The organism is Hamadaea tsunoensis DSM 44101 (genome assembly GCF_000428945.1).
Lineage (GTDB): Bacteria > Actinomycetota > Actinomycetes > Mycobacteriales > Micromonosporaceae > Hamadaea > Hamadaea tsunoensis.
The window spans coordinates 1-51620 of record NZ_AUAX01000041.1; the positions used below are offsets into that span (position 1 = coordinate 1).

General features: G+C 70.7%; 52 protein-coding genes and 1 pseudogene. 24 read left to right on the top strand and 29 right to left on the bottom strand.

Annotated elements, in window-relative coordinates:
* Positions 1-547: 547 nt before the first annotated feature.
* From G401_RS0136230 to G401_RS53780, 3 genes are read right to left on the bottom strand one after another with little or no spacing between them, the layout of a single operon-like run.
* Positions 548-1147: a TetR/AcrR family transcriptional regulator gene (locus tag G401_RS0136230; protein ID WP_027346334.1), complete on the bottom strand. Its 600-nt coding sequence runs from the start codon at positions 1145-1147 to the stop codon at positions 548-550.
* Positions 1144-3237, bottom strand: coding sequence for a YhgE/Pip domain-containing protein (locus tag G401_RS0136235; RefSeq protein WP_034594162.1), 2094 nt, complete (start codon positions 3235-3237; stop codon positions 1144-1146). The genes G401_RS0136230 and G401_RS0136235 overlap by 4 nt, the downstream gene beginning before the upstream one ends.
* A gap of 5 nt (positions 3238-3242) precedes the next feature.
* A complete protein-coding gene (locus tag G401_RS53780; RefSeq protein WP_027346336.1) occupies positions 3243-3998 on the bottom strand; it encodes an ABC transporter ATP-binding protein in 756 nt (251 codons plus the stop codon).
* 164 nt (positions 3999-4162) lie between these two features.
* Between G401_RS53780 and G401_RS55290 the strand changes: the two genes are divergently transcribed.
* Entirely contained in the window at positions 4163-4852 is a 690-nt protein-coding gene (locus tag G401_RS55290; protein ID WP_157546721.1) for a PASTA domain-containing protein, read from the top strand.
* Here G401_RS55290 and G401_RS53790 read toward each other — a convergent pair.
* Positions 4794-6215, bottom strand: coding sequence for a hypothetical protein (locus tag G401_RS53790; RefSeq protein WP_051367733.1), 1422 nt, complete (start codon positions 6213-6215; stop codon positions 4794-4796). The genes G401_RS55290 and G401_RS53790 overlap by 59 nt on opposite strands.
* A 65-nt stretch (positions 6216-6280) precedes the next feature.
* Between G401_RS53790 and G401_RS0136255 the strand changes: the two genes are divergently transcribed.
* Entirely contained in the window at positions 6281-6706 is a 426-nt protein-coding gene (locus G401_RS0136255; RefSeq protein ID WP_027346337.1) for a GNAT family N-acetyltransferase, read from the top strand.
* A gap of 105 nt (positions 6707-6811) precedes the next feature.
* On the opposite strand, the gene hemQ is transcribed toward G401_RS0136255, so the two are convergent.
* Genes hemQ through hemE form a run of 3 tightly spaced genes read right to left on the bottom strand, consistent with a single transcriptional unit; the run spans position 6812 to position 9944 of the window.
* Positions 6812-7513, bottom strand: coding sequence for a hydrogen peroxide-dependent heme synthase (gene hemQ, locus G401_RS0136260; protein ID WP_027346338.1), 702 nt, complete (start codon positions 7511-7513; stop codon positions 6812-6814).
* A complete protein-coding gene (gene hemG / locus G401_RS0136265; protein WP_027346339.1) occupies positions 7510-8838 on the bottom strand; it encodes a protoporphyrinogen oxidase in 1329 nt (442 codons plus the stop codon). The genes hemQ and hemG overlap by 4 nt, the downstream gene beginning before the upstream one ends.
* A complete protein-coding gene (gene hemE, locus G401_RS0136270; RefSeq protein ID WP_245602022.1) occupies positions 8838-9944 on the bottom strand; it encodes a uroporphyrinogen decarboxylase in 1107 nt (368 codons plus the stop codon). Before hemE ends, hemG begins: the two co-directional genes overlap by 1 nt.
* 134 nt (positions 9945-10078) lie before the next feature.
* Between hemE and G401_RS0136275 the strand changes: the two genes are divergently transcribed.
* From G401_RS0136275 to G401_RS0136305, 7 genes are all read left to right on the top strand, one after another.
* Positions 10079-10639: a DUF3000 domain-containing protein gene (locus tag G401_RS0136275; RefSeq protein WP_034594165.1), complete on the top strand. Its 561-nt coding sequence runs from the start codon at positions 10079-10081 to the stop codon at positions 10637-10639.
* Positions 10640-10816: 177 nt separating this feature from the next.
* The gene (locus G401_RS50890) at positions 10817-12133 is read left to right on the top strand and encodes an HRDC domain-containing protein (protein WP_157546723.1); all 1317 of its coding nucleotides are present in this window, start codon (positions 10817-10819) and stop codon (positions 12131-12133) included.
* 92 nt (positions 12134-12225) lie between these two features.
* Positions 12226-13449, top strand: a complete 1224-nt coding sequence (locus G401_RS0136285; protein WP_027346342.1) for a thiolase family protein — start codon at positions 12226-12228, stop codon at positions 13447-13449.
* The gene (locus tag G401_RS0136290) at positions 13446-15506 is read left to right on the top strand and encodes a 3-hydroxyacyl-CoA dehydrogenase NAD-binding domain-containing protein (RefSeq protein ID WP_034594167.1); all 2061 of its coding nucleotides are present in this window, start codon (positions 13446-13448) and stop codon (positions 15504-15506) included. Before G401_RS0136285 ends, G401_RS0136290 begins: the two co-directional genes overlap by 4 nt.
* A gap of 73 nt (positions 15507-15579) precedes the next feature.
* Positions 15580-16317: an alpha/beta hydrolase gene (locus G401_RS0136295; RefSeq protein ID WP_027346344.1), complete on the top strand. Its 738-nt coding sequence runs from the start codon at positions 15580-15582 to the stop codon at positions 16315-16317.
* 186 nt (positions 16318-16503) lie between these two features.
* Complete coding sequence (locus G401_RS0136300) at positions 16504-16761, top strand: type II toxin-antitoxin system Phd/YefM family antitoxin (protein WP_027346345.1); 258 nt, start codon at positions 16504-16506, stop codon at positions 16759-16761.
* Entirely contained in the window at positions 16758-17018 is a 261-nt protein-coding gene (locus tag G401_RS0136305) for a Txe/YoeB family addiction module toxin (RefSeq protein WP_027346346.1), read from the top strand. The genes G401_RS0136300 and G401_RS0136305 overlap by 4 nt, the downstream gene beginning before the upstream one ends.
* A gap of 131 nt (positions 17019-17149) precedes the next feature.
* Here G401_RS0136305 and G401_RS0136310 read toward each other — a convergent pair whose 3' ends face one another.
* Positions 17150-17743 (bottom strand): DUF7711 family protein, encoded by a 594-nt coding sequence (locus G401_RS0136310; protein ID WP_027346347.1) that lies wholly within the window; start codon positions 17741-17743, stop codon positions 17150-17152.
* 17 nt (positions 17744-17760) lie between these two features.
* On the opposite strand from G401_RS0136310, the gene G401_RS0136315 reads away from it, so the two are divergent.
* Positions 17761-18159: a VOC family protein gene (locus G401_RS0136315; RefSeq protein WP_027346348.1), complete on the top strand. Its 399-nt coding sequence runs from the start codon at positions 17761-17763 to the stop codon at positions 18157-18159.
* Between the two features lie 29 nt (positions 18160-18188).
* On the opposite strand, the gene G401_RS0136320 is transcribed toward G401_RS0136315, so the two are convergent.
* From G401_RS0136320 to G401_RS0136330, 3 genes are read right to left on the bottom strand one after another with little or no spacing between them, the layout of a single operon-like run.
* Complete coding sequence (locus tag G401_RS0136320; RefSeq protein WP_027346349.1) at positions 18189-18569, bottom strand: VOC family protein; 381 nt, start codon at positions 18567-18569, stop codon at positions 18189-18191.
* Positions 18566-19723 (bottom strand): sensor histidine kinase, encoded by a 1158-nt coding sequence (locus tag G401_RS0136325; protein WP_034594169.1) that lies wholly within the window; start codon positions 19721-19723, stop codon positions 18566-18568. The genes G401_RS0136320 and G401_RS0136325 overlap by 4 nt, the downstream gene beginning before the upstream one ends.
* Positions 19717-20379 (bottom strand): response regulator transcription factor, encoded by a 663-nt coding sequence (locus tag G401_RS0136330; protein WP_027346351.1) that lies wholly within the window; start codon positions 20377-20379, stop codon positions 19717-19719. Before G401_RS0136330 ends, G401_RS0136325 begins: the two co-directional genes overlap by 7 nt.
* A gap of 148 nt (positions 20380-20527) precedes the next feature.
* Between G401_RS0136330 and G401_RS50895 the strand changes: the two genes are divergently transcribed.
* Positions 20528-21661, top strand: a complete 1134-nt coding sequence (locus G401_RS50895; RefSeq protein ID WP_084558013.1) for a C39 family peptidase — start codon at positions 20528-20530, stop codon at positions 21659-21661.
* 27 nt (positions 21662-21688) lie between these two features.
* On the opposite strand, the gene G401_RS0136340 is transcribed toward G401_RS50895, so the two are convergent.
* From G401_RS0136340 to G401_RS0136375, 8 genes are all read right to left on the bottom strand, one after another.
* Entirely contained in the window at positions 21689-22948 is a 1260-nt protein-coding gene (locus G401_RS0136340; protein WP_157546722.1) for an outer membrane protein assembly factor BamB family protein, read from the bottom strand.
* Between the two features lie 34 nt (positions 22949-22982).
* A complete protein-coding gene (dxs, locus tag G401_RS50900) occupies positions 22983-24869 on the bottom strand; it encodes a 1-deoxy-D-xylulose-5-phosphate synthase (protein ID WP_034594171.1) in 1887 nt (628 codons plus the stop codon).
* Between the two features lie 91 nt (positions 24870-24960).
* On the bottom strand, positions 24961-25419 hold the full coding sequence (locus tag G401_RS0136350; RefSeq protein ID WP_027346353.1) for a hypothetical protein: 459 nt from the start codon (positions 25417-25419) through the stop codon (positions 24961-24963).
* A gap of 109 nt (positions 25420-25528) precedes the next feature.
* Entirely contained in the window at positions 25529-26869 is a 1341-nt protein-coding gene (locus tag G401_RS0136355) for a neprosin family prolyl endopeptidase (RefSeq protein ID WP_027346354.1), read from the bottom strand.
* 163 nt (positions 26870-27032) lie between these two features.
* Positions 27033-27854, bottom strand: coding sequence for a MerR family transcriptional regulator (locus tag G401_RS55300; RefSeq protein WP_084558014.1), 822 nt, complete (start codon positions 27852-27854; stop codon positions 27033-27035).
* Between the two features lie 34 nt (positions 27855-27888).
* Positions 27889-28485, bottom strand: a complete 597-nt coding sequence (locus tag G401_RS0136365; RefSeq protein ID WP_051367737.1) for a septal ring lytic transglycosylase RlpA family protein — start codon at positions 28483-28485, stop codon at positions 27889-27891.
* Positions 28486-28607: 122 nt separating this feature from the next.
* Positions 28608-29897 (bottom strand): class I SAM-dependent RNA methyltransferase, encoded by a 1290-nt coding sequence (locus G401_RS0136370; protein ID WP_027346357.1) that lies wholly within the window; start codon positions 29895-29897, stop codon positions 28608-28610.
* Positions 29894-31936, bottom strand: coding sequence for an APC family permease (locus tag G401_RS0136375; protein ID WP_027346358.1), 2043 nt, complete (start codon positions 31934-31936; stop codon positions 29894-29896). Before G401_RS0136375 ends, G401_RS0136370 begins: the two co-directional genes overlap by 4 nt.
* A 97-nt stretch (positions 31937-32033) precedes the next feature.
* Between G401_RS0136375 and G401_RS50905 the strand changes: the two genes are divergently transcribed.
* Both G401_RS50905 and G401_RS0136385 read left to right on the top strand, forming a co-directional pair.
* Positions 32034-32696, top strand: coding sequence for a potassium channel family protein (locus G401_RS50905; protein WP_034594173.1), 663 nt, complete (start codon positions 32034-32036; stop codon positions 32694-32696).
* Between the two features lie 14 nt (positions 32697-32710).
* Positions 32711-33370, top strand: a complete 660-nt coding sequence (locus G401_RS0136385) for a potassium channel family protein (protein ID WP_027346359.1) — start codon at positions 32711-32713, stop codon at positions 33368-33370.
* A 7-nt stretch (positions 33371-33377) separates the two neighbouring features.
* Here the strand turns inward: G401_RS0136385 and G401_RS0136390 are convergent, their stop codons facing one another.
* From G401_RS0136390 to dut, 4 genes are all read right to left on the bottom strand, one after another.
* Entirely contained in the window at positions 33378-34109 is a 732-nt protein-coding gene (locus tag G401_RS0136390) for a DUF3159 domain-containing protein (RefSeq protein ID WP_027346360.1), read from the bottom strand.
* A 9-nt stretch (positions 34110-34118) separates the two neighbouring features.
* The gene (locus G401_RS0136395; protein ID WP_051367741.1) at positions 34119-34517 is read right to left on the bottom strand and encodes an OB-fold nucleic acid binding domain-containing protein; all 399 of its coding nucleotides are present in this window, start codon (positions 34515-34517) and stop codon (positions 34119-34121) included.
* A 93-nt stretch (positions 34518-34610) separates the two neighbouring features.
* On the bottom strand, positions 34611-35363 hold the full coding sequence (locus G401_RS50910) for a DUF3710 domain-containing protein (protein ID WP_051367743.1): 753 nt from the start codon (positions 35361-35363) through the stop codon (positions 34611-34613).
* On the bottom strand, positions 35360-35860 hold the full coding sequence (gene dut, locus G401_RS0136405) for a dUTP diphosphatase (RefSeq protein ID WP_027346362.1): 501 nt from the start codon (positions 35858-35860) through the stop codon (positions 35360-35362). The genes G401_RS50910 and dut overlap by 4 nt, the downstream gene beginning before the upstream one ends.
* Before the next feature lie 68 nt (positions 35861-35928).
* On the opposite strand from dut, the pseudogene G401_RS55305 reads away from it, so the two are divergent.
* Positions 35929-36339: pseudogene (locus tag G401_RS55305) on the top strand (DUF3093 domain-containing protein); the annotation flags it as partial.
* 52 nt (positions 36340-36391) lie between these two features.
* Here the strand turns inward: G401_RS55305 and G401_RS0136415 are convergent.
* Together G401_RS0136415 and G401_RS0136420 are read right to left on the bottom strand one after the other, a co-directional pair.
* Positions 36392-37345, bottom strand: a complete 954-nt coding sequence (locus tag G401_RS0136415; protein WP_245602026.1) for a hypothetical protein — start codon at positions 37343-37345, stop codon at positions 36392-36394.
* A gap of 79 nt (positions 37346-37424) precedes the next feature.
* Positions 37425-37721 carry a DUF4193 domain-containing protein gene (locus G401_RS0136420; RefSeq protein WP_027346365.1) on the bottom strand — a complete coding sequence of 99 codons (297 nt, stop codon included), beginning with the start codon at positions 37719-37721 and terminating at the stop codon, positions 37425-37427.
* A gap of 392 nt (positions 37722-38113) precedes the next feature.
* Here G401_RS0136420 and G401_RS0136425 point away from each other — a divergent pair, with 392 nt between their 5' ends.
* On the top strand, positions 38114-38656 hold the full coding sequence (locus tag G401_RS0136425; RefSeq protein WP_027346366.1) for a LytR C-terminal domain-containing protein: 543 nt from the start codon (positions 38114-38116) through the stop codon (positions 38654-38656).
* A gap of 4 nt (positions 38657-38660) precedes the next feature.
* Here the strand turns inward: G401_RS0136425 and G401_RS0136430 are convergent, their stop codons facing one another.
* A complete protein-coding gene (locus G401_RS0136430) occupies positions 38661-39467 on the bottom strand; it encodes an inositol monophosphatase family protein (protein ID WP_027346367.1) in 807 nt (268 codons plus the stop codon).
* A gap of 242 nt (positions 39468-39709) precedes the next feature.
* On the opposite strand from G401_RS0136430, the gene G401_RS0136435 reads away from it, so the two are divergent.
* The 4 genes from G401_RS0136435 (at position 39710) to G401_RS0136450 (ending at position 44665) form a co-directional block, all read left to right on the top strand.
* Complete coding sequence (locus G401_RS0136435) at positions 39710-41380, top strand: RNA polymerase sigma factor (RefSeq protein WP_027346368.1); 1671 nt, start codon at positions 39710-39712, stop codon at positions 41378-41380.
* Between the two features lie 426 nt (positions 41381-41806).
* Positions 41807-42040, top strand: a complete 234-nt coding sequence (locus G401_RS0136440) for a DUF7455 domain-containing protein (protein ID WP_027346369.1) — start codon at positions 41807-41809, stop codon at positions 42038-42040.
* A 144-nt stretch (positions 42041-42184) separates the two neighbouring features.
* A complete protein-coding gene (locus tag G401_RS50915; RefSeq protein ID WP_051367744.1) occupies positions 42185-42871 on the top strand; it encodes a trimeric intracellular cation channel family protein in 687 nt (228 codons plus the stop codon).
* 63 nt (positions 42872-42934) lie between these two features.
* Positions 42935-44665, top strand: a complete 1731-nt coding sequence (locus tag G401_RS0136450) for a DEAD/DEAH box helicase (RefSeq protein ID WP_034594175.1) — start codon at positions 42935-42937, stop codon at positions 44663-44665.
* Positions 44666-44959: 294 nt separating this feature from the next.
* Here the strand turns inward: G401_RS0136450 and G401_RS0136455 are convergent, their stop codons facing one another.
* On the bottom strand, positions 44960-45202 hold the full coding sequence (locus G401_RS0136455) for a DUF3039 domain-containing protein (RefSeq protein ID WP_027346371.1): 243 nt from the start codon (positions 45200-45202) through the stop codon (positions 44960-44962).
* Positions 45203-45313: 111 nt separating this feature from the next.
* Between G401_RS0136455 and G401_RS0136460 the strand changes: the two genes are divergently transcribed.
* The 4 genes from G401_RS0136460 to G401_RS0136475 all read left to right on the top strand — a co-directional run bounded on the left by G401_RS0136460 (position 45314) and on the right by G401_RS0136475 (position 48099).
* A complete protein-coding gene (locus tag G401_RS0136460; RefSeq protein WP_034594177.1) occupies positions 45314-46234 on the top strand; it encodes a pseudouridine-5'-phosphate glycosidase in 921 nt (306 codons plus the stop codon).
* Positions 46231-47100, top strand: coding sequence for a carbohydrate kinase family protein (locus G401_RS0136465; RefSeq protein ID WP_027346373.1), 870 nt, complete (start codon positions 46231-46233; stop codon positions 47098-47100). Before G401_RS0136460 ends, G401_RS0136465 begins: the two co-directional genes overlap by 4 nt.
* 86 nt (positions 47101-47186) lie before the next feature.
* Positions 47187-47537, top strand: coding sequence for a DUF3099 domain-containing protein (locus G401_RS0136470; protein WP_027346374.1), 351 nt, complete (start codon positions 47187-47189; stop codon positions 47535-47537).
* On the top strand, positions 47530-48099 hold the full coding sequence (locus G401_RS0136475; protein WP_027346375.1) for a DNA-3-methyladenine glycosylase I: 570 nt from the start codon (positions 47530-47532) through the stop codon (positions 48097-48099). The genes G401_RS0136470 and G401_RS0136475 overlap by 8 nt, the downstream gene beginning before the upstream one ends.
* 33 nt (positions 48100-48132) lie before the next feature.
* On the opposite strand, the gene sigB is transcribed toward G401_RS0136475, so the two are convergent.
* A complete protein-coding gene (sigB, locus tag G401_RS0136480) occupies positions 48133-49116 on the bottom strand; it encodes an RNA polymerase sigma factor SigB (RefSeq protein WP_027346376.1) in 984 nt (327 codons plus the stop codon).
* A gap of 159 nt (positions 49117-49275) precedes the next feature.
* Here sigB and G401_RS0136485 point away from each other — a divergent pair, with 159 nt between their 5' ends.
* A complete protein-coding gene (locus tag G401_RS0136485; protein WP_034594178.1) occupies positions 49276-50049 on the top strand; it encodes a sporulation protein in 774 nt (257 codons plus the stop codon).
* A 46-nt stretch (positions 50050-50095) separates the two neighbouring features.
* Here G401_RS0136485 and G401_RS0136490 read toward each other — a convergent pair whose 3' ends face one another.
* A complete protein-coding gene (locus tag G401_RS0136490; protein WP_064741918.1) occupies positions 50096-51505 on the bottom strand; it encodes an NF041680 family putative transposase in 1410 nt (469 codons plus the stop codon).
* Positions 51506-51620 lie beyond the last annotated feature (115 nt).

The following is a 51620-nucleotide window of genomic DNA, read 5'->3' on the forward strand; positions in this document are numbered from 1 at the left end:
ACAGCGGCCGAGATGTAAAAACGCACCCCGCACCCAAGATCCACAGCGGGCGGATGTAGAAAACCAGCCCGAATCGACATACCAGCCGCAATGGATCAAGAGAACAGCCCCGAAAACTACATCCCAGCCGCGAACAATCACCAGCAAGCCGACCCACCCAACCACCATTTCGGACAGTCACGACAAAGGCCGGGCACGGCCACGCTTCAGCGACCCGCAGCACCCCTGAACGGCTTCGTAAATGTGGATCTTGACGGATGTCTAGAAAGCAACGTCAAACCGGCCAGAATGATGTTTCTTTCCCGACATCCGTCAAGATCCAGCCCACTGCGACCGCCCACAAGTCGGACAGTCACGACAAAGTCCGGACGGGGGTTCGGGGTAAACGGTGACCGGACGACGGTGAACGATGCTTCGCCCCACTGTGCTGGCAGTGGAGTCCCCGGAGCGCAGCGATAGGGGCGTAACGGTCTCCCGCGGGAGGAGCGGAAGTGAGATCGACGAACCCGGGACAAAATGAACCCAAAAAGATCTTGAATGTGACGCCTCAGAGGCTGGGGCGGGTACGCAGGACCGCGAGCAGTCCGGCCTGGACTTCCTCGACCGGGCGTTCCGGCGAGAACAGCAGCCAGTCGAGTGCCACCACCAGCCCGGCCCCGAACAGTGCCGACGCCGAGATGCGGGGATCGAGTTCGGGCGGGAACTCCCCGGACGCCACGCCTGCTTCGAGGACTTCGACGATGACGCTGATGGCCTGTTCGCGTACGAGGAGGATGGTCTGCTGCCATTCGCGGTTGGTACGCCACATCTCCGCCAGCAGCAGCTGGGCGAAGGCCCGGTAGCGCTGGATGTAGGACAGCTGGGCGCCGATCAGGGCGGCGATCGCCTCGCGGGGCGGCAGTCCTTCGATGGCCGACCGGGATTCGGCGGCGAGCAGCCCGACGCCGTAGCGCAGAAGCTCCTCGTAGAGTGCGGTCTTCGAGGCGAAGTTGTAGAAGACCGTGCCCTTGGCGACGCCGGCCCGGTCGGCGATCTCGTCGACCGTGGTGCCGGAGAAGCCCTGCTCCGCGATGAGGGCGACGGCGGCTTCGAAGATCTTCCGGCGGGTCGCGTCGCGGCGGCGCGTACGCCCGTCGGATTCGGTCACATGGTCAGGATAGGGTGCAGGTCGGCCGGGCGGAGCCGGCGGGCGCGCCGGGCGGACAGCGTGGTCAGTGCGAAGGCGCCGAGGGCGAAGCAGGCGAGCACGGCGACGGCCGTCCAGACCACGTCCGCCGAGCCGCCGACGGTCAGCCGGCGCAGGGCAGCGATCACGTAGGTCATCGGCAGCCACGGGTGCAGCGCCTGGAAGAAGCCCGGCGACGTCTGCACCGGATAGGTGCCGCCCGACGAGGTCAGCTGCAGCATGAGCAGGGCCAGCGCGACCAGGCGGCCGGGCGTGCCGAGGGCGGCGCCGAGCAGTTGCACGATCGCCGTGAACGCGAGCGCGGTCAGGATCAGCATCGCGACCGTGCCCGCCGGGGAGATCGGGACGAGACCGAGGGCGTACCGCAGGACGAGGTAGAGGATCACGGCCTGGGCGGTGCCGACCGCGGCCGCCGGCAGGTATCCGGCCAGCGCCACCCGCCAGGATCGGCCGCCGGCCAGCACGTGCCGCCGGTTCAACGGCTTGAGCAGCATGTACGCGAGCATCGCCCCGACCCACAGCGCCAGCGCGATGAAGTAGGGCGCGAAGCCGACGCCGTACGTGGCGGCCGCGTGGCGTACCGAGCGTTGCAGGTCGACGGGGTTGCCGAGCACGCCCGCCCGGGCCGCGCGGTCGTCCGGGTCGTAGCCGGGGATCTTCTCCGCGCCGTCGGCCAGCCCGTCGGCGAGTCGCTGCGCGCCGTCGGTCAGCGTGGCGAGGCCGGTCGCGAGGCTGCGCGTACCGGTGGACAGGCTGCTCAGGCCGCTGTCCAGTTGGCGGGCGCCGGACGCGAGCCGGTAGACGCCGCCGGCCAGTTGCCGGGCTCCGGTCGCCGCGCTGCGCGTACCGTCGGAAAGTCTCTGGGCTCCGGCGGCGAGCGAGTCGAGGCCGGCGGCGAGCTGATCCACCTGGTCACGGGCCTGGGCGACCTGGTCTGCGAGGTGAGGCGCGGCCTGCGCGACGGCGCGCGCCTGCGTCGCCACGGCGCGCAGCGTGGCGACGATCTTGTCCAGATCCTGCAGCTGCGCGCGGAGCTGCACCGCTGCCACCACCGCCTCATGCGCCGCGGCCGTGTCCAGATTCTGGGCCTTGAGCTGCGCTTCCACCTCTTGTGTACGCGCGACCGCCCGATCGGCCAGCGCCGGCAGCTCGCCGAGGTGGTCGGCGATCGTGTCGGCCCCGTCGGCGATGACCGTCGCGGCCCGGGCGATGTCGTCGGCGTGCTCGCGCAGCGTCGGCTCGACCGCGTCGACGGCCTTGTCCACGGCCCCGGCGAGCTGCCGCCCACCGGCTGCGGCCTGGGCGGTTCCGTCCGCGAGCTGCGCCGACCCGGCCTCCAGAGTGGACAGACCGGCGGCGAGATCCCGGGCGCCCGAGTTCGCGCCGTTCAGCCCGTTCGCGAGGGTGGCCGCCCCGGACTGGGCCTGATCGGCGCCATTGGCAAGCTTTCCCGCCCCGGTACGCGCCTGCCCGGCCCCGTCGGCCAGCTGACCCGCCCCGTCGGCGGCCTGCGCGGTCTGGCCCTTCAGATCGGTGAAGCCGACCAGCATCCGGTCGAAGAAGGTGGCCGACGCGCTGCTCGCGGCGGCCGCCCGGATCTCGGCGAAGGCGCTGCGCGCGAGCAGTCCCGACAGGTAGTTCGTGGCGTCGTCGCTCTCCACGGTCAGCTGGGCCTGCTCGGCCGCGTGCGCGGGATCGGGGTCGGCCGCGAGGTCCTTCGAGAAGTCCGCCGGGATCGTGAACACCAGGTGGTACGCGCCGCTGCGCAGACCGGCCTCCGCCTGGGCGGCCGAGGTCGGGACCCAGCCGAAGACCTGCCGGTCGATCAGCTTGTCCGCGAGATCGCGTCCGGCGTGGACGGTCGAGCCGTCGCTCGCGGCGGCGTCCTGGTCGGCGAGGACCAGCGCGACCGGGATCTTGTTCAGATGGTTGTAGGGATCCCAGAAGGCCGCGAGGTACACGGCACCGTAGAGCAGCGGCACGACGGCGAGTACGCACAGCGCCGCCCGCGTCAGCCGGTGCCGCAGGAACCGGCGCAGGTCGACAAGCATGGGGGTCAGTTCCCTTCGCGCATGGTCACCACGGCGGCCCGGCCGGCGGCGCTGATCTCCTCGATCAGCGTGGCCTGCTCGGCGGGGGTGAGGCCGAGATCGAGATCGTCGATGAGGATCACGCCGGGATCGGAGATCAGGGCGACGTGCAGCATCAGCTCGTGCCGCTGCAGGGGACTCAGGTCCCGGGCGAGCGTACGCGGATCGAACGGCAGTGCGGCGGCGCGTTCGTCGAGCTCACGACGGGTCCGGCGGAACAGCGGCCGGAGCAGCCGGAGCCGTTCGGCGAGATGATCCCGCCCGGTCAGCATCGGTTCAGGCTCGTACGCGTTCCGCACCAGCCCCAGCGCGACCCCTCTCGCCCCCGGGCCCGCCCCTGCCGGGTCCGCCCCCTTGATCCGGTTTGGATCAGGGAGATCACCCGAATCTTGGGCCTTGATCACGTGCGAAACCGTGATCCGAACCGGCTCGGCCGGACAGCCCGAGCCGGCACGCGGGTCGGGTGTGGCGCGGGGGTTGGGGGTGGTGCGCGGTCTGCGCGGCTGGGCGTAGTTGCCGGCGAGGGAGAGCAGCGCGGCCGTACGCCCGCTGTTCGGCGGGCCGGCCAGCGCCACGATCTCGCCGGGGTAGACGGTCACCGGCTCGGAAAGACCGAGCCCGCGGGCCACCAGGACCGGGGTGGGCGCCGCGGGCTCTTCAGCCGTTCCCGTGTTCTCCGCGTCTTCCGCGATCGCGGGAGCCTGAACCTCCGCAGTGTTCATGTCGGCTCCCCAGAAAACTGAACTGACCGGTCGGTACAGAAACTTACGCGGACCGGCCGTCGCGCGCCAGCCGCGTACCGGTGACCTGCCTCACGCCGCGTCGTACCAGAACTGGACAGTCGCCGGGTCGCCCGAACCGCCCCTCATCGGGGATGCTGTACCGCATGCTTGGCATCGTGCGGCGCCGTCCACTGGTGACCCTGATCGCGCTCGTCGTCCTCGTGGGCGTCGCGTACGGCGGGGGTTCGCTGATCGCGTACCTGCAGAAGCATCCACGGACGACACCACTGGCCTCGGAGATGTCGACCGGCCCGTCGGCCCCGGCGCAGAGCCCGTCCCCGTCGCCCTCGCCGCTGCCCTCCGGCTACCTGCTGCTGCCCGACCTGAGCAAGCGCCGCGCGCCCGACGCCCAGTCGATGCTGTCGCTGCTCGGCTTCAAGGTGAACCTCCAGGACAGCAGCGGCGCCGGCCGCCTCATCGTCGACCCCGCCAACTGGATCGTCGACGGGCAGGACCCGCCGGCCGACAGTGCCGTGGCGATCAAGTCACCGGTCACCCTCAAGGTGCACAAGCCGACCGACGGCAAGGGCGACCAGAAGTTCAGCCTCGGCGTGATGCCCAACGTGGTCTGCAAGAACCTGCAGGACGCGTACGACGCGCTGCACAAGGCGACCTACTTCAACATCGGGTCCAAGGACGCGTCCGGCGCGAACCGGCTCCAGCTGCTGACCGCGGACTGGATCGTCGTCGGGCAGTCCGAGACGGCCGGCAAGAAGCCGGGCCTGCTCACGCACATCACGCTGACCGTCGTGAAATACAACGAATCCACCGGAGACTCCGGCTGCGAAAGCTGACCCGCACGGGCGGGGGCTCGGCCTTCCCGAGGCGGGCGTGGAAGCGCAGCAGCCGCGTCCGCTCCGGTCCGAGCCAGCGCTCCGCGCCGTCGAGGAGTTCGGCCGTGCCTTCCACCGGCTTTCCGGCCGGTAGGTAGGCCGAGGCCGCCCACCGGTCCAGCCAGTCGACGACATCCCGTCGCGCCTTCGGCCCGAGCGCGGGATCATCGGCCGTACGCAACGCGACGAGCAGGGCCGGCCACGTGCCGCGGGCCGCTTCCAGGCGATAGCCGGCGAGGCGTACGTGCGGCGGCCGCCGGTCGCCCAGCAGATCGCGGAGAAGTGCCGGGGACAGCTCGGGCGCGTGCCTGAGCAGTGCCCGGGTGGCCTGGCGCACCACCGCGGGTTCGGAGTCGGTCAGCAACGCCAGGAAGTCGTCGACCCGGCCGGCATCCAACTGCCGCAGCGCTCGGACGGCGGCGGACCGCAGGGCCGCGCGCCGATGCGTCAGGTACGCGACGAGCAGCCCCGCGTCGGCGGCACCCCCGGTCTCGGCCAGCCCGCGAAGGACGGCGGTACGCGGATCCGGCCCGAGCAGCCGTCGGTACCGTGCGGCCGGGTCCTCGCCGGCTCCACGGAGGATCGTCTGGGCCGTCTGGCGTACGCCGGAGTTGCGATCGGTCAGCGCGGCCGTGGCGAGTGCGACGTCACCGGTACGCGCCAGCACCGACCGTCGCACGTGGACACTGCGGTTGACGGCCAGGCCGAGCAGGTCGGCGGGCTCGACGGCGGCGACGGCCAGCGCGCGTACCTGGCCGTCGGGGTGGTCACGGACGGCGGTGAGCAACTCGTCCCGGCTCAACCGGCCACGTTCGATCCGCGTCGCGTACGCGATGCGGCGCGACCGCTGACCGGCGGCCGTCAACGCGGCGACCGGCACCTCGGCCAGGGCCTCCCGGACGCGGGGCGGCAACCACCGGCCCTCGTGCCGCTGTTCCAGCCCGAAGACGAGGTCGGCGCTCGGCAGCCAGATCTCCGCCGGCCCCCCGAGCAGCACGGCGTACGCGGCCCGGGCGCGCTCGCGTACGGCGTGGACCCAGTCCGCGGCGCGGAGCGCGAGCACGCAGGCTCCCAGGGCGGACGGCCGCCCGGCGAAGTACGCGACGGCGCGCTCCCGCACGAATCCGTCGGCGAGCACGGACGCGATCAGTGCCCGGAACTCGTCGGTGAGCTCCGGCTCGACCTGCCACGGCCAGGCCGCCCGCAACCGGTCGGCGAGGATCGGCCACTGCCGCGGGGCGAGGGAGACCAGTGCGGCGGTCAGCGCCGCCCGCTCCCGCGGATCAGGGCCGACGTCCCGCACCCGGTACGCGAGTTCGTCCATCCCGGGATTGTGCGAATCCGCCGGTCCGGACCGCCACCGGAATACCAGCCCTTATCCTCGGCTGCATGGAGCTGATCTCGAAGACGTTCGCCGAGCTGGACACCGTGACCCTCTACCGGATCCTCCAACTCCGCGTGGACGTGTTCGTGGTCGAGCAGGAGTGCGCGTACCCCGAAATCGACGGGCGCGACCCCGAACCGGGAACCGTCCACGTGTACGCGCAGGACGGCGGCGAGATCGTCGGCTACCTCCGCATCCTCGAGGACCAGGACGGGAAGGCACGCATCGGCCGGGTCCTGACGGCGAAGCAGGCGCGCGGCACCGGACTCGGCGGGCAGCTCATGCGGAAGGCTCTGGAGATCATCGGAGACCGGCCGTCCGTGCTGGACGCCCAGTCCCACCTCGTCGGCTTCTACGAGACCTTCGGCTTCACCGCAAGCGGGGAATCCTATGTGGAGGACGGGATCCCGCACACCCCGATGGCGCGCTAGCGCCGTCGACACCCCCGAATCCGAGTCGGCCCCGCGATCGGAGCGCGCCGCGTCGCGTATTCCCGAAGTGGAGAAGAAGCGACGCGGCGCGTGCGAAGCCGAAGATCAGGGGAGCGTGTTGATGATGTCGGCGATGGCGCGGCGGCGGCCGGTGTAGAAGGGCACCTCTTCGCGGACGTGCCGGCGGGCCCGGGAGGCGCGCAGGTCGCGCATGAGGTCGACGATGCGGTGGAGCTCGTCGGCTTCGAACGCGAGCATCCACTCGTAGTCGCCCAGGGCGAACGACGCGACCGTGTTGGCGCGGACGTCCGGGTATCCGCGGGCCATCTGCCCGTGTTCGGCCAGCATCTCGCGGCGCTCCGCGTCGGGCAGCAGGTACCACTCGTAGGAGCGGACGAACGGGTAGACGCAGATGTACGCGCGCGCCTCCTCCCCCGCCAGGAAGGCCGGGATGTGGCTGCGGTTGAACTCGGCCGGGCGGTGCAGGGCGGCCTGGGACCAGACCGGGGCGAGGCTGCGCCCGAGCGCGGTACGCCGCAGCAGCCCGTACGCGTCCTGCAGCGCGTCGGCGGACGAGGAGTGCCACCAGATCATCAGGTCGGCGTCGGCCCGCAGACCGGAGACGTCGTAGGTGCCGCGGATCGTGACGTCCTTGTCGGCGAGGCGTTCGAAGAGGCCCTCGACCTCGCCGGTGATGTCGTCCCGCAGCGACGGCAGCGGGGCGGCGGCCCGGAAGACCGACCACATCGTGTAGCGGATGGTGTCGTTGAGTTGCCGCAGGCGCGCGGCGTTGGACTGATCGGTCACGGCAGGAATCCTCCCAGGTGAGCGGCGGCACGAGCGCCGGAGGTGATGCAGACGGGCAGGCCGACGCCGTCGAAGGCGGCCCCCGCGAGGGCGATCGGCCGGTCCGCGAGGGCGTCGCGGGCGGCGGCGACGCGGTCGACGTGGCCGGGGGCGTACTGCGGGAGTGCCCCGCCCCATCGGGTCACCCGGCCGGCCGTCGGCTCGGGTACGGCGCCGAGGATGGTGCGCAGATCGTCGAGCACCCGGCCGAGCAGCGTGGCGTCGGTCTGGTGCAGGGCCTCCGTGTCGCCGTACCGGCCGATCGAGGTGCGCAGCACGACCTCACCCGGGAACGCCGCCGCCAGATGTGTCCACTTGCGAGTGAAGAACGTGCCGGCCTTGATGGTCAGCCCCTGGTCGGCCGGCACCAGGAAACCGCTCAGCTCCGGCAGGTCGAACGGCGGCAGCCGCAGGGTCGCGAGGCCGATGCTCGCGTACGGGAGGGCGGCCAGGTCGGCCAGGCCGGTCAGGGCGGCCGCCGGCTTCGCCGGGACCGCGATCACGTGGGCGTCCGCGGGCCACTCGCTCAGGTCGCGTACCGGGGTCCCGGTCTTCACCTGTACGCCGAGCGAGGCCAGCCGCTCCGCGAGCGCGTCGACGAGCCGCGACAGTCCACCCACGACGGTGCCGAACACCGGTTTCGGGGCGGATGCCGGGGCCAGGCCGGTCGAGGCGTGCGCCCGGCTCGCGGCCGCCGTCGCCGCCACCGCGTCCCGCAGGGTCGTCCGCGTACGGAGTTCGGCGTGCAGGGCCGGAATCGTGGCCTGGAGGGAGAGCAGGTCGGCGCGGCCCGCGTACACCCCGCCGAGGAGGGGGTCGACGAGATGTTCGACGACCGCGCCGCCGAGCCGCTCCCGGACCAGTACCCCGACCGCGATGTCGCCCGCCGGCAGCACCGGTACGCCCTTGTCCACGTCGTCCGCGGACAGCTCGGCGATCCCGTCGAGCACCGCGCCCGGCCCCGGTACGCCCATCACGGTCCCGCCGGGTAGCGGCCGTAGCGTGCCGTCGACCCAGAGCCCGGCCGAGCCGGTAGCCGGATGCACGATGTCGTCGAGCAGGCCGAGCCGGTCGAGGAGGGCCACGACACCGCTCGGGCCGCCGGTCGCGCCGTCGCGCATGAGGAACTGCTCGGGTCCGGTCTCGATGCCGTCCGGGCCGGTCTGGATCTTGCCGCCGAGCCGGTCGGTGCTCTCGACCACGGTGACCTGGTGACCCGCCTCGGCCAGATCCAGGGCGGCGGTCAGCCCCGCGATCCCGCCGCCGACGACTACGACGCTGCCCATCAGCGCATGCTGACCTTGTGCACCAGCTCGACGATGCGGGTCAGCACCGCCGGGTCGGTCTCGGGCGGCACCCCGTGACCCAGGTTGAAGACGTGTCCCGGGGCGGCCTCGCCCTCGGCCAGCACCCGGCGTACCTCGTGTTCGATGACGTCCCACGGGGCCAGCAGCAGCGCCGGATCCAGGTTGCCCTGGACCGCCCGCGACCGGGGCTCCGGCAGCGGCTCGCCGGTGGCCGCCCGCGGCAGCACCAGGTCCGGGCGTACGCCGATCAGCCGGCTCGCCTCGTCCAGCGGCGTACGCCAGTCGACGCCGACGACGTCCGCGCCCGCCTCGGCCATCGCCGGGAGCAGGTGGCCGGTGCCCACGCCGAAGTGGATCCGGGGCACGCCGGTGCCGGCCAGACCCTGCAGGACGTGCGCGGAATGCGGCAGGACGAAGGTCCGGTAGTCGGCCTCGCTGAGCGCGCCGGCCCACGAGTCGAACAGCTGGACCGCGCTGACCCCCGCCTCGACCTGTACGCGCAGGAAGGTGAGCGTGATCTCGGCCAGCCGGGCGGCGAGCGCGTGCCACAGCTGCGGATCGCCGTGCATGAGCGCCTTGGTCCGGGCGTGGCTCTTGGACGGGCCGCCCTCGATGAGGTAGCTCGCCAGGGTGAACGGGGCGCCCGCGAAGCCGATCAGGGGCGTGTCGCCGAGCTCGGTCAGCAGCAGCCGGATCGCGTCGTCCACAAAGGAGACCTGAGCGGGTTCGAGCTCGCCCACCCGGGCGAGGTCGGCCATCGCCTGGATCGGCTGCGCCACGACCGGACCGGTGCCGGGGACGATGTCGAGGTCCACGCCGGCCGCGGCGACCGGGACGACGATGTCGCTGTAGAGGATCGCGGCATCCACGTTGTGCCGGCGGACGGGCTGGAGGGTGATCTCGCGGACGAGCTCGGGGGTCCGGCACGCCTCCAACATCGACAGTCCGGCCTGGGCTCGCAACTCTCGGTATTCCGGCAGCGAACGGCCGGCCTGGCGCATGAACCAGACGGGCGTGTGTTCGACCGTCTCACCTCGGCAGGCCCGGACGAATACGGAGTCAGCGGGAACGGCAACGCTGGTCATTCTCACCATCGTGCCAGCAGAACAGAGAGTGGCGACGCGCGGGGCCGAAAGAAGGTCCGCAGGTCACGGCCCAACTACTGAGTAACGGCGTGCCGAAGCGCGACGCGGGATGCGAAGGGACCTAGGGTTGCGCTATGCCGACCACGCTGCGCACTCCCCCGGAAGTCTTCAGTCGGGGGGTGGAGGCGCTGCGGGCCACGGAGGCACGGCGGGAGATCTCGATCGAGGAAATCGGCGCGCCCGCCCGGCTCGCACCCTTCGCCTTCGCCCTCGGCGCCACCGTCCTGCGCGACGGCGACGAGGTCGCCACCGGACGCCTCATCCTCCTGCACGACCCCGCCGGCCACGAGGCCTGGCAGGGGACGACCCGCCTGGTCACCTACGTCACCGCCGACCTCGAACCGGAGCTCGCCACCGACCCGCTGCTCCCCCAGGTCGGCTGGTCGTGGCTGGTCGACGCGCTCGACACGTACACCGGAAAGGGCTATCTGGCGATCGGCGGGACGGTCACTCAGACGATCTCGACCCGATTCGGCGACCTGGCCGCCGACGGTGCCGACGCGGATCTGGAGATCCGCGCGTCCTGGAGCCCGCAGGGCGGTCTCGAAGATCACATGAGGGCCTGGTGCGCGATGCTGGCCTCCACCGCGGGGCTGCCCCCGGAAGGTGTCACGGCGCTACCCGGCAGACATTGAGTCCACAGGACTAAGATCACCGGAACGCGGGTGGAACCGGCCGTCCGCAGCCTCGCGCCCCACCGACAGATCGGACCTATCCGAGTGATCCTCACAACTCGTCCCGCCGCCGCGCCGCCCACGCGCTCCCGGCGGATCACGGCGAACCCGTAGGTTGTTCACGTGACCGACGACGAGATGGTGACGCGACGTCGGACCCGCTCCCGCGGTGGCGAGCCCTCGACGGAGGACACCGCGCCCGACGCGGGTCCCGCGCCCGTCCTGCTGACCTCCCCCGCCGAGGGGACGCCCGACCCGGTGGCGACGCCCGCCGGGCTCGCGGCCGCCGTGGAGCGCTTCGCGCACGGCTCGGGGCCGGTGGCCGTCGACGCCGAGCGCGCCTCCGGCTACCGCTACAGCCAGCGCGCGTACCTGGTGCAGCTGCGCCGGCAGGGCGCCGGCACCGTGCTCATCGACCCCGTGCCGCTCGCCGACCTCGCCACCCTCGACGAGGCGCTCGCGAGCACCGAGTGGGTCCTGCACGCCGCCAGCCAGGACCTCGCCTGCCTGGCCGAGCTCGGCCTGCGCCCGCGCAAGCTCTTCGACACCGAGCTCGCCGCGCGCCTGGCCGGTTTCGAACGCGTCGGGCTCGCGGCCCTCACCGAGAACCTTCTCGGGTACGCGCTGGAGAAGCACCATTCAGCGGCGGACTGGTCGACGAGGCCGCTGCCGGACTCCTGGCTGAGCTACGCCGCGCTGGACGTCGAGCTGCTCGTCGAACTGCGGGACGCGCTCGCCCAGGAACTCGCCGACCAGGGCAAGACCGAATGGGCCGCCCAGGAGTTCGCCGCACTGGTCGCGACCGGCGCGCAGCCGCCGAAACAGCGTACGGACCCGTGGCGGCGGACCTCCGGCATGCACCGCGTCCGCGGCCAGCGGGCCCAGGCTCGCGTACGCGCGCTCTGGTACGCCCGGGATCTCATCGCGCAGCGGCGGGACACGGCTCCGGGACGCGTACTGCCGGACGCCTCGATCGTGGCCGCCGCGGAGATGGACCCGAAGACGGAGCGCGAGCTGCTGGTGCTGCCGGGGTTCGGCGGCCGATCGACCCGGCGGCTGGCGGCGACCTGGCTGGAAGCGCTGTCCGAGGCACGTTCTCTGCCGGATTCGGCGCTGCCGACCACGCCGCCGTACGACGGGCCGCCCCCGCCGCACCGCTGGGCGGAACGCGACCCGGTGGCCGCGGCGCGGCTGGCGCGGGCCCGGGAGCTGGTGACCCGTCTGGCGGCCGAGGTGAACATGCCGCCGGAGAACCTCATCACCCCCGAGTTCGTCCGCCGGCTGGCCTGGGAGCCGCCGGCCGACCTGAGCGAGGTCGGCGAGCTGCTCGCGTCCTACGGCGCCCGCCTCTGGCAGCGCGAACTGCTCGCCGACGACCTCGCGAAGGCGCTGGCCGAGCCGGCTCCCGCCGCGGCGCCGCCGCCGGCCGCGGAGCCCGCGCCGCCCGTGGAGTAACGCGGATTCCTCACACCCGGGGGCGGGTATCTACCGGTCGGTACTTACTCACGGGTAACATCCGAGAAGTCCCACCACTCCAAGGAGGCGCTGTGCCCCGCAACGTCCGCGATGTCGTCTTCGTCGACGGCGTCCGCACTCCCTTCGGCAAGGCCGGGGGTGTGTACGCCCAGACCCGCGCCGACGATCTCGTCATCCGCTGCATTCGTGAACTGCTGAAGCGCAACCCGCAGCTGCCGCCCGAGCGCGTCGAGGAGGTGGCGATCGCCGCCACGACGCAGATCGGCGACCAGGGCCTGACCCTGGGCCGCACCGCCGCCCTGCTGTCGGGCCTGCCGAAGACCACTCCGGGCTACTCGATCGACCGCATGTGCGCCGGCGCGATGACCGCCGTGACGACCGTCGCGGGCAGCATCGCCATGGGCGCCATCGACATCGCGATCGCCGGCGGCGTCGAGCACATGGGCCGCCACCCGATGGGCGAGGGCGTCGACCCGAACCCCCGCATCCTCGCCGAGAAGCTGGTCGACCCGTCGGCGCTGGTCATGGGCTCCACCGCGGAGAACCTGCACGACCGGCTGCCCGAGGTGACCAAGGAGCGTACCGACCGGTTCGGCCTGCGCTCGCAGGAGAAGACCGCCGCCGCGTACGCCGCCGGCAAGCTGCAGCCCGACCTCGTCCCCATGGCCGTACGCGACGCGGACGGCGCCTGGGGCCTGTCCACCGTCGACGAGGCGCCCCGCAGCACGAGCCTGGCCAAGCTGGCCACGCTGAAGACGCCGTTCCGTCCACACGGGAGGGTGTCGGCGGGCAACTCGGCCGGCCTGAACGACGGCGCCACCGCGGCCATCCTCGCGTCCGCCGAGGCCGCCGAGGAACTGGGCCTGCCCGTCGCGATGAAGCTCGTCAGCTTCGGTTTCGTCGGCGTCGAGCCCGAGGTCATGGGCGTCGGCCCGATCCCGTCGACCGAGAAGGCGCTCAAGGTCGCCGGGCTCACCATCGACGACATCGGCCTGTTCGAGCTGAACGAGGCGTTCGCCGTCCAGGTGCTGGCCTTCCTCGACCACTTCGGCATCAAGGACGACGACCCCCGCGTGAACCAGTGGGGCGGCGCGATCGCGATCGGCCACCCGCTCGCTTCGTCCGGCGTACGCCTGATGACGCAGCTGGCCCGGCAGTTCGCCGAGCAGCCCGAGGTCCGCTACGGCCTGACCGCCATGTGCATCGGCATCGGCATGGGCGGGACGGTCATCTGGGAGAACCCTCGTTGGTCGCAGGCCAAGCAGCCGGCACATTGGAACGGAGAAGCGAAGTGACCTTCCCTGCTGAGACCGTGACGCAGGCGAAGCTTCGCCTCACGGCGGTACCCGGGCTCGACAAGCCGGCGGCCGTCATCACGCTGGACAACGGGTTCGACCACACCAAGCCCAACACGATGGGTCCCGGCGGCCTCGCCGCCCTGTCGTCGGCCATCGACGCGGCGCTCGCGGCCGATCCGGCGTTCATCGCCGTCACCGGCAAGCCGTACATCTTCTGCGTCGGCGCCGACCTCATGGGCATCGGCTACGTCACCACGCGTGAGCAGGCTCTGGAGATCGCGAACCTCGGCCATTCCGTGTACGCGAAGCTGCGCGAGTCGGCCGTCCCCACGTTCGCCTTCGTCAACGGGGCGGCCATGGGCGGCGGCGTCGAGCTCGCCCTGCACTGCCACTACCGGACGGTGTCGGCGGGCGCGGCCGCGGTCTCGCTGCCCGAGGTGAGCCTGGGCCTGGTCCCCGGCTGGGGCGGTACGCAGCTCCTGCCGAACCTCGTCGGGGTCATCCCCGCCGCGCAGGTCGTCGTGCAGAACCCGCTCATGATGAACAAGCAGCTCAAGCCGAAGAACGTCATCGAGCTCGGCATCGCCGACGCGCTCTTCGAGGCGGCCGACTTCCTGGAGTCCTCGCTCGCCTGGGCCGCCGGCGTGGTGAACGGAACCGTCACGGTGGAACGGCCCGAGGTCGACCGCAGCGAGATGTGGGACGCGGTCGTCGGCTTCGCCCGCATGGAGCTGGACAAGAAGATCCACGGCGCGTCCAAGGCCGCCACGCGGGCCCTGGACCTGTTGCAGCTGGCCAAGAACGGCGTCACCGAGGAAGGCCTCGCCGCCGAGCGGGACGCCCTCGCCGACCTGATCATGTCGCAGGAGCTGCGGGCCGGCATCTACTCCTTCGACCTCGTGCAGCGGCGGGCCAAGCGCCCGGCCGGCGCGCCGGACAAGGGCTACGCCCGCGACGTCACCAAGGTCGGCGTCGTCGGCGCCGGTCTCATGGCCTCGCAGCTCGCCCTGCTGTTCGCGAAGCGGCTGGAGGTCCCGGTGGTCATGACCGACCTCGACCAGGCCCGCGTGGACAAGGGCGTCGCGTACGTGCACGCCGAGATCGCCAAGGCCGTCGGCAAGGGCCGGATGTCCCGGCTGCAGGCCGACAAGCTGCGTACGCTCGTCACCGGCACGGTCGACAAGAGCACCTTCGCCGACGCCGACTTCGTCATCGAGGCGGTCTTCGAGGAGCTGTCGGTCAAGCAGAAGGTCTGGGCCGAGATCGAGGAGATCGTCTCGCCGGAGTGCGTCCTCGCGACGAACACCTCGTCGCTGTCGGTCTCCGCGATGGGTGCCGAGCTGAAGCACCCCGAGCGGATCGTCGGCTTCCACTTCTTCAACCCGGTGGCGCTCATGCCGCTGCTGGAGATCGTGCGGGCCGAGAAGACGAACGACGCGACCCTCGCGACCGCGTTCGCGGTGGGCAAGCAGCTGAAGAAGTCGTGCGTACTGGTCAAGGACGCGCCCGCCTTCGTCTTCAACCGCATCCTCACCCGCTTCTTCGGCGAGATCTACTCGGCGATCGACCTCGGTACGCCGCTCGACGTGGCCAACACCGCGCTCGACCCGCTGGGCCTGCCGATGCGCCCGCTCGAACTCCTCCAGCTGGTCGGCCCGGCCGTCGCGGCGCACGTGGGCAACACGCTGCACCAGGCGTACCCGGACCGGTTCACGGCCTCGCCGAGCCTGGCGAAGATCGTGGCCGCGGGCCTGCCGCTCATCGTGGACGAGGCCCCGAACCCCGAGGTGGTCGCGCTGCTGCAGGGCGGCCAGAGCCCGCTGACGGCCGAGGAGGTACGCGAGCGCGCGCTCGCCGCGCTGGCCGAGGAGATCCGGATCATGCTCGACGAGGGCGTGGTGGCCGACTCCGCGGACATCGACCTGTGCCTCATCCTCGGCGGCGGCTGGCCGTTCTACCTGGGCGGCATCACGCCGTACCTGGACCGGACCGGCGTCTCCGAGAAGGTCACGGGCAAGCGTTTCGCCGCTCCCGGCGTGGCGACGCTCCCCTGAAGCACCGCTTTTCCGGGGGCCGCCTTTCGTGCGGCCCCCTTTTCTTTTCCGCTCCGAGTGGCAGGATGTCGCCATGTCGCATGAGGCGTACGCGTTCGACGGCTCGTCCGGGGTCGGTGTCCTGGTCTGCCACGGCTTCACGGGTTCGCCGGTCAGCATGCGCCCCTGGGCCGAGCACCTGGCCGCCCAGAACTGGTCCGTACGCCTCCCGCTCCTGCCCGGCCACGGTACACACTGGACGGACGCGAACCGGACCACCTGGGAACACTGGTTTTCCGCCGTCACCGCGGCCTTCGCCTCGTTGCGCGAGACCTGCTCGCAGGTCTTCGTCGTCGGGTTGTCGATGGGCGGCACCCTCGCCCTGCGCCTCGCCGAGGAGAACGGTCCGGCGATCTCCGGCGTCGTGGTGGTCAACCCGTCCGTGCTCCTGCCGCCCCGCGACAATCTCCTGCTGCCGGTGATCGGTCGAGTCCTCTCGAACCTGCCGGCCATCGGCAACGACATCAAGAAGCCGGACGTGACCGAAGGCGCGTACGACCGGACGCCTTTGAAGGCAGCTCTCTCCCTACGATCGTTCCAGCGGCTCGTACGCGAAGACCTCGGGAAGGTCACGCAGCCGCTGCTGTTGCTGCGGTCGGCGGAGGACCACGTGGTGCCGGCGGCGTCGAGTGCCTTCGTCCTGAGCCACGTCGGGTCGGCGGCGAAGCGGGAGATCGTCCTGGCCGACAGCTACCACGTGGCGACGCTGGACAACGACGCGGAGCTGATCTTCTCCGAAAGCACAGACTTCATCAACTCCCTGGTCGGCTGATGACCGAGTTCCACGACTGGGACGACATCCGCGCGGAGCTGGACGACCGAAACAGCGCGGCCCTCGCCACGGAACGGGCCCGCACCGAGGCGTGGGCCAACGCTTTCCATCTCGCTGCGCGACGAGCGGTGGACGATGACCAAGCCAGCTTGTACCATATCTGGTACAAGTCGCAGGAGGTCCACCATGACGGCGGCGATCAGCGCCAGCGAAGCACGCAAGACACTGTTCCCGTTGATCGAACGCGTCAATGAGGACCACACACCCATTGAGATCGTCTCGAAGCGTGGCAATGTCGTACTGGTCAGCAAGGAAGACTGGGACGCGATCGTAGAGACCAATTACCTGCTGCGGTCCCCCGCCAATGCCAAGCGCCTCGCGGAGAGCATCGAGCAGTGGCGGACCGGCCACACCACGGAGCGGGATCTGGACCTCGATCAGTGAAGCTGAGCTGGACCGACCATGCCTGGGACGACTACCTGTACTGGCAGACGCAGGATCGAAAGACGCTGAAGCGGATCAACACGTTGATCGCGGACATCAAACGGGACCCGGACGGGCAGGGAATCGGCAAGCCCGAGATTCTGCGCAACAACCTCGCCGGGCTGCGATCACGCCGCATCGACGACGAACACCGCCTGGTGTACGCGGTCCAGCCGGACGAAATCACGATCATCTCGTGCCGTTACCACTACGAATGAGGGCGTCAGCCAGATGTAGGATGGCGACCTCGACGTCACCGAGGTCGCGCCCTCAGCCGCTACCCTCCGGCGCTCGGCGCGGCTACGTATCATCTTCGATGGCGGCACCGACCTTTGCCAGATCGCCTGAATCAGCCATGGACGGCCGCTAGAAGGTCGAGGTAGCCGTGGACGGCCCGCCAGAGGTGATCTTCCGGGTGGAAGCCGTCACCTCGGTGTCCCCGCCGCCAGTCGGCCTCCCAGTAGAGTTCCTCGACCTGCCGCACATGGGTGAGACTCGCCGCCAGTTCCGCCGCGAGCTGTTCGCGAAGGACGGCCGGATGAGGTTCGGGCAGGCGTAGCGACTCAACACGGCCGGTACTCAGTGCATCCATGGAAGACACGTCGATCCCCTCGCTCGCCGACCATAAACGCAACGGGCGGCGAATGGCGTGGTTGGAAACCGGCCACTCCGTCGGCCGCCAATGCCGCTCAACGGGCGCCTTGTCCATCTCCAGCAGGTGAGCGAGGCTGGCTGCCCATGGCGGACTCGTGCCCCAGATGACGTCCGCCAACGGCAGGTCGACCACGCAAGCAACCTGTACGTAGTCGAGATCGGCAGGGGACTCCAGTACCGGACCGAAGGCGTAGACGCTGAGCAGGGCCGGCACGCTCGCGAAAGGGCTGACCTGCTGGGCGCGTTCGGCGATGCTGCGGAGTCGGCGCACCGCGGTCGAAAGGCGCATCCGGGTATTCTGCCGCGATGGTCGCGTTCATCTCCCATACGTCCGTGGACTGTTCCGACGCGTACGCCTTGTCGCGCTGGTGGGGCGACGTCCTGGACTACGCCGAGGACCCGAACGATCCGAACGAACCGGGCCACGAGGAGTGCTTGATCATCTCCCCCGACGGTACGCATCGCCTCCTGTTCATCGAGGTGCCCGAGGCGAAGCAGCTCAAGAACCGGATCCACTTCGATCTACGCCCGGCCGAGGGCTCCCGTGACGACGAGCTGGCCCGGCTGATCGAACTGGGCGCGACCACCGTCGACGACCGGCGCAATCCGGACGGGACCGGCTGGGTCGTGCTCGCCGATCCGGAGGGCAACGAATTCTGCATCCTGCGCAGCAGAGCCGAAGTGGCCGCACACAGCACGGAATGAGCGGCGAGGACGCGTACTGCGACAAGGAGTCAGGCGCGCTCGGACAGCGACCGTTCCACGCAGAACTCGTTCCCCTCGATGTCCGCCAGGACCGCCCATCCCGTGCCGTCCGCGTTGCGGTGGTCGGCGATCAGCGTCGCGCCGAGCTTGAGCAGCTGCTCGATCTGCTCGTCGCGCCGGCAGTCGGTCGGCTGGAGGTCGAGATGCAGGCGGTTCTTGGCACCTTTGCCCTCCGGCACCCGGACGAAGAGGATGCCCGGCCCTTCTCCGTCCGGGGCCACGAGCAACGCCGCTTCCCCGCCCGGCTCCCCTTCGGGGTGCCGCGGGTAGCCCGTGACCTCGCTCCAGAATCCGGCGAGCGCGTACGGGTCGGCGCAATCCACGGTGATATGCCGAATCAAGGCCGTCACGCGCCAGATGGTAGCGGCTCCGCGCCGCCGGGAACAGCGACCGTCACTTCGAGGCCTCCGCCGGGCAGGGCGATCGCCGCGACGGTGCCGCCGTGTGCGGTGCAGACCGCGCGGACGATCGACAGGCCGAGGCCGGAGCCGCGGGCGCCGGTACGCTCCCGGCCGCCCCGCCGGAACGGTTCGAAGAGGCCGTCGACGTCCTTGGCGTCCACCTCGAAGCCGGTGTTGCCGACGACGAGGCGGGACATCCCGTCGTAGGTGCTCGTCCGGACCCAGATGCGGCCGTCGCGGTGGTTGTAGCGGCAGGCGTTCTCGATCAGGTTGCCGGCGAGCCGGTCGAGCAGGCTGGGGTCGCCGACGACCGGGGCCGGGGCCAGTTTCAGTTCGACGTCGAGGTCGAGGCGGCGGATCTCCTTGGCCATCGCGTCGAGCGCCTGCGGTACGCCGTTGGCCAGGTCGACCGGCTGGTGTTTGGCGAAGGCGGGCCGGGCTTCGGAGCGTGCGAGGACCAGCAGCGCGTCGACGAGGGCGTTGGCGCGTTCGGAGGCGTCCCGCACGACGGTGCCCATGCGGCGCAGTTCCGCCTTGTCGGCCTCCGAGTCCGACAGTGTCACGTCGATCTCGGTCTTCATGACCGCCAGCGGCGTACGCAGTTCGTGCGAGGCGTTGGCGACGAAGCGGCGCTGGGATTCGAAGGAGGACTTGAGCCGGTCCAGCATCGCGTCGAAGGTCTCGGCCAGTTCGGCCACCTCGTCGTCGGCTCCGGAGTAGTTGATGCGCTGGTCGAGGGTCTGGCCGCCGAGGTGCCGGGCGGTCGCCGTGACCTGCTGCAGGGGGCGCAGCGCGCGGCCGGCCACCGCGTACGCGCCCGCGACGCCGACCACGCTGATGGCGAGCACCACCAGCAGGCCTTTCTCGATGAGTTCGACGCCGATCGCGTGGCGGAGCTGGTTCTCCCAGTCCACGACGGGCATCTGCCGGCCGTCGGCCAGCACGACGACCGACTCCGTACGCAGCTGCTCGGCCGGTCGCAGGGCGTCGCTCAGCAGCAGGTACGCGATCGTCAGCAGCAGCGCGCCGGCGCCGATGAGCAGCAGGCCGTTCAGCAGGGTGAGCCGCAGCCGGAGGGTGGGCCGCAGGATCCGGCTCAGCACGGCACGATCCGGTATCCGGCGCCGACCAGCGTCTCGATCAGCGGCGGGTCCCCCAGTTTGCGGCGCAGCGTACGCATCGTGACCCGGACGATCGTGGTGAACGGGTCCGCGTTGGCGTCCCACACCCGGTCCAGAAGTTCCTCTGTGGACACGACCGCGCCGTCCGCCCGCATCAGCTCCTCCAGCAGGCCGAACTCCTTGTTGGTGAGGTCGAGCACGAGACCAGCCCGGGTCGCGACCCGCTTGGCCGGGTCGAGCGTGACGTCCGCGACCCGCAGCACGGGCGGCGTGACCGGCGTGGCCCGCCGCCCGAGCGCCTGGACGCGCGCCACCAGCTCGGTGAAGTCGAACGGTTTGGGCAGATAGTCGTCGGCGCCGAGGCCGAGCCCCTCGACCCGGTCGGCGACCGTGCCGCTGGCGGTGAGCATGAGCACGCGGGTCAGGGTGCCGGAGTTGGCGAGGTCGGCGCAGATCTGGTCGCCGTGCACCCCGGGCAGGTCGCGGTCGAGCACGACCACGTCGTAGCGGGTGACGAAGGCGGCCTCGTGCCCCGCGTCGCCGTCGTAGGCGACGTCCACCGCCATGCCGTGGCGGCGCAGGCCGCGCGCGATGGCGTCGGCGAGATGGCGCTCGTCCTCGATCACGAGCACTCGCATCGATCCTCCCCCTGGTCGGCCCCGCTTCTCGGCCCCGCTTCACGGTGATCTCCACCCCGGCCCTGTTGCGCCGCACCTCGACGTCCGCCAGGCTGGAGATCCCTTGCGCCGGATCCCCGCGCCACGAGCCCCCGACGAAGAGACACCGATGAAGGACCGCAGTGTACTTCCCGAGGCCATTGTGCCTCCCGCCGCCGACCCCGCGGCCCCGCGAGACATCGTCCTGCGTCGCTGGACACCGGGCTTCACCCTGCCGCCCGGCCACGACACCGCCAGCTGGCTGACCGAGGTCGCCCTCGACTTCCCGGCCACCGAGATCGTCGCCTCCTGGACGGCCACGACGCCCGGCCCGAGCTGGATCGAGGTCGAGACGCGCGGCACCACCACCGCCGGGACCACCACCCGGTGGTACGCGCTGGGGCGCTGGGCGGCGACCGACGAACATGTCCGGCGTACGACGGTCGCCGGGCAGGCCGACGCGGACGGCCGCGTCAACGCCGACGTCTTCGCCGCCGCTCCCGGCCGCGAGTGGGTCTCGTGCGAGCTGCGGATCACCCTGCACCGGCCGGCGGGTTCGACGGCCGGGCCCGTGCTGCGCAGCGCCGCCGTGATGGCGTCGCGGCTGCCGGGGCCGGACGCGCCCTGTCCCGCCGTCGAGCCGGCCGGGCCGATCGGGATCGTGCTGGACGTCCCGGCGTACTCGCAGAACATCCACAAGGGAGAATATCCCGAGTACGACGACGGCGGCGAGTCCTGGTGCAGCCCGACGTCGACCACCATGGTCATGGACTTCTGGGGCCGCCTGCCCGAGCCCGCCGAGTACGCCTGGGTCGACCCCGCGTACCCGGACCCGTTCGTCTGCCACGCCGCCCGGGGGACGTTCGACCACGCGTACAACGGTTGCGGCAACTGGCCTTTCAACGTCGCGTACGCCGGCCGCTACGGGCTCGACGGCTTCGTGACCCGGCTGCGGTCGCTGGACGAGGCGGCCCGGTTCATCGCGGCGGGCGTACCGCTGATCCTGTCGGCGTCCTTCGAGAAGGGCGAGGTTCCGGGGCTGGACTACAGCACGAGAGGGCACCTGGTGGTCCTGGCCGGCTTCGCCGAGGACGGCCGGCCCGTGCTCAACGATCCGGCCTCCACCGGCAACACCGACGTACGCAAACCGGTCGGCCGGGCCGAGTTCGAGCGGGCCTGGCTGCGGGGGTCGCGCGGCGTGGCGTACGTGATCACGCCGCCCGGGCACCCGCTGCCGGCCGCCCCGGAGCAGGCGAACTGGTGATACCGCCGCCGATCAGCCGGCCGCCGGTCAGCCGCCGATGAGGCGGTCGAGGTCGCTCAGCCGGACCGAGACCGCGTCGACGATGACCGAACCGTCGCAGTAGAGCCACCGCTGCGTCAGGTCGCAGTAGTTGGCCCGGCCGCCGAGGGGCATCAGCGGACGCAGCGCGTACGCGCGCCCGTCCGGCGTGTACGGCGCGTAACCGAGCCAGGCCTGGTGGTCGGCCGAGTACGAGGGGTCGAGGCGCAGCAGCTGCCCGTCCCGGTACGCGCCGATCGCCTCCCAGCCGGTGAGATCGAGGCCGTCGAGGCCGGCGACGGGCTCGGGCGGCTGCTCGGTCTGGGTGGAGATGATCGCGCCGGTGGCCGGGTCGAGCCTGGCGAACGTGCCCGAGTCGGACTGGCAGATCACCCCGTCGCACGGCCACAGCGCGTGATCGCCGGGGATCCGCCAGATGATCTTCCTGCGCGACAGGCTGTACGCGGCCAGGTCGATCAGCCCCTCGGCACTGGTCTCCCGCAGCACGAGCAGGTCGCGCCAGGCGAACAGCGCCGCTCCGGTGACCGCCCGGCCCATCGGCTCGATCGCGCCGTCCGCGAGCCGCAGCGATCCGACCGTGCCGTCCGCGCCGAGCAGGACGGCTCGGCGGACCGGACCGGCGTCGGTCGTCTCCGCCGTGATCTGCGTGTGCGCCGCCACCGTACGCGTCCACAGGATCCGCCCGTCGGACGTCGACAGCCCGGAGAGCTTCGCCGGGGCGTCGGGATCGCTCACCGTCCCCGACAGCAGCATGATCGGAACCTCACCGCTGGTCAGCGCGAAGCCGAACTGCCGCCAGAGCACCCGGCCGGTCGCGAGGTCGATGGCCGCCACCGAGGCCTTCGCTCCCGATCCGGGTACGTCCTCGGTGATCCCCGGGTAGAGGATCGCGATCAGCCGGCCGTCGCCCTGCTCGTAGAGGCCGTTCGGCGCGCCGACGCCGTCGACGGTCCAGACGACGCCCCGCCCGTCCAGCGCGTACGCGACCAGGCGGCCGCGCTCCTGGTCGGTGTTGATCACGAGGTCGCCGATCACGGGCGCCAGCGGCCCGGTCATCCGGCCGATCACGTTCAGGTGCGGGCGCGCGTACGCGGTCGGGGGCGAACCGGCGAGGAAGCCGGCCGCCGCGATCGTCGCAGCCGCACCGGCGAGCAGGCGGCGGGAGCGCGACAGCAGGCTGTCCATCCGCGGGCCGGGCGGCGGGCCGGGCTCGAAGCGGCTCGGCTCGCCTAGATCAATGAGGACCACGGCAACTCGACGCTCCGGCTCGTCGGCCCGGTTGTCAGGCGGTCGGCGCGGTGATCCGGCTCAGCCAGCCCGACACCTTGCCGGCGATCTCCGGCGCGGTCAGGCCCAGGTCGGCGAGGATCTCGTTGCGCGTGCCGTGCTCGATCCAGCGGGCGTCGACGCCGAGGTCGCGGACCGGCACGTCGACCTCGTGGTCGCGCAGCAGCTTGCTGACGGCGTCCCCGACACCGCCGTTGCGTACGCCGTCCTCCACCGTCACGACCAGCCGGTACGCCGCAGCCAGCGAGACGAGCTCGGTCGGCGCGGGCCGGACCCAGCGCGGGTCGACGACGGTGACCCCGACGCCCTGCTCCTTGAGGAGGGCGGCGACGGCCATCGCGGTGTGCGCGAAGGAGCCGACGGCGACGAGCAGGACGTCTTTGCTCTCGTCCGCCAGCAGGATGTCGACCGTGCCCTGGCGGCGCAGCGCGGGCAGGGCGGCCGGGACCGAACCGGTCGGGAAGCGCACGATGGTCGGGCCGTCGGTGACCGCGATCGCCTCGCGCAGTTCCTCGCGGAGGGTGGCGGCGTCGCGCGGCGCGGCGACCCGCAGGCCGGGCACGACACCGAAGATCGACATGTCCCAGATGCCGTAGTGGCTGGGCCCGTCCGGACCGGTGATGCCGGCCCGGTCCAGCACGAACGTCACCGGCAGCTTGTGCAGCGCCACGTCGAGCAGGACCTGGTCGAACGCGCGGTTGAGGAAGGTCGCGTAGACGGCCACGACGGGGTGCAGGCCGGCGAGGGCGAGGCCGGCCGCCGACGTCGTCGCGTGCTGCTCGGCGATGCCGACGTCGTACGCCCGCTCCGGGTACTTGGCGGCGAGCCGGTCGATGCCGGTCGACTCGGGCATGGCGGCGGTGATGCCGACCACGTCCGGCCGCTCGGTGGCGATCTGCACCAGTTCCTCGCCGAAGACGTGGGTCCACTTCAGGCTGGGCGCGGCCAGCGACTTGCCGGTCAGCGGGTCGAACGCGCCCGGCGCGTGGAAGTTGTCGGCCTCGTCGTCCAGGGCCGGCTGGTAGCCGTAGCCCTTGCGGGTCACCGCGTGCACGATGACCGGGCCGTTGAACCGCTTGGCCCGCTCCAGCGCGCTCTCCACGGCCGCCTGGTCGTGGCCGTCGACCGGGCCGACGTACTTGATCCCGAGGTCCTCGAACATCGCCTGCGGGGCGACCGCGTCCTTGATGCCCTTCTTGACCGCGTGCAGCGCCTCGTAGAGCGGCCGGCCGACCAGCGGCGTACGCTCCAGCGCATCCTTGACCAGGTCGAGCACCTTCTCGTAACCCGGGTTCAGCCGCAGGGTGGCCAGGTGGTCGGCGAGGCCGCCGATCGTCGGCGCGTACGAACGGCCGTTGTCGTTGACCACGATGATCAACGGGTTCTTGGTGGCCGCGATGTTGTTCAGCGCCTCCCAGCACATGCCGCCGGTCAGGGCGCCGTCGCCGACGACGGCCACGACGTGGCGGTCCTCACCCAGCAGGGCGTTCGCCTTGGCCAGGCCGTCGGCGTAGCTCAGGGCGGTGGAGGCGTGGCAGTTCTCGACGAGGTCGTGCTCGCTCTCGGCCCGGCTCGGGTAGCCGGTCAGGCCGCCGCGCTGCTTGAGCCGGTCGAAGCCGTCCTGGCGGCCGGTCACCATCTTGTGCACGTACGACTGGTGCCCGGTGTCGAAGACGAACCGGTCCCGCGGCGAGTCGAACACCCGGTGCATGGCCAGGGTCAGCTCGACGACGCCCAGGTTGGGGCCGAGGTGGCCGCCGGTCTTGGCGACCTTGGTGATCAGGAACTCCCGGATCTCCGTACTGAGCAGGGCCAGCTCCTCGTAGCTGAGACCACGCAGGTCCTGCGGTGAGGTGATGCCGGGGAGAAGTTCACTGCTCATGGTCCAGAAGTCTATCGGAGCTGGACCTCTTCGCTCGTCACCCGTCAGGGCGCCTGAATTGTGTTGGTCTGCGACCCGGGCAAACGTGGTGTCAGGAGGACGGCACCGGCGGCAGTTGACCGCCGCCCGGGGCTTTGGCCAGGAAATCCTCGACCGTGGCGAACCTGGTGAGATCAGTGAGCGTGATCCTGCGCACCGGTACGCTGCCCGCCGGACACCGGCCCGCCCCGCCGGCCGCGGCCGAGGCGTTCACCACACAGTCGACTACTGCACCGTTGTCCGCGTAGCTGGTCGGGACCTGGCTGTCGGCGTACCGGGACAGGACATAGGTACGCATCGCCCGGAAGGCGCCCTCGTCCTTCACCTGGACGCCGGCCTTGCCCGCGTACTGGGCGTACGTCGAGTCTGTGGTGTCGGCCACGAACCGGTCGAACGGCACGACCGCGCCGGACGGGGACGGGCCGGAGGACGCGGCGGTCGAGGGGCCCGCACATCCCCCGAGCGCGATCAGGCAGACGGCGGCGAGCAGCGGACCCGATCGAGATCGCATGAGCAGAACCCCTCCTCGCGGCGAGCCGGGCGGGCCGCCCCCGCCGGTAGGTACTCGGACATACCGGTGGGAACGGCCCTTTCCTCACAAGGCTAGTGGAACCCGGAGATCAGCAGTAGCCGCCGGGGCCGCCGTAATAGAAGTACGTCCCCCAGCTGCCGCCGCTCTGCCACGGCGTGATCGAGATGCTGTAGCAGGCCGGGTTGGTGATGATCGAGTTGAGCACCGACCACTGGCTCACGTCGGACCGGTCGATGTAGAAGACCGTGTTCTGGTACGCCGCGTACGTCCAGCCGGAGCTCGGCCAGGAGCCGCTGCCCATCTGCGGCCAGTTGGTGCCGCCGGTGTAGGTCTCGCCGCCGGCCTCCGCGAGGGTCGCGTTGCCGTAGCGCATGTTGCCCGTGCCGTAGATCGTGCCCGGGTAGTAGCCGATCGCGGTGCCCTGGATGTAGAGCCACCAGTTGCCGGCGTAGTACTTCCACTGCAGGCCGAAGCCGTACTGGCCGCCGCCGCTGGTGCTGTAGTTGCTCCAGGCGCCGCCCAGCGTGAACGCGCTGCTGGTCTGCACGAAGCCGGAGCAGTCCAGGTTGTAGCAGCCGTGGACGTAGTTGTCCGGCGTCCAGAAGATGAACAGCACCGCGTTGTTGCCGAACTTGCCCGGGTAGTGCACCCAGCCGCCCTCGACCGTCTGCGAGCCGTCCACGTACCACTGCTGCGAGAGGGTGAACTCGCCGGACGGGTTCCACAGGTTCAGCCACGAGTTGCCGCCGTGGTTGTTGACGTACTGGTAGCCGACGCCGTACCGGTGCGCGTTGGCGTTGGTCGAGCTGCCGTTGGTCGAGGCCCGGTCGGTCGAGGCGCTCGGGTTGCTGCCGGCCGGGCCCTTGGCCAGGAATCCGGCGAGCGTCGGGTACGCGGTCAGCCGCTCGATCGACAGCCGCTGCATCGGGATCGTCCCGGCACCGCAGACGGTCGAGTTGCCGTACGCGTCGAGCCGTCCGGCGTTCGCCGTCTGCGTGGCCGGTACGGCGTCCTTCGGGGTGCCGGCCGCCTGCGGCGCGGGCGGCGTGGCGAGCTGCTTGATGCCGAGGTCGCGGACGGACGGCTGCGTCTCGGTACGCACGCAGTCGAAGTACGAACCGTTGTCCACGTAGGAGTGGTCGACGACGACCCCCCGGTACGCGTCGAGGACGTAGGAGCGCATCTGCTCGAATGAGGCGGACGACGTGACCGCGCCGGTGCGGCCCGCCTTGGCGTAGTCGGCGTAGCCGTGCCCGGCGACCTCGGTCAGGAAGCCGCTGAACGACTGGAAGCCGCCCGCGGTCGAGACGGGCGTCGAGCCGGCCGAGACCGGAGCAGCCTGTGCCGGAACACCGCCGGCGACGAGACCGGCGGCCGCGAGGAACAGTGCCGCGGCGTATGCGCGCCGCGACAGGGAACCACGTGACATGGAACCTCCCCAGGTAGATCTGCACGTGTACGCCGAGTCTTTCCGGCGTAGCGGGGAGTAGCCACGGTCCCGTCGTATTGATGACATCGATTGGCTTATATGGCTTGGTCGACCTTCCCCGGATTCCGGGGCGACCGTCCAGGTGGGACGGCCCGGGCCGCGATCACCAGAAGCGGGGCTGGCCGGGGATCGTCTCGAGGTCCGTGAGAAGAAGTTCGCGATCCTCCGACTCCGCGATATCCTCCGCGGCCGCGAGCGCCTGCTCGGTCCACGACCGGGCCCCGGCCGCGTCCCCGGCCACGGCGGCCGCCCGGGCCAGCGCTTCGTACGCGTACGCCAGGTCCCAGTCGCCGATGCCGTTCTCCTGGCAGAGGGCGAGATCCCGCCGGGCGTGGAACAGGGCGGGCTCGGCGCGTTCGAGGACGGCGTACACGCGGGAGATCTGCCACTCGCCGCGGCTCAGGTTGACGGCCGTGCCGACGTTGCCCCAGTGGTACCGCGAGGCGTGCGCCATGTGGATCATCTGATCGTCGTCCGCGGCCGACCGGCCCTCCTTCTCCATCAGCCGCCACACGGCGTTGAAGAGGTCGACCGCGATCTTGCGCTCGTCCGTCGGGGCGGTGGTGGTGCTGGTCTCGGTCATCGGGACTCCGTCCTGCAGCAGGTGGTCGACGCGGTGGAGGTCGCCCGTGATCCGGTCGAGCCGCGACCGCAGCCGCCGCCGGTGCGCGGCGAGCAGGTCCGCCAGCGCCGACCGGTCGGCCAGCACCGCGCGGATCTGCTCGAGCGGCAGGTCCACCGCGCGCAGCACGCCGATCAGGCGGGCCTGCTCGACCTGCTCCGGCGCGTAGTACCGGTACCCGGTCGCCGGATCGACCGCGCTCGGCGACAGCAGCCCCACGCGGTCGTAGTGGCGCAGCGCCTTCGCGGTCAGCCCCGACCGGCGGGCCAGCCGGCCCACCGTCATCAGCCCGGGCTCCTCCATGCGCGAAAACCTAGAACCTTGCCCTGCGGCAACGTCAAGCGAGGATCTCGTACTTCACCGTGACCTCGCCCTTGCCGAGGTCGTCGATCGCGTCGAAGGCCGCCCGGGACAGGTCCAGGCAGCGTCCCGAGACGTACGGGCCCCGGTCGTTGATGCGTACGACCACCGACTTGCCGGTGTCCAGGCTCGTCACGCGTACCCGGGTGTCGAAGGCCAGCGTCTTGCTCGCGGCCGTCAGCGCGTTCGGGTCGAAGGTCTCCCCGTTCGCGGTTCCCTGCGGCTCGTCGTAGAACGACGCGCCGCACGTCCCGCTCGACGTGACCTTCGCAGTGGTCTTGGTGGGCGTCGGGCTCACAGTCCGCGTCTTGCCCCGGGAAGCAGCTTCAGGTGTACGCGCGGCGGCGCTGGACGGCGAGGCCGAAGCGCTCTGCGCCGGGCCGGCCGACGGGCTCGCCGAGGCGGACGTCGAGACGGACACGGCGGTGTCCGCCTGCACGTCGCCGACCTTCGAGGAGCCACTGAGATCGATAGCGGTAACTGCAACACCTCCCCCGACCAGGATGGCGGCCGAGAGGGCGGCGGTGACGAGGCGGCGGCGGGCAATCGGGTTCTGCTGATGCTTTCCGGTCACGAGGAGCGACCGTAGCCACCTCCGCTAGGGCACCCGCAAAGTGATCATGCCCATTGGCCCGGGTATGCCCGTTATCTCCGGCCGAACGACCGAGGCGGACCCGGGCCGAACTCCTGGGGTGGCTACGGGGTCAGCAGGGCCACGCATTCGACGTGATGGGTGAACGGGAAACAGTCGAAGGCCCTGAGCTGCGCCAACCGCCAGCCGTGGGTCTGAAAGAAGTCGATGTCGCGAGCCAGCGCGGCCGGATCGCAGGCGACGTAGGAGACCGCGCGGGGCTGGGCCGCCACGATCGCGTCCACCACCTTCTTGCCCGCCCCGGTACGCGGCGGGTCCAGCACGACGACGTCCACCGGACCCTGCACCTGGGCGGCACCGCCGCGCAACGGCATCTTCCCGCCGCCACCCCCGCCCCGCCCGGGGCGCTTGGACCGGCGCGGCGAGAGGGCGTGCTCGACGGTCGACTGCACGACGCGTACGGGGAGGTCGGCGAGGTTGGCCCGGGCCGCGGCCACCCCGTCGGCGGCCGCTTCGACCAGGGTCACGTTGCCGGTGACGCCCACGGCCGAACCGACGGCCGCGGCGAAGAGCCCGGCGCCGCCGTAGAGATCCCAGGCGGTCTCGCCCGGCTTCGGCTCCAGCTGGGCCAGGACGGCGTCGACCAGGGTCTGCGCGGCCGCCGGGTGCACCTGCCAGAAACCGCTCGCGGCGATCGTGAAGTCACGGCCGGCCACGTGCTCGACGATCTTCGCCGCCGGATCTTCGATGATCAGCGCCGAGCCGTCCGACGGGGCGACGGTCTCCACCGCTTCCACGCCCGGCCAGGTACGCCCGAGCACCGGCAGCGCCCGGATCGCCGGGTGGGCGATCATGCACTCGTCGATCGGGACGACCTCGTGCGACCGGTGCTTACGCAGGCCGGGCCGGTCGGCGGCGTCCACTGTGTACCGGACCCGCGTACGCCAGCCGGGATCGGCTGAATGAACTTCTGGCGTCTCGCGCGAGCGCTCGCCGGCGCTGCCCGGTACGGGGAGCTGCTCCACGCGTACAGGATGATCGGGGAGATGGGCCAGGCGCGCGAGCTGTTCGCGGACGACGGCCTCTTTCCAGGCGAGCTGGCCTGGTTCGGAGACGTGCTGCAGGTCGCAGCCGCCGCAGGCGTTGGGGCCGGACCACCGGCAGGGCGGGGTGACCCGGTCGGGCGCGGCGCTGAGGATCTCCACGGCCTCGGCGCGCGCGTAGCCGGGGTGCAGTTCGGTGATCTCGGCGACCACACGCTCGCCGGGCAGGGCGTGCCGCACGAAGATCACGACGCCCTCGTGCCGCGCGACGCAGTGGCCGCCGTGGGCGACCTCACCGACCGTGACCTCGATGCGTTCGCGCTCGGTCAGGGTCTGCGGAATGGCACTCATCGCTGGGAAGCATTCTCCTCGGTACGGGCGTCGCGCGCGGGCGCGTAGCCGAGCCGGCGGTCGAACCGCGCGACACTCTTCTCGGAGGTGGACGAGAGCTGCCAGGGCACGCTGGTGACCATGACGCCGGGCTCGAAGAGCAGCCGGGCCTTCAGGCGCAGCGCGGACTGGTTGTGCAGCAGGTTCTCCCACCAGTGGCCGACGACGTATTCCGGGATGTAGACGGTGACCACGTCGCGGGGAGCGTTCTCCCTAACATCCTTCACGTAGTCAATGATCGGACGTGTGATCTCGCGGTACGGCGAGTCGATCACGGTCAGCTTGACGCTGATACCCCGATTATCCCACTCGTCCTGGATCACCCGGGTGTCCGCGGTGTCGACGTTGACCGTGAGCGCGGTCAGCGTGTCGGGCCGGGTCGCCTTGGCGTACGCGAGCGCCCGCAGGGTCGGGTTGTGCAGCTTGGAGACCAGGACGATCGCGTGGTTGCGGGCGGGCAGGATCGGCCGCTCCTCGGTCGGCTCCAGCTCCCGGGCGACGCGGTCGTAGTGCTTGCGGATGCCGACCATGAGCGCGTAGATCACGGCCATCGCGGCGATCGAGATCCAGGCGCCCTTCGTGAATTTGGTGACCAGCACCAGGAGGAGCACGAAGCCGGTCATGAACATGCCGAATGTGTTGATCACCCGCGACCGCTTCATGCGGCTGCGGATCGCCGGATCCCGCTCGGTACGCAGCAGCCGGTTCCAGTGCCGGATCATGCCGGTCTGCGAGAGGGTGAAGGACACGAAGACGCCGACGATGTAGAGCTGGATGAGCTTGGTGGTCTCGGCCCGGAACACGATGACGAGGACCGCGGCCGCCGAGGCCAGGAACACGATGCCGTTGGAGAAGGCCAGCCGGTCGCCCCGGGTGTGCAACTGGCGGGGCAGGTAGCGGTCCTGGGCGAGGATCGAGCCGAGCACCGGGAAGCCGTTGAACGCGGTGTTGGCCGCCAGCACCAGGATCAGCGCGGTCACCGCCAGCACGATGAAGTAGCCGGGCCGGAAGTGGTCGAACACCGTCTCGGCCAGCTGCGCGGTCACCGTCGGCTGTTTGGTGAACGGGGCGGGGCCCTCGATCTGGCTCGCGGTGCAGCCGATGCTCGGATCGACCTTGAAGCACTCCACGTACTGCAGGCCGGTCTTGCGGGCCAGCAGGATGATGCCGGCCATCATCGAGATCGCGATCGTGCCCAGCATCAGCAGCGTGGTGGCCGCGTTCTTCGACTTCGGCGGCTTGAACGCCGGTACGCCGTTGGAGATCGCCTCGACACCGGTCAGCGCCGCGCAGCCGGACGAGAAGGCGCGTACGAGCAGGAAGACGAAGGCGAACGAGGACCCGACGAACAGCCCGTGCTCGGCCTTCACGTGCATCGAGGCGCTGGCCGCCTTGAGGTCGTCGCCGAGCACGAAGATCCGGAACACGCCCCAGATCACGAGGCTCAGGATCGCGATCATGAAGGCATAGGTGGGGATGGCGAACGCGGTGCCGGCCTCCCGGATGCCCCGCAGGTTGATGGCGGTCAGCACGGCGATCAGGCCGACCGCGAAGGCCACCCGGTGCTGGCCGACGTAGGGCCACATGTCGCCGAGAGCGTCCACACCGGACGAGATCGACACCGCCACCGTGAGGACGTAGTCCACCAGCAGGGCGCTGGCGACCGTGAGACCGAACTTGGAGCCGAGGTTGACCGTCGCGACCTCGTAGTCGCCGCCTCCCGACGGGTACGCGTGCACGTTCTGCCGGTAGCTCGCCACGACCGTCGCCATGACGACCGCGACCGCCAGGGCGATCCAGGGCGAGAAGAGGAAAGCCGTCGCCCCGGCCGCCGACAGGGTCAGCAGGATCTCCGCGGGCGCGTACGCGACCGACGAAAGGGCGTCGGAAGCGAAGACCGGCAGGGCCACCCGCTTCGGGAGAAGGGTGTGCGCCATGGCGTCGGAACGATAGGGACGCCCGAGCAGCAGCCGCTTCATGACAGAGGTCGGGTTCGGCACAAGCGCAGCCTACGGCGCCTCCGCCAGCCCCACATCCCGGGCTCGCCCACTGGGATCCACCGTGTAGCGTCCCGTATGAGGACAGGGAGGGGCTCGGGTGCACATCGTGATCATGGGCTGCGGCCGCGTGGGGTCCAGCGTCGCGCACAGCCTGGAGGCCAAGGGCCACTCGGTGGCCGTCATCGATCAGGATGGCGACGCGTTCCGGCGCCTCTCGGCCGACTTCTCGGGGATCACGGTGACCGGCGTCGGCTTCGACCGCGACGTGCTGATCCAGGCGGGCATCGAGCGCGCCGACTGTTTCGCGGCGGTCTCCAGCGGCGACAACTCCAACATCATCTCGGCCCGGCTGGCCCGCGAGACGTTCAACGTGTCCCGTGTCGTCGCCCGCATCTACGACCAGAACCGCGCCGAGGTCTACGAGCGCGTGGGCATCCCGACGGTGGCCACCGTCCGGTGGACCGCGATGCGGATCGTCCGGCACCTGCTGCCCGGCGAAACCTCCGAGCTCTGGCGCGATCCGACCAGCGTCGTCGCGATCGTCGAGGCGCCGCTGCACCCCGACTGGGTCGGCCGGCCGCTGCGATCGCTGGAGGAGGCGGCCGGGACGCGGGCCGCGTACGTGATGCGGTTCGGGCTGGGCGTGCTGCCGACGGCCTCCACCGTGCTGCAGGACGGCGACCAGCTCTACATGCTCGTCACCGACGAGATCGCGGCCAGCGTACGCAAGATCACCGGCTCCGCCCCCACGGCTCATTGAGAGGGTCACCGAACATGCGCGTCGCCATCGCCGGAGCCGGCAACGTCGGCCGCTCGATCGCCCAGGAGCTGGTCGAGAACGGCCACCAGGTGCTGCTGATCGAGCGCTCGCCGCGGATGCTGCGCCCGGAGCGCGTACCCGCCGCGGAATGGGCCCTGGCCGACTGCTGCGAGCTGTCCAGCCTCCAGGAGCTCGACGTGGCCAGCTGTGACGTGGTCGTGGCCGCGACCGGCGACGACAAGGTCAACCTCGTGCTGTCGCTGCTGGCCAAGACCGAGTTCGCCGTCCCCCGCGTGGTCGCCCGGGTCAACCGGGCCGAGAACGAGTGGCTGTTCACCGAGCAGTGGGGCGTGGACGTCTCGGTCTCCAAGCCGCGCCTGATGGCCGCCCTCGTCGAGGAGGCGGTGACCGTCGGCGAGCTGGTCCGGCTCATGACCTTCCGGCAGGGCGAGGCGAACCTCGTGGAGATCACGCTGCCCACCGACGCGCCCTACGTCGGCCGCCCCGTGCGCGAGGTCCCGATGCCCCCGGACAGCGCGCTCGTCGCGATCGTCCGCGGCCGGCGGGTGCTCTCCCCGACCCCGGACGACCCGATCGAGGGCGGCGACGAGCTGATCTTCGTCTGCACGCAGGCCGCCGAGGAGCAGGTACGCGCGATCGTCCTGGGGCTGTAGACCCGGCTCAGTTCTCCGGTCCGGGCTCGGGCAGCGTGGCCCGGACCTTGCGGACCGCCCACACGGTGAGCGCCAGCAGGAGCAGGTACGGCGGGTAGCCGAGGACGATCCGGGAGACGCCCAGCGCCACGCTCGCGTCGGCCAGGTAGAGCAGCCACTGCACGCCCGCCTTGACGATGTACGTGGCCGCCCAGAGGACAGTCAGCCAGGCGAAGGTACGCACCAGCTTGGGCTCGCCCCGCCACTCCTTCTTGCCGCCGTCCGCGACGACGGAGTAGATCCATCCGACCAGCGGCTGCCGGAACGCGACCGAGGCCAGCAGGGCCACCCCGTAGGCGAGCGTGTAGAGGATGCCGGGCAGGTAGAACGCCCGCTCCTGGCCCGACTTCCAGGCCAGCACGGCGCCGATGGCGATGCCGAACAGCCCGTTGACGGCGAACCGGATCGGCTTGCCCTGCGCCAGCCGCCAGACGGCGATGCCGACCGCGACCCCGACCGACGCCAGGATCGCGAGCTTGAGAGCCGGCTTGTCGCCCAGCACCGGAATGGTCGCGCCGGCGCTGTAGATCTGGCTGAGGATCACGTTGGCGACGACGAACACGATCACCGGCACGCCGGACTCGATCAGCCCGCGTACGCCGCCGAGCTGCTGCGCCATCTGCTCGGTGAACGGCGGCAGGGTCTCCTCGTCGGATTCCTTGCCGGTGGCCGGCTCGGCCGTGGTCTTGTCAGTCGTCACCGACGGGCCTCATTTCGGGGCGTCCAGCTCGTAATGCGGGTTGTAGATGACCTTGCGTCCGTCCCGCAGCGCGATCCGGCCCGACGCGGTGAGCGCCCGGCCCGGCTCGATGCCGGCGATGTGACGACGACCGAGGAAGACGAGCGTGACGACGTCGGTGCCGTCATACAGCTCCGCCTCCAGGGTCGGCAGGTTGGTACGTGGAGTATAGACAACCGTGCGCAGCCGGCCGGCGACGTTGACGAGCTCGCCCCGGCGCACGACATTGGCACGCAGGCAGCCCGGCTTGGCGCTGTCGCGCCGCATCTCCTCGCGTTCGAGCTCGGAATCGGTGGCGGTAAATTTACGCAGCATACGCCGCAGACCGGTAAGTTCAGCCGGTTGCGACGGGCCCTCTTCGACGGCCATGGCCCCGTGGTCACACCCTTCCAAGTGACGACGCTTCCAGCGTACGTCGATCGACGATCGGCTTCACGCGGAGATCTTCACGCAGGAAGAAGTTCAGAGCCGGCGAGGGCGCGGGGAGGGCTTGCGGCGCTCGTCGGCGGCCGGCATCGGCTGCGCGGCGGCGGCGACGGCGGTGCCGTCACCCGCGGCGGCGGCCTCGGCCATCTCCTTCGGCAGGCGCAGCATCAGCGGCTCGCGGACCGGCTTGGCGTCGTTGCCCCGGCTCACCACCAGACCGCGCAGGCAGTCGCCGAGCTGCGGCGCGACGGCCGGATCGACCGCGACAGGGCCCTGGAACAGGCCCCGCACCATCCACCGGGGCCCATCCACGCCCACGAACCGCAGGTCCGCCAGGCCTTCCGCGGTACGCACCCGGGCCCGCAGCTCGACGCCGTAGTCGCCGGGCGCCTCCTCGGCCGCCACGCCCTCGTCGAAGAGCGACTTGCGGATCTCGGCGCGTACCTCGTCCCAGATGCCCTCGCCCTTCGGTGCGGCGAAGACGCCGAGCTGCAGGGCGCTGTCGCCGCGCACGAGCATGACCTGCTGGATCACGCCCTCGTTGTCCGCCTGTACGCGCAGGTCCACGCCCTCGACGGCGGGCACCTGCAGGGCGCCGAGATCGAGCCGGACGCCGGCGGGGGCCTCGGTGACATCCCAGGGACCGATGCCGCCTGCGGGCTCGTCCGCGCGGGCGGGCGCGGGCAGGTCCTCGGCGGGCGTACGCCGTTCGGCGGCGCGCTTGGTCGCTTCGGCCTTGGCGTTGTCAGCCTTGGCGTGGCGGCCGCCGCCCTGGCGGGAGAAGATCACTGTTCTGCCTTTCCGGTCGTGGCGCCGGTGAGACTACCGGTAGCGAGCTCGGCGTGCCCACCGGTGGAGCCGTGACCACCCGCTCCCCGCACGGACTCGGCGAGGGCATCGACGAGGTGGAACGCCGCCCGCTCCACCCGTTGTACAACCAGTTGGGCTATGCGGTCACCCCGTGCGATGCGTGCGGTGTTACCCAGATCATGGTTAACCAGATTCACCAAGATCTCGCCGCGGTACCCGGCGTCGACCGTCCCGGGAGCGTTGAGGACCGTCACACCGAGCTTCGCGGCCAACCCCGAACGCGGGTGCACGAGGCCCACGAAGCCCTCCGGCAACTCGATCGCCACCCCGGTACGCACGAGCCGGCGCTCGCCCGGCGGGATCGCGACGCTCTCGGCGGCCACGAGATCGGCGCCCGCGTCGCCGGGATGCGCGTACGCCGGCATCGGCAGCTCGGCGTCGAGCATCCGCACCGCGACGGGAACCTCACTGGACATGTCAAAAACCTCCGGGGGAAGGACCTTACCGAGTGCCGGGGGCGGTGGCACGCGTACCCTCGGTCACCATGGCAGCAGTGGCACCAGGGGTACCCCCACGGACAACGCCGACACCCCGCCTGACGGAACGGCTGGCCGTCCCGCTGTGGTGGTGGCCGGCGGGCTTCGCGCTGGCCTCGATCGCCGCCGCCGAGGTGGGACTGGGCGCGCCCGGTCCGCGCGGCTGGGCGCCGTTCGCCGTGCTGCTGCCGCTGACGGTGCTGCTGCTGATCCTGGCTTCGCGGCTGCGCGTACGCGTGACCGCCGACGAGTTCGAGGTCGACGACGCCCGGCTGCCGGTCGGGGTGATCTCGGACGTGGTGGCCCTCGACGCGGCCGGCAAGAAGGCGCTGATCGGCGCGGACGCCCACCCGTACGCCTTCGTGGTCCTGCGGCCGTGGGTCGGCACCGCCGTCCAGGTGCTGCTGGACGACCCCACCGACCCCACGCCCTACTGGCTGGTGTCCACCCGCCGGCCGCTCGAACTCGCGGCTAGCCTCCGAGCCGCGGCGGGGATTGCCCCGGCGGCAGCTGCGGATGCGGCCCCGGCTGCCCCGGCGGCAGCTGTGGATGCGTCTCCTGCGGCGGGCGGCGGTGCAGCCGCAGGTCGCGGCTGATCGACTCGCCGAGCGCCTTGGTGGCCCGGCGGTTGAGGTAGCTCGCGACGGCCGCGCCGGTCAGCACCGGACCGAGGGTCGTGAGGTTGCGGCCGAGCCGCTTGATGATCATGTCCCGCAGTTCCTTGCGGGCGGCCGTGCCCAGCACGCTCGCCACGCCCACGCCGGGCACGAGCGGGTTCACGCCCCGGCGGTGCGCCCAGGACTGCAACAGGGCGACCGCGCGCTGCGTGGTCGTCCCGGTGATCGGCTGGCCGTAGACCTCGTGCAGCTCGCCGATGAGCTTCAGCTCGATGCCGACGACGGCGACGGTCTCGACCGCGAGCATCACCGGCGTGGTGAGCAGCGTCGGCGGCAGGGCCCACTCCACCGAGGCCACGCCGCCACCGACCGCGCCGACCCCGGCGGTCGCCCGGGCGGCGTTGCGGACCAGGCGTTCGGCGAGCGCGTCGCCGTCCAGGTCCGGGTAGTGCCGGCGCAACGTCTCCCGGTCGCGGATGGGAACGTGCGGCGCGATCTCGGAGACCGCGTCGGTGATCCATTTGACGGCCTGCTTCGGCTGGAACAGCCGCCCCACACCGCGCTCGCGCACGGCCGCCACGATCGTGCCGAGAACCCGCCGGCGTCCGGCGGTGTCCAATTCGGAATCCGACAACGCCGCGACGGCCTGCGAGAGATCGTCCGACTCGGGCGTGTCGTCCACCTTGAACACCACCTCGTCCTCGGGCAGGACGGGCGGTACCGGGTCGCCGATACGCGCGGCACCCGGCGGGGTGCCGCCCGGGCCGGGCGCGCCTTCCCCGGCGGGCACCTGCGATTCGCTGCTCATACGGGCCTCCTACCGCTGTCCCTTGCGAACAGTTGACCCGATCGCGTCAACTCCCGCCACTCGGGCGTACGGCCACAGCTCAGATGCACTCCCGGCAGATCGGCAGGCCGTTCTTCTCACCGGCCAGCTGACTGCGGTGGTGCACGAGGAAACACCGGGAACAGGTGAACTCGTCGGCCTGCAGGGGCACGACCTTGACACTCAGTTCCTCGTCGGTGAGGTCCGCGCCGGGCAGTTCGAAGCTCTCGGCCACCTCGGCTTCGTCCACGTCCACGCTGCCGGACTGGGAATCGGTGCGGCGCGCCTTGAGCTCCTCCAGGCTGTCCTCGCCGATCTCAGCCTCGTCGCGGCGCGGGGCGTCGTAGTCGGTCGCCATCGCTGTACTCACACTCCTGTACTCATCGTGTGTTCGTTCGCCGCATGGGCGCTGCGGCGGGTCTTCCAGCTGCACATTGCGATCTGTCTCACCCTGTGCGCGGCGCTGGGCGACCCGGGCGGACGCGGCACAATACCTCGCCCGCGTCGGTGTTGTACGCCCAAGCGCGCCGGGATGTTCCCAATGTGACTGAGGCGACAACAGACCAAGACGAATGGGCGAGACAAAGGTAGGGCACGCGCCGGGCGCAGCGGTGCGGCACGCCGGGAAATCTCCGTGATCCGCCGGGTCCTGCCCGCACGAAGCGCGGCCAGCCGATACCCTCACCGTGACGGCCTGTCACACCGGACCCGTCGGTCTCGTTCCGCCTCACTGATCAACGGGAGCAGCTCATGAGCTTCGCACGCGTCCGCGCGCTGGCCCTTGTCGGCATCCTGGTGCTGGCCGCCGGTGTGCTCACCGTGATGGCTCTCACCAAGGGCTCGAAGGGTAATGAGGCCCACGCGAGCACGTGCCCGTCCGGCTACGTGCTGGCGAACATGAAGCTGCCCAACGACAACCAGCAGATCAACCTCAACGTCTTCAACGCGACGGACAAGGTCGGCCTGGCCAACAGCGTGAAACTGGACTTCGAGTACCGGCGGTTCAAGGTCGCCAAGACGGGCAACAACCCGCTGAAGAAGCCGGTGCAGGGCGTCGGCATCCTGCGGTTCGGCCCGCAGTCGGTCGGCTCGGCGTACGTGGTGAACGCGTACTTCCTCAACGACGCGTTCCTCGACTTCGACCCGAACCGCACCGACGCCAGCGTCGACGTGATCCTCGGCCCGGGCTTCAAGCAGCTCGCCACCCAGACCGAGGTCAACCAGGCGTTCACCGTCCTCGCCGGCAACGGCGGCCCCGTGGTGCCGTCGGGCGCCTGCGAATCGGGCAGCTGAGCCGCTACGGGCCGCCGGCCGCGTCGAGGGCGGCCAGCCGGTCGTGCAGCTCGTTGTAGAGCGCCGGTGGCGCCGCCAGGACCATGTCCGGCCCCGCCGGACGGCCCGACAGCCCCGAGACGATCAGGCCCGCCTCGGTCGCGATGAGGCCCCCCGCGGCCCTGTCCCAGGCTCCGAGCCCCTTCTCGAAGTACGCGTCCAGCATCCCCTCGGCCGCCGCCGCCAGATCCAGCGCGGCCGAGCCGAACCGGCGGATGTCGCGTACGTGGGTGATGAGGCCCTGGACCACGGCCGCCTGATGGGCCCGCCGCTCGGCCAGGTACGCGAATCCCGTGCCGACCAGCGCCTGGCCCAGTACGCGCTCCGCCGACCCGGTCAGCCGCCGACCCTCCCGCCAGGCGCCGCCCCCGCGGGTGGCCGTCCACTCCGCTCCGGTGGCCGCGTTGCGCACGACGCCCGCCACGATCTCGCCGCCGGACTCGGCCGCGATCGAGACCGCGTACTGGGGTAGTCCATAGAGGTAGTTAACGGTGCCGTCGATGGGATCGATGATCCAGCGGACCGCGGCGCCCTCGGCCTCGGCCGTGCCGAACTCCTCCCCCAGAAAGGCGTCCCCCGGCCGGTACGCCCGCAGATCCTCGATGATCTGGCGTTCGACGGCGCGATCGGCGGCCGTCACCACATCGGTCGCGGTACTTTTCGTGTCGACTTCATGAATCGCCTGATCGCGCATGGTGCGCGCGGTGTCCGCGGCACGGCGCGCCACCTCGACAGCGATCTTGAGCAGGTCCTGTGCGTCCGGTTCCACCACGGTTCTATCCTTTCAAAGCGAGCGTCCGGCAGTCCGTGGAGGGCGTGACCGGCGCGCTCGATGGGATGATCGCGCCAACCGGCGCTACAATTCACGCCTGCCGCCCAACCGCTCCCCGCCAGGTAACCCGGAGGGGGCGAGCCCGCGGCTCCCTCACCTGCAAACCGGCTGCCCGGACGGCGCGCCCCAAGGGCCGGCCGGACGGCCATGCTCCACGCACCGCTGATGACGGAAGGTCGTTCGTGACAGAAGCCCGCCAGATCGGCGCCGACGTACGCTCGCTCACCGATGCTCTGATCGCTCATGCCGAACAGGCCGGCGGACAGTTGACATCGGCGGAGATCGCCCGTTCCGTCGAGGCCGCCGAGGTGACCCCGAGCCAGGCCAAGAAGTTGCTGCGCGCCCTCGCCGAGGCCGGAGTGACCGTCGTCGTCGACGGCCGGACCGCGGGAGCCGCCAAGAAGGTGGCCGCCGCCCGGTCGGCGACGCCCGCCTCCAAGGCCACCACCGCCAAGGCGACACCGGCGGCCGTCAGGCCCGCCGCGAAGGTCGTCCCGGCCAAGACGCCCGTACAGGCCACGCCGTCGGACGGCGGGGCCGAGTCGGAGGCGAAGGTCGTTCCCGTGAAGAAGGCCGCCGAGGCCCCGGCGAAGAAGGCAGCCGCCAAGAAGGCCGCCCCGCTCGCCAAGAAGGCCGCACCCAAGGAAAGCGACGCCGACGCGTCGAAGACCACACCCGCCGCCAAGAAGGCCGCTCCGGCCAAGAAGGCGGCCGACGGCACACCCGCCAAGCCGCGTGGCGAGGGCGAGGAGCCGGAGGTCGAGGATCTCGAAGTCGAGGATCTGACCGCCGAGCTCGAGGAGGTCGTCGTCGAGGAGCCCGTCGAGATGGCCACCCAGGCCGCCGCGGACGCGCAGGCCGCCGACGACTTCGAGTGGGACGCCGAGGAGTCCGAGGCGCTCAAGCAGGCCCGCAAGGACGCCGAGCTGACCGCTTCGGCCGACTCGGTGCGTGCGTACCTGAAGCAGATCGGCAAGGTTCCGCTGCTCAACGCGGAGCAGGAGGTCGAGCTGGCCAAGCGGATCGAGGCCGGCCTGTTCGCCGCCGAGCGCCTGCGGGCCGCCGAGGACGGCGAGATCTCGCTCGTCCGCGACATGCAGCGCGACCTGCTGTGGATCTCCCGCGACGGCGACCGGGCCAAGAACCACCTGCTGGAGGCCAACCTCCGGCTCGTGGTCTCGCTGGCCAAGCGCTACACGGGCCGTGGCATGGCGTTCCTGGATCTGATCCAGGAGGGCAACCTGGGTCTGATCCGCGCGGTGGAGAAGTTCGACTACACCAAGGGCTACAAGTTCTCGACGTACGCGACGTGGTGGATCCGCCAGGCGATCACCCGGGCGATGGCCGACCAGGCACGTACGATCCGTATCCCCGTGCACATGGTCGAAGTGATCAACAAGCTCGGCCGCATCCAGCGCGAGCTGCTCCAGGACCTCGGGCGCGAGCCCACCCCGGAGGAGCTGGCGAAGGAAATGGACATCACCCCGGAGAAGGTGCTGGAGATCCAGCAGTACGCCCGGGAGCCCATCTCGCTCGACCAGACCATCGGCGACGAGGGCGACAGCCAGCTCGGCGACTTCATCGAGGACTCCGAGGCGGTCGTCGCGGTCGACGCGGTGTCGTTCTCGCTCCTGCAGGACCAGCTTCAGCAGGTGCTGCAGACGCTGTCCGAGCGTGAGGCCGGCGTCGTGCGGCTGCGGTTCGGCCTGACCGACGGCCAGCCGCGCACGCTCGACGAGATCGGCCAGGTCTACGGCGTGACCCGGGAGCGGATCCGCCAGATCGAGTCCAAGACGATGTCGAAACTGCGCCACCCGTCACGCTCTCAGGTGTTGCGCGACTACCTCGACTAAGACTGTTTCGCGGTAAGCGAACAGCCGCCGTGGCCGACCCCGGCCGCCGACGTGAAAACGGACAATTCGCACGTCAGCGGTCGGGAAGCCGACGGAATTCCGCCCGAAATGCGGGGATGTCCAGCCGCCACGTTCAACCGAACGTATCGGCTCCATCACCGTGCGTGCGAACTCGGCGGTGTGACCGGGGAGCCATCGCCAATGTCGTGTTGACGTGGCACGCTGGGGGAACGCAAGGTGGGAGGCACACAGGCACTTCGGGTGCCTCCCGGAACTCCCGGAAGTGTGACCCCGATCCCCGGGGCTCGATTCGGGAAGCCCTCCGGCGGTGCTGACGTTGGAGGGTGTGTGGGTAAGGAAGCAAGTGCCGACGGCGTGACCGGCGGCGAACAGATCAGCATCGGTGACTACCAGAGGAGGCCGGGCATGACAGCGACCCTCACGCCGCCGCCGGAGACGGCGGCTCCAGCCGCCGATGAGCGATGCGACCGCTGCAACGCGTCGGGCAAGCTGCGAATCGTTCTCGCGGGCGGAAGCGAGCTGGTGTTCTGCGGACACCACGCCAACCGTTACGCGGAGGACCTCGTGAAGATCACGGTGGACTACTCGACGGAGCCGGACTTCGACTGGCGCGGCAGCGAGATGATCACGAAGAACTGACGAAACTCCCTCATTCTGACGACGGGCCCCGTCGCCGCTCCCCTGAGTCGGCGACGGGGCCTTCGACTGTCCCGCCCTCATACCGACCCCGGTTCGGGGCGTTGCGGGCGCTGAGCGACCGCTGAGGGCCTTAGCATCGGCGACGTGGACTCCTCGGACGCCCTGATCGCCGCCGACCTGCTCGGGGTGGCGGTCTTCGCCGTCTCCGGGGCCTCCGCGGGCGTCGCCAAGAAGCTCGACGTCTTCGGCGTGGTGTTCGTCGGATTCATGACCGCGATGGGCGGTGGGATCTTCCGCGATCTCGTGATCGACACGGTGCCCCCGCTCGCCTTCTCCGACTGGCGGTACGCGGCCGTCGCGATGGCCGCCGCGCTCGCGACCTTCCGGTTCCATCCGCAGATCGGCCGGCTGTCGCGTACGGTGCTGACGCTCGACGCGGCGGGGCTGGGGCTGTTCACCGTCACCGGCACCCTGAAGGCCCTGCACGATCCCTCGCCGGTCCCCGCCGTGGGCGCCTGCCTGATCGGCATGTTCACCGGCATGGGCGGCGGTCTGGCCCGCGATCTGCTCGTCGGCGAGATCCCGGCCGTCCTGCGGCACGAGATCTACGCGCTTGCCTCGCTCGCCGGTGCCGGGACCGTGGTGATCCTCACGAAACTCGACTACGACCGGTTCGTGCCGCTGTTCGCCGCGGCCCTGCTGGTCTTCGCCATTCGCATGATCGCCCTGCAAAGGAAGTGGTCGGCGCCGGTCGCCCGGCCGCCCGAGGCCGGCCCGACCGGCTGGCCGACCCGCCGGGGGCCGGACACTCGGCCGCCCTCGGACGGCTGAAGACACGAGCTTGTCGGTCGCGGCTTGTAGAGTTTGCCGGTGCCAATCGAATCCGCCGCCCGCATGATCCCGGATCTGGCCACTTTCCCCGCATTGCGCGCCTGGCAACGGAAGGCTCTCGTCGAGTACCTGCGCCGACGCTCGCCCGACTTCCTCGCGGTCGCGACGCCCGGCGCCGGCAAGACCACGTTCGCCCTGCGCATCGCGGCCGAGCTGCTCGCCGACGGCAGCGTCGAGCGCGTCACGGTCGTGGCCCCCACCGAACATCTCAAGATCCAGTGGGCGCGCGCCGCCGCGGCCGTCGGCATCCAGCTCGACCCGGCCTTCCGCAACTCCGACGAGTACGCCTCGCGCGACTTCCACGGCGTCGTCATCACGTACGCGCAGGTGGGCATGGCTCCGCAGGTGCATCGGAAGATGACGTTCACCCGGCCGACGCTGGTGATCCTCGACGAGATCCACCATGCCGGCGACTCCCGCAGCTGGGGCGACGGCGTGAAGGCGGCCTTCGAGCCCGCCGTGCGCCGCCTGATGCTCACCGGTACGCCGTTCCGCTCGGACGACAATCCGATCCCGTTCGTCGAATACGTCCGGGACGGCGCCGACGGCCTGCCCCGATCCCGCTCCGACAGCAGCTACGGGTACGCCGACGCGCTCGCCGACGGCGTCGTGCGGCCGGTCATCTTCCTCGCGTACTCGGGCGAGACACGCTGGCGTACGAGTGCGGGTGACGAGCTGGCCGTGCGGCTGGGCGAGCCGATGACCCAGGACGTCGTCGCGCAGGCGTGGCGGACCGCCCTGGACCCGGTCGGCGACTGGATGCCCCAGGTGCTGCGGGCCGCCGACGCCCGCCTCCAGGTGAAGCGGAAGGGCGGCATCCCCGACGCCGCCGGCCTCGTCATCGCCTCCGACCAGCAGTCCGCCCGCGCGTACGCGAAACTCCTGCACACCATCACCGGCGAGAAGGCGGTGGTGGTCCTCTCCGACGACGACGGCGCCTCGAAGCGGATCGCGGACTTCGCGGAGAGCGAGGACCGCTGGCTCGTCGCGGTGCGGATGGTCTCCGAGGGTGTCGACATCCCCCGCCTCGCCGTCGGTGTGTACGCGACCAGCGCCTCCACCCCGCTCTACTTCGCCCAGGCGATCGGCCGGTTCGTCCGGGCCCGCCGGCCCGGCGAGACGGCGAGCGTCTTCCTGCCCAGCGTCCCGCACCTGCTCGGACTGGCCTCCGAGATGGAGATGCAGCGCGACCACGTGCTCGGCGCGAAGCAGAAGCGGGAAGGCTTCGACGACGAACTGCTGGAGCGGGCGCAGAAGAGCGAGGACGCCAGCGGCGAGCTGACCAAGAAGATCGAGGCGCTGTCGGCGACGGCCGAGCTCGATCAGGTCATCTTCGACGGCGCCACGTTCGGCCTGCCGGCCCTCTCGGGTACGCCCGAGGAGGAGGAGTTCCTCGGCCTGCCCGGCCTGCTGACCGCCGACCAGGTGGCCCAGCTGCTGCACAAGCGCCAGGCCGAACAGGTCGCCGCCGCCCGCCGCCGCTCCAACGCCGCCGCGGCCGCCAGCATCGCCAAGGGCGCCCCGGTCGCGGCCCCGGCCCCCATGTCCGCCGGCGAGCGCCGCATCAACCTGCGCAAGCAGCTCAACGCGCTGGTGGCGGCCCATCACCACAGGACGGACCTACCTCACGGCAAGATCCACGCCGAACTCCGGAGGCTGTGCGGCGGCCCGCCCAGCGCCCAGGCGACCATCGAGCAGCTCGAAGAGCGCATCGCCACCCTCCAGACGCTGTAAGAACCACAAAGACCACCGGAGTCGGAAAACCTCGGTGGTCTTGTCCCCGCACTCGGCCCGCGACGTCCGGCAGTGCAAGATCAACAAATACGAAGTAATTGTTGATCTCTGTGCTGACGGACGTTGCACTATGGGGCCGAGTGCCCGGCACCGCCCGAAGGGCGGGCCCAGCAACAACCTTCCAGCCCAAGCCCCCGTGGCCCAGGCCGTGCCTTCATGGTCCAGGCCGTGCCCTCATGGTCCAGGCCGTGCCCTCATGGTCCAGGCCGTGCCCTCATGGTCCAGGCCGTGCTATCAGTCGTTCAGCGCTTCGTAGATTTCCTTGCATTCAGGGCAGACAGGGAACCGCTGCGGGTCACGCGAGGGCACCCAGACCTTGCCGCACAAGGCGCGGACCGGCGTCCCCTCGACCATCGCCGAAAGGATCTTGTCCTTCGGCGCATAGTGCGAGAAGCGCTCATGGTCGCCCTCGTCCATCCGGTAATCGGTATCGGTGCGCTCTTCGATGAGCGTGCCGGTCTCAGGGGTCGTACTCACGCCTCCAAGTCTGGCAGAGTCTGAGCCCGGCGGCGAGTCGGATAGGCCGACAACCCCGTAGAACCTGCCCACACGGCCCGCGGGTCCAGCCTCGCCGACTATGTTCTAGGCGTGAGCATCAGACTGGGTGACGAAGTGGCGGCGGCTCTGGAGCAGGGTTCGCCGGTGGTGGCGCTGGAGAGCACGATCGTCTCGCACGGCCTGCCCCGACCGGACAATCTGCGTATCGCTCGCGAGATCGAACAGACCGTACGCGAGAACGGCGCGATCCCCGCGACGATCGGCATGGTCGACGGCGAGCTGATCGTGGGGCTGTCCGACGCCGAACTGACCCGCCTCGCGACCAGCGATGACGTGATCAAGCTCTCGGTACGCGATCTCGCCACCGCCGCCGCCATGAAGGCCGACGGGGCGACCACGGTCGCGAGTACCTCCGCGGTCGCGGCGGCGGTCGGGATCGGCGTGTTCGCCACCGGCGGGCTGGGCGGCGTACATCGGGAGGCCAACGTCACCTTCGACGAGTCGGCCGACCTGACGACCCTGTCGCGTACGCCGATCGTCGTGGTGTGCGCCGGGGTCAAGTCGATCCTCGACGTCGGGGCGACCCTGGAGCGGCTGGAGACGCTCGGCGTGGGCATCCTCGGCTACCGGACCAAGCGGTTCCCGGGGTTCTTCATCACCGACTCCGGTTTCGAGCTGACCTGGGAGGCCGCCTCGCCGGAGCAGATCGCGCAGGTCATGCTGGCCCAGAACGACCAGGGCCTGCACGACAGCGGGATCATCGTGGCCAACCCGCTGCCGGTGGACGAGCAGCTCGATCCGGCGCTGCACGACCGGACCCTGGCCGACGGGCTGCAGCTGCTGCGCGACCGCAAGATCACGGGCAAGGACGTGACGCCGGCGCTGCTCGCGCACTTCCACTCGGCGACCGAGGGCAAGAGCCTGGACGTCAACGTCCGCATCATCCTGCGCAACGCCGCCCTGGCCGCGCAGATCGCCGCGGCGGCGAGCAAGCTGGCGGAGGCCGAGTGACGGTCGTCTGCGTCGGCGACATCATCACCGACGTGGTCGCGGCCCTGCGGGCGCCGCTCGCGGCCGACTCCGACACGCCGGCCCGGATCCGCGTGACCGGTGGCGGCCAGGCCGCGAACACCGCCGCCTGGCTGGCCGCCGCGGGCGCGGACGCGGTCCTGGTCGGCGCGGTCGGCGACGATCAGGCCGGTCGCGACCGGATCACCGAGCTGACCGGCCTGGGCGTACGCGTCCGGGCGCAGGTCTGCCCCGGCGTGGAGACGGGCGCCATCGTCATCCTGTCCGGCGACGGCGTACGCAGCATGGTCACCGACCGCGGGGCCAACGAGCTGCTCGCCGAGGACGAGATCGCCGCCGGCCTGTCCGGCGGAACCAGGCTGCACCTCTCCGCGTACACCCTGTTGGGGAAGACGACCCCGGGCCTGTACGCGCTGGCGCAGGCCCGGACTCGCGGCCTGGCGGTGAGCGTCGACGCGGCCTCGGCGCAGCCGCTGCGGGAACTCGGCGCGGCGGAGTTCTTCAGCCGGATCCGGCCCTGCGACCTGCTGTTCGCCAACCGCGAGGAGGCGGAGGTGCTGGCCGGGCCGGGCGAGCCGCACCATCAGGCGCTCGTGCTGGCGGCGGAGATCGGCGGCGGCGCGGTGGTGAAGCTGGGCGCGGCGGGCGCGGTGTGGGCCCTGCCCGACGGCGAGCTGGTACGCCAAACCGCGCCCGAGACCGAGGCGGTGGACACGACGGGCGCGGGTGACGCCTTCGCGGCGGGCCTGCTCGCCGCGCTGGACGCCGGCGCCGACCCGCGGGCCGCCCTGAAGGCCGCCGTCGACCTGGGCGCGCGGGCGGTCACCAGGATCGGCGCGCGCCCGTGATGCGACGGGCGTGACAAGTACCCGCGAGTGGGGAATGTCGGTCATCGGTGGCAGGATGAGAAGTCCAGCCCCGAGGAGGCCTGAGGATGGCTCGCCAGGCGTACCAGCCGATCTTGATCACCGATGCCGAGGAGAGCCTCGACAAGCAGCGGCACAGCCGCGAGATCCGCTACATGACGATGATGGGTCTGCGCGCCCTGTGCCTGATCCTGGGCGCCGTGCTGGCGATGTTGCAGGTTCCTCTGCTGTGGCTGTGGCTGACCTTCTGCGGCCTGGGAATGATCTTCCTGCCCTGGATGGCCGTCCTGATCGCCAACGACCGGCCGGTCAAGGCCGAGCACCGCTGGCGGCACAAGCCGGCCCCGCCCACGCCGCACGCCCCGAACGCCCTGCCCACTCAGCCCATCGGAAAGACCATCGACGCCGACCATGAGTGACCTGATCATCGGGCCCGACGGCCTCGCCCGCTGCCCGTGGGGGCTGAGCACGCCGGACTACGTCGCGTACCACGACACGGAGTGGGGGCGGCGGCTGGAAGGCGACGACGCCCTCTTCGAGCGCCTGACGCTGGAGGCCTTCCAATCCGGACTGTCGTGGATCACCATCCTGCGCAAGCGCCCCGCGTTCCGGGAGGCCTTCGCCGGCTTCTCGATCGAGAAGGTCGCCGCCTTCGGCGAGTCCGACGCGACCCGGCTGATGGCCGACGCCGGGATCGTCCGCAACCGGGCCAAGATCGACGCGGCCCTGCACAACGCCCGGGTCGCCCTCGACCTGCCCGACGGGCTGAGCGCGCTGCTCTGGTCGTACGCGCCACCGCCCCGCGAGCGCCGGCCGGCCGCGCCGGCCGACGTGCCGGCCACCACACCGGAGTCGGTGGCGATGGCCAAGGGGCTGCGCAAGGCGGGCTTCAAGTTCTTCGGACCCACCACCGCGTACGCGTTGATGCAGGCGACGGGCATGGTGGACGACCACCTCGACGGGTGCCACGTACAGCGTTGAGGCGGCCCCGAAGGGCCGCCCCGACAACCGTCGTCAGTTGGCGTAGACCGACAGGCGGCTCGCCCGCTCCGGCTGGCGCAGTTTCAGCAGCGTGGTCTTCTCGATCTGGCGGATGCGCTCCCGGGAGAGCCCGAACTCCTTGCCGACCTCGTCCAAGGTGCGCTGGCGGCCGTCGTCGAGGCCGAAGCGCAGCCGGATGACGGCCTGCTCGCGCTGGCTCAGCGTGGCCAGCACGACCGCCACCTCACCGCGCAGCTGGCCGGTGGCCACGCTGTCCTCGGTCTGCGGCGCGACGCACGGGACGAAGTCGCCGAGCGCGCTCTCGCCGTCGTCGCCGACGGCCTGGTCCAGGCTGACCGGCTCGCGGTCGTAGGACATGAGCTCGATCACCTGGTACTCCGGCACCTCCAGGGCGGCGGCGAGCTGGGCGATCGACGGTTCCCGGCCGAGCGAGGCGGCGAGGTCGCGGCGTACGCGGACCATCCGGTTGACCTGCTCCACCATGTGCACGGGGATGCGGATCGTGCGCGCCTGGTCGGCCATCGCCCGGGTGATCGCCTGGCGGATCCACCACGTCGCGTACGTCGAGAACTTGTAGCCCTTGGTGTAGTCGAACTTCTCCACCGCGCGGATCAGACCCAGGTTGCCCTCCTGGATCAGATCCAGGAACGCCATGCCACGGCCCGTGTACCGCTTCGCGACGCTGACGACCAGCCGGAGGTTCGCCTCCAGCAGGTGGTCCTTGGCGCCGCGGCCCTCGGCGACGACGATCATGAGCGCGGCGGCGTCGGCGGCGGGCACGCCCGCTTCTGCGGCCTCGTCCAGCAGGTGCTCGGCCATCAGCCCGGCCTCGATCCGGCGGGCCAGCTCGACCTCCTCGACCGCGGTCAGCAGCTTCGTCCGGCCGATCGCGTTCAGATAGGCCCGGACCAGGTCGGACGAGATTCCCCGCTCGTCCACGGCGTCGAGATCGCTCACCGTGCTGCGGATGTCCCTCTCGATCATCGTGTCGCTCATCGCCTCTCCCCGTTCGCTGAACATGTGATCAGAGTGCGCGCGTACGCGTGAAGTGACGGTGAGTTGGATTCACGTCGTGTGTGGCGTGGATTACGCTGGGCCGGGCATCGCGGGTCCTGCCGGTCCACGCAGGACCGGGAGCCGGGGGAGGAAGTCAGCGTGTTCGAGCGGCTGAAGCAGGTCTTCGGCGCCGGTGGGCCGAGTGTCGCGACCACATTGGAGACTCCCCGGGTGCTGCCCGGCGGGGACGTCGTCGGCACCATCCACGTCGTCGGGGGTACGCGTCCGGTCTCCATCAGCCGGATCGTGCTGGGACTGTCCACGATGGTCTGCGTCGACGGGGACACCCAGCTCGACGAGGTCGTGTTCGCCCGGCAGGCGGCCACCGACTCGTTCGGCCTGGCGCCGGGCGAGGAGCGGGACTTCGACTTCGAGTTCCTCGTCCCCTACGAGGTCCCGCTGACGATCGTGGCCGGTCGCCGGCTGGAGGGCATCCACCTCGGCGTACGCACGGAGCTGGAGGTGGCCCGCGCGTTCGACCGGTCCGACCTCGACCCCATCGAGACCGAGCCGCTGCCGGCGCAGGCCGTCATCGTCAAAGCGCTGCTGGATCTCGGCTTCCGCATCGTGCGCTCGGACGTGGAGCACGGCGTCCTGCGCGGGGTGAGCCAGACGCTGCCGTTCTACCAGGAGATCGAGTTCCACCCCGCCGCCAAGTACGCGGCCGCGATCAACCAGCTCGAGGTGACGTTCGTGACGGCGCCGACGGCCACCCAGGTCGTGCTGGAACTCGACCGGCGCGGCGGCGTGATCTCGGGACGCGACGTGTTCGGCCGGTTCGTGGTGGACCACTCGCGGATCGCCGACACGGACTGGAAGGGCCAGCTCGACGACTGGATCATGGAATCCTGCCGCCGCGTAGGCATCTTCTGACCCCTCCCCCGGCCCCAAGATCTGGTTTGGATCAGGGACTCGGGTTTTAAGGTCGGATTAGTTCTTTGGGGATCTTGACTTTGGTTGTGCGGGTGGGTTCGTAGCGGGGTGCGGGTTCGCTGGTGCGGCCTTTGGGTCGTCCGGGTCCGGGTTTGGTGGGTTTTGGCCATCTAGCTGGTGTGTCGATTGTGGCTAGCAGGTGGGTGAAACCTTGCCGGACCCGGCCCGGGGTCATTTGCTGGCTGGTGAGGGGTTTCTGCCAGGGCAGGCGGTGGTCGGCGACGAGGGGGCGGGCCAGGCGTAGCTGGGTGGCGGTGATGGCGGTGAGTTGGCTGAACCGGTCGGCTTGTTGTGGGTGGCGTAGTCGTGGGGTGGCCCAGCCGAGGTTTTGGCGGGCGAAGCGGAAGAAGTGTTCGACGTCGAACCGGCGTAGGTAGGCGCGCCAGCAGCGGTCGGGGTCGAAGGTGTCGGCGGGGCCGTTGAACCAGAGCCAGATCGGGCCGGGTTGGCGGTGGCGGGGTGTCTTGTCGACGGTGAGCCGGAGGATGGTGGCTTCGATGATGCTGGGCCGCCCGTCGGGGTCGCGGTAGTGGGTTTGGGTTTCGGGGTGTAGTTGGTGCCATGCGGTGACGTGGACGTTTCCGTAGACCGGGTCGTGCAGGGCGAGTTCGTGGTCGGGTGGGGTGTGGCTTTCGGGGTGGGCGAAGTGGAATCGTCGTCCGTGTCGGCGGGGTGTGCCGGGGCCGCGTTTGCCGGTCGGTGGTTGGGGGCGGGTCCACATGACCCGGTCGTTGCGCAGCCGGATCAGGGTTTGCACGGGTTGGTCGGCGAGTTCGACGCCCAGGGTGACCGCGTCGTAGCCGGCGTCGCAGACGAACAGTGGCAGGGGTTGCGACCGGGGGTGCTCGAGCAGGGGAAGCAGGAGGAGGATCTGCCCGATCGCGGTTTCGGTGCAGGTCTGGGAGGTGTTCACCCGGGAGACGTCCAGGGGCGCGACCCAGCTACCGGGTTCGGTCGACAGGTTCACCAGCCATGAGTATGACCATCCCGCGGTGATCGGTTTCCCGTTGGTGATCTGTGCTTGGGCGTGGTTGTACTTGTGCAGGCCACGTTCGGGTGAGCATTGCGCGGCCGGACGTGCCCACAGGGTGGTGTCGACGGCGAACGTCGGTTCCCATTCGGCGGGCCGGAACCCGGCCAGGGTCTCGCGCAGCATGCCGGTGTCGATCGCTCCGTCGGCGATCGCCCGGTAGGCGCTGCCGTGCCCGCGCCGTGCGCCCGGCGCGAGCGTCAGATGCGCCAGGCCGTCCACCGCGACCGCCGACGCTTGCGCGTCGACCAGGTCGAACAATGCGTCCGGCCAACGGTCCAGGCAGTCGTACACCTGATGGCGGAACTCTCGCAGCGCCTGCTGCGCGCCGGCCAACTCATGCGCGACACTGCTGGAAGTGGTCATCGCGACCTCCGAGAGGGTTTGTCAGGCCTTTACTCGAAGATCCGCGATGACCACTTCTATGTCACTACCCGACAAGAAGGACAAACAGCACTTCACGTTAAAACCCGAGTCAGGG

Coding starts and splice junctions, on each gene's coding strand:
- G401_RS0136235 (WP_034594162.1), bottom strand. CDS start 3,237: ATGCTTGTCGACCTGCGCCGGTTCCTGCGGCACCGGCTGACGCGGGCG.
- G401_RS53780 (WP_027346336.1), bottom strand. CDS start 3,998: ATGAACACTGCGGAGGTTCAGGCTCCCGCGATCGCGGAAGACGCGGAG.
- G401_RS55290 (WP_157546721.1), top strand. CDS start 4,163: ATGCTTGGCATCGTGCGGCGCCGTCCACTGGTGACCCTGATCGCGCTC.
- G401_RS53790 (WP_051367733.1), bottom strand. CDS start 6,215: ATGGACGAACTCGCGTACCGGGTGCGGGACGTCGGCCCTGATCCGCGG.
- G401_RS0136255 (WP_027346337.1), top strand. CDS start 6,281: ATGGAGCTGATCTCGAAGACGTTCGCCGAGCTGGACACCGTGACCCTC.
- hemG (WP_027346339.1), bottom strand. CDS start 8,838: ATGGGCAGCGTCGTAGTCGTCGGCGGCGGGATCGCGGGGCTGACCGCC.
- hemE (WP_245602022.1), bottom strand. CDS start 9,944: ATGACCAGCGTTGCCGTTCCCGCTGACTCCGTATTCGTCCGGGCCTGC.
- G401_RS0136275 (WP_034594165.1), top strand. CDS start 10,079: ATGCCGACCACGCTGCGCACTCCCCCGGAAGTCTTCAGTCGGGGGGTG.
- G401_RS50890 (WP_157546723.1), top strand. CDS start 10,817: ATGGTGACGCGACGTCGGACCCGCTCCCGCGGTGGCGAGCCCTCGACG.
- G401_RS0136295 (WP_027346344.1), top strand. CDS start 15,580: ATGTCGCATGAGGCGTACGCGTTCGACGGCTCGTCCGGGGTCGGTGTC.
- G401_RS0136300 (WP_027346345.1), top strand. CDS start 16,504: ATGACGGCGGCGATCAGCGCCAGCGAAGCACGCAAGACACTGTTCCCG.
- G401_RS0136310 (WP_027346347.1), bottom strand. CDS start 17,743: ATGCGCCTTTCGACCGCGGTGCGCCGACTCCGCAGCATCGCCGAACGC.
- G401_RS0136315 (WP_027346348.1), top strand. CDS start 17,761: ATGGTCGCGTTCATCTCCCATACGTCCGTGGACTGTTCCGACGCGTAC.
- G401_RS0136330 (WP_027346351.1), bottom strand. CDS start 20,379: ATGCGAGTGCTCGTGATCGAGGACGAGCGCCATCTCGCCGACGCCATC.
- G401_RS50895 (WP_084558013.1), top strand. CDS start 20,528: ATGAAGGACCGCAGTGTACTTCCCGAGGCCATTGTGCCTCCCGCCGCC.
- dxs (WP_034594171.1), bottom strand. CDS start 24,869: ATGAGCAGTGAACTTCTCCCCGGCATCACCTCACCGCAGGACCTGCGT.
- G401_RS0136350 (WP_027346353.1), bottom strand. CDS start 25,419: ATGCGATCTCGATCGGGTCCGCTGCTCGCCGCCGTCTGCCTGATCGCG.
- G401_RS0136355 (WP_027346354.1), bottom strand. CDS start 26,869: ATGTCACGTGGTTCCCTGTCGCGGCGCGCATACGCCGCGGCACTGTTC.
- G401_RS55300 (WP_084558014.1), bottom strand. CDS start 27,854: ATGGAGGAGCCCGGGCTGATGACGGTGGGCCGGCTGGCCCGCCGGTCG.
- G401_RS0136370 (WP_027346357.1), bottom strand. CDS start 29,897: ATGAGTGCCATTCCGCAGACCCTGACCGAGCGCGAACGCATCGAGGTC.
- G401_RS0136385 (WP_027346359.1), top strand. CDS start 32,711: ATGCGCGTCGCCATCGCCGGAGCCGGCAACGTCGGCCGCTCGATCGCC.
- G401_RS0136395 (WP_051367741.1), bottom strand. CDS start 34,517: ATGGCCGTCGAAGAGGGCCCGTCGCAACCGGCTGAACTTACCGGTCTG.
- dut (WP_027346362.1), bottom strand. CDS start 35,860: ATGTCCAGTGAGGTTCCCGTCGCGGTGCGGATGCTCGACGCCGAGCTG.
- G401_RS0136415 (WP_245602026.1), bottom strand. CDS start 37,345: ATGAGCAGCGAATCGCAGGTGCCCGCCGGGGAAGGCGCGCCCGGCCCG.
- G401_RS0136420 (WP_027346365.1), bottom strand. CDS start 37,721: ATGGCGACCGACTACGACGCCCCGCGCCGCGACGAGGCTGAGATCGGC.
- G401_RS0136425 (WP_027346366.1), top strand. CDS start 38,114: ATGAGCTTCGCACGCGTCCGCGCGCTGGCCCTTGTCGGCATCCTGGTG.
- G401_RS0136440 (WP_027346369.1), top strand. CDS start 41,807: ATGACAGCGACCCTCACGCCGCCGCCGGAGACGGCGGCTCCAGCCGCC.
- G401_RS0136450 (WP_034594175.1), top strand. CDS start 42,935: ATGATCCCGGATCTGGCCACTTTCCCCGCATTGCGCGCCTGGCAACGG.
- G401_RS0136470 (WP_027346374.1), top strand. CDS start 47,187: ATGGCTCGCCAGGCGTACCAGCCGATCTTGATCACCGATGCCGAGGAG.
- G401_RS0136475 (WP_027346375.1), top strand. CDS start 47,530: ATGAGTGACCTGATCATCGGGCCCGACGGCCTCGCCCGCTGCCCGTGG.
- sigB (WP_027346376.1), bottom strand. CDS start 49,116: ATGAGCGACACGATGATCGAGAGGGACATCCGCAGCACGGTGAGCGAT.
- G401_RS0136490 (WP_064741918.1), bottom strand. CDS start 51,505: ATGACCACTTCCAGCAGTGTCGCGCATGAGTTGGCCGGCGCGCAGCAG.